The 40655-nt window shown below is 58.6% G+C and carries 34 protein-coding genes and 1 rRNA gene; 17 read left to right on the forward strand and 18 right to left on the reverse strand.

Annotation, left to right across the window (positions count from 1 at the left end):
• Window positions 1-167: 167 nt before the first annotated feature.
• Window positions 168-1700, forward strand: coding sequence for a glutamate--cysteine ligase (locus tag ACUY2T_RS09500; protein WP_448308412.1), 1533 nt, complete (start codon window positions 168-170; stop codon window positions 1698-1700).
• A gap of 67 nt (window positions 1701-1767) precedes the next feature.
• On the opposite strand, the gene ACUY2T_RS09505 is transcribed toward ACUY2T_RS09500, so the two are convergent.
• Window positions 1768-2526: an enoyl-CoA hydratase gene (locus ACUY2T_RS09505; protein WP_448308394.1), complete on the reverse strand. Its 759-nt coding sequence runs from the start codon at window positions 2524-2526 to the stop codon at window positions 1768-1770.
• A gap of 55 nt (window positions 2527-2581) precedes the next feature.
• Window positions 2582-3439, reverse strand: a complete 858-nt coding sequence (locus ACUY2T_RS09510) for an aldo/keto reductase (RefSeq protein ID WP_448308395.1) — start codon at window positions 3437-3439, stop codon at window positions 2582-2584.
• A 196-nt stretch (window positions 3440-3635) separates the two neighbouring features.
• Here ACUY2T_RS09510 and ACUY2T_RS09515 point away from each other — a divergent pair, with 196 nt between their 5' ends.
• Both ACUY2T_RS09515 and ACUY2T_RS09520 read left to right on the forward strand, forming a co-directional pair.
• On the forward strand, window positions 3636-4517 hold the full coding sequence (locus ACUY2T_RS09515; protein WP_448308396.1) for an ABC transporter ATP-binding protein: 882 nt from the start codon (window positions 3636-3638) through the stop codon (window positions 4515-4517).
• Window positions 4514-5734, forward strand: a complete 1221-nt coding sequence (locus tag ACUY2T_RS09520) for an ABC transporter permease (RefSeq protein WP_448308397.1) — start codon at window positions 4514-4516, stop codon at window positions 5732-5734. The genes ACUY2T_RS09515 and ACUY2T_RS09520 overlap by 4 nt, the downstream gene beginning before the upstream one ends.
• A gap of 91 nt (window positions 5735-5825) precedes the next feature.
• On the opposite strand, the gene ACUY2T_RS09525 is transcribed toward ACUY2T_RS09520, so the two are convergent.
• Both ACUY2T_RS09525 and ACUY2T_RS09530 read right to left on the reverse strand, forming a co-directional pair.
• Window positions 5826-6185, reverse strand: a complete 360-nt coding sequence (locus ACUY2T_RS09525) for an FKBP-type peptidyl-prolyl cis-trans isomerase (RefSeq protein ID WP_448308398.1) — start codon at window positions 6183-6185, stop codon at window positions 5826-5828.
• Between the two features lie 130 nt (window positions 6186-6315).
• Entirely contained in the window at window positions 6316-7593 is a 1278-nt protein-coding gene (locus tag ACUY2T_RS09530; protein WP_293792127.1) for a citrate synthase, read from the reverse strand.
• 427 nt (window positions 7594-8020) lie between these two features.
• Here ACUY2T_RS09530 and serC point away from each other — a divergent pair, with 427 nt between their 5' ends.
• Genes serC through ACUY2T_RS09545 form a run of 3 tightly spaced genes read left to right on the forward strand, consistent with a single transcriptional unit; the run spans window position 8021 to window position 11471 of the window.
• A complete protein-coding gene (serC, locus tag ACUY2T_RS09535; RefSeq protein WP_448308399.1) occupies window positions 8021-9178 on the forward strand; it encodes a phosphoserine transaminase in 1158 nt (385 codons plus the stop codon).
• A 51-nt stretch (window positions 9179-9229) separates the two neighbouring features.
• Window positions 9230-10522, forward strand: a complete 1293-nt coding sequence (gene sepH / locus ACUY2T_RS09540; RefSeq protein WP_448308400.1) for a septation protein SepH — start codon at window positions 9230-9232, stop codon at window positions 10520-10522.
• Between the two features lie 34 nt (window positions 10523-10556).
• Complete coding sequence (locus ACUY2T_RS09545; RefSeq protein WP_293792134.1) at window positions 10557-11471, forward strand: DUF6928 family protein; 915 nt, start codon at window positions 10557-10559, stop codon at window positions 11469-11471.
• Here the strand turns inward: ACUY2T_RS09545 and ACUY2T_RS09550 are convergent.
• The 3 genes from ACUY2T_RS09550 to ACUY2T_RS09560 all read right to left on the reverse strand — a co-directional run bounded on the left by ACUY2T_RS09550 (window position 11468) and on the right by ACUY2T_RS09560 (window position 14810).
• The gene (locus ACUY2T_RS09550) at window positions 11468-12367 is read right to left on the reverse strand and encodes a TrmH family RNA methyltransferase (protein WP_293792136.1); all 900 of its coding nucleotides are present in this window, start codon (window positions 12365-12367) and stop codon (window positions 11468-11470) included. The two genes, ACUY2T_RS09545 and ACUY2T_RS09550, sit on opposite strands and share 4 nt — an antisense overlap.
• 4 nt (window positions 12368-12371) lie before the next feature.
• On the reverse strand, window positions 12372-13880 hold the full coding sequence (locus tag ACUY2T_RS09555; protein ID WP_448308401.1) for an NCS2 family permease: 1509 nt from the start codon (window positions 13878-13880) through the stop codon (window positions 12372-12374).
• Between the two features lie 186 nt (window positions 13881-14066).
• Window positions 14067-14810, reverse strand: coding sequence for a DUF3027 domain-containing protein (locus ACUY2T_RS09560; RefSeq protein WP_293792166.1), 744 nt, complete (start codon window positions 14808-14810; stop codon window positions 14067-14069).
• Between the two features lie 39 nt (window positions 14811-14849).
• Here ACUY2T_RS09560 and ACUY2T_RS09565 point away from each other — a divergent pair, with 39 nt between their 5' ends.
• Together ACUY2T_RS09565 and ACUY2T_RS09570 are read left to right on the forward strand one after the other, a co-directional pair.
• Complete coding sequence (locus tag ACUY2T_RS09565; protein WP_448308402.1) at window positions 14850-15731, forward strand: glutaminyl-peptide cyclotransferase; 882 nt, start codon at window positions 14850-14852, stop codon at window positions 15729-15731.
• A 65-nt stretch (window positions 15732-15796) separates the two neighbouring features.
• Window positions 15797-16390, forward strand: coding sequence for a DUF2771 domain-containing protein (locus ACUY2T_RS09570; RefSeq protein WP_448308403.1), 594 nt, complete (start codon window positions 15797-15799; stop codon window positions 16388-16390).
• 69 nt (window positions 16391-16459) lie between these two features.
• Here the strand turns inward: ACUY2T_RS09570 and ACUY2T_RS09575 are convergent, their stop codons facing one another.
• Entirely contained in the window at window positions 16460-16843 is a 384-nt protein-coding gene (locus ACUY2T_RS09575) for a cold-shock protein (protein ID WP_293792142.1), read from the reverse strand.
• Between the two features lie 378 nt (window positions 16844-17221).
• Here ACUY2T_RS09575 and ACUY2T_RS09580 point away from each other — a divergent pair, with 378 nt between their 5' ends.
• Window positions 17222-17848, forward strand: coding sequence for a resuscitation-promoting factor Rpf1 domain-containing protein (locus ACUY2T_RS09580; protein WP_293792144.1), 627 nt, complete (start codon window positions 17222-17224; stop codon window positions 17846-17848).
• 171 nt (window positions 17849-18019) lie between these two features.
• Here the strand turns inward: ACUY2T_RS09580 and ACUY2T_RS09585 are convergent, their stop codons facing one another.
• Window positions 18020-18208: a hypothetical protein gene (locus ACUY2T_RS09585; protein ID WP_293792145.1), complete on the reverse strand. Its 189-nt coding sequence runs from the start codon at window positions 18206-18208 to the stop codon at window positions 18020-18022.
• Between the two features lie 127 nt (window positions 18209-18335).
• Between ACUY2T_RS09585 and ACUY2T_RS09590 the strand changes: the two genes are divergently transcribed.
• Window positions 18336-20855 carry a helicase-associated domain-containing protein gene (locus ACUY2T_RS09590; protein ID WP_448308404.1) on the forward strand — a complete coding sequence of 840 codons (2520 nt, stop codon included), beginning with the start codon at window positions 18336-18338 and terminating at the stop codon, window positions 20853-20855.
• Window positions 20856-20966: 111 nt separating this feature from the next.
• Window positions 20967-22547 carry a helicase-associated domain-containing protein gene (locus ACUY2T_RS09595; protein ID WP_448308405.1) on the forward strand — a complete coding sequence of 527 codons (1581 nt, stop codon included), beginning with the start codon at window positions 20967-20969 and terminating at the stop codon, window positions 22545-22547.
• A 16-nt stretch (window positions 22548-22563) separates the two neighbouring features.
• Here the strand turns inward: ACUY2T_RS09595 and pbp2m are convergent, their stop codons facing one another.
• The 3 genes from pbp2m to ACUY2T_RS09610 form a co-directional block, all read right to left on the reverse strand.
• Entirely contained in the window at window positions 22564-24345 is a 1782-nt protein-coding gene (gene pbp2m / locus ACUY2T_RS09600; protein WP_016421369.1) for a penicillin-binding protein PBP2M, read from the reverse strand.
• A gap of 113 nt (window positions 24346-24458) precedes the next feature.
• On the reverse strand, window positions 24459-25289 hold the full coding sequence (locus ACUY2T_RS09605; protein WP_011273098.1) for a serine hydrolase: 831 nt from the start codon (window positions 25287-25289) through the stop codon (window positions 24459-24461).
• On the reverse strand, window positions 25286-26146 hold the full coding sequence (locus tag ACUY2T_RS09610; protein ID WP_434820004.1) for a LysR family transcriptional regulator: 861 nt from the start codon (window positions 26144-26146) through the stop codon (window positions 25286-25288). The genes ACUY2T_RS09605 and ACUY2T_RS09610 overlap by 4 nt, the downstream gene beginning before the upstream one ends.
• A gap of 114 nt (window positions 26147-26260) precedes the next feature.
• Here ACUY2T_RS09610 and ACUY2T_RS09615 point away from each other — a divergent pair, with 114 nt between their 5' ends.
• The 6 genes from ACUY2T_RS09615 to ACUY2T_RS09640 all read left to right on the forward strand — a co-directional run bounded on the left by ACUY2T_RS09615 (window position 26261) and on the right by ACUY2T_RS09640 (window position 33784).
• Window positions 26261-27907 carry a DNA repair helicase XPB gene (locus tag ACUY2T_RS09615; RefSeq protein ID WP_448308413.1) on the forward strand — a complete coding sequence of 549 codons (1647 nt, stop codon included), beginning with the start codon at window positions 26261-26263 and terminating at the stop codon, window positions 27905-27907.
• 39 nt (window positions 27908-27946) lie between these two features.
• Complete coding sequence (locus tag ACUY2T_RS09620; protein ID WP_035002612.1) at window positions 27947-28639, forward strand: DUF3239 domain-containing protein; 693 nt, start codon at window positions 27947-27949, stop codon at window positions 28637-28639.
• Between the two features lie 137 nt (window positions 28640-28776).
• Window positions 28777-29553: a 5-oxoprolinase subunit PxpA gene (locus ACUY2T_RS09625; RefSeq protein ID WP_035002609.1), complete on the forward strand. Its 777-nt coding sequence runs from the start codon at window positions 28777-28779 to the stop codon at window positions 29551-29553.
• Window positions 29550-31253 (forward strand): 5-oxoprolinase/urea amidolyase family protein, encoded by a 1704-nt coding sequence (locus tag ACUY2T_RS09630; RefSeq protein ID WP_035002607.1) that lies wholly within the window; start codon window positions 29550-29552, stop codon window positions 31251-31253. Before ACUY2T_RS09625 ends, ACUY2T_RS09630 begins: the two co-directional genes overlap by 4 nt.
• Window positions 31254-31302: 49 nt before the next feature.
• Window positions 31303-33105, forward strand: a complete 1803-nt coding sequence (locus tag ACUY2T_RS09635) for an acetyl/propionyl/methylcrotonyl-CoA carboxylase subunit alpha (protein ID WP_448308406.1) — start codon at window positions 31303-31305, stop codon at window positions 33103-33105.
• A gap of 34 nt (window positions 33106-33139) precedes the next feature.
• On the forward strand, window positions 33140-33784 hold the full coding sequence (locus ACUY2T_RS09640) for a GntR family transcriptional regulator (protein ID WP_434820489.1): 645 nt from the start codon (window positions 33140-33142) through the stop codon (window positions 33782-33784).
• A 64-nt stretch (window positions 33785-33848) separates the two neighbouring features.
• Here the strand turns inward: ACUY2T_RS09640 and ACUY2T_RS09645 are convergent, their stop codons facing one another.
• The 6 genes from ACUY2T_RS09645 to rrf all read right to left on the reverse strand — a co-directional run bounded on the left by ACUY2T_RS09645 (window position 33849) and on the right by rrf (window position 40647).
• Complete coding sequence (locus ACUY2T_RS09645; protein WP_448308407.1) at window positions 33849-34649, reverse strand: putative hydro-lyase; 801 nt, start codon at window positions 34647-34649, stop codon at window positions 33849-33851.
• A gap of 23 nt (window positions 34650-34672) precedes the next feature.
• Window positions 34673-35902 carry an NRAMP family divalent metal transporter gene (locus ACUY2T_RS09650; RefSeq protein WP_448308408.1) on the reverse strand — a complete coding sequence of 410 codons (1230 nt, stop codon included), beginning with the start codon at window positions 35900-35902 and terminating at the stop codon, window positions 34673-34675.
• 45 nt (window positions 35903-35947) lie between these two features.
• Window positions 35948-36910, reverse strand: coding sequence for a hypothetical protein (locus ACUY2T_RS09655; RefSeq protein ID WP_448308409.1), 963 nt, complete (start codon window positions 36908-36910; stop codon window positions 35948-35950).
• Between the two features lie 56 nt (window positions 36911-36966).
• A complete protein-coding gene (locus ACUY2T_RS09660) occupies window positions 36967-39549 on the reverse strand; it encodes an ABC transporter permease (protein WP_448308410.1) in 2583 nt (860 codons plus the stop codon).
• Window positions 39550-39551: 2 nt separating this feature from the next.
• Complete coding sequence (locus tag ACUY2T_RS09665; RefSeq protein WP_448308411.1) at window positions 39552-40307, reverse strand: ABC transporter ATP-binding protein; 756 nt, start codon at window positions 40305-40307, stop codon at window positions 39552-39554.
• 222 nt (window positions 40308-40529) lie between these two features.
• Window positions 40530-40647, reverse strand: a 5S ribosomal RNA gene (rrf, locus tag ACUY2T_RS09670).
• Window positions 40648-40655 lie beyond the last annotated feature (8 nt).

The raw sequence follows: 40655 nt of genomic DNA on the forward strand, positions 1-40655 counted from the left end.
GCCACGAGACGCCCAGCTTTGGGGCTACTGCCTGGCACGCGGCTTGCATCGACATATTTTCCGCCAAGATGCGGTCTTCCACGAGACGGACCACACGGTCCTTGGCATCCTGGTCAAATTTTCTTGGTATATTCCAGATTTTCCCATCTACTCAAACGGAACAAAACCTGGGACACTTCACAGTATCTAAAGATACCTATACACCGAAACAACGCACCCGCTTCCGCGAGCGGCTCAACGCCGAGCTGGAGGTCTTCGATAAGCACCTTCAAGACTCTGAGTTCATCAACCAGGGCACCATCGGCCTGGAACTAGAGATGAACCTCGTGGACACAAGCATGCAGCCCAACCGCTGCAACGACAAAGTTCTGGCAAAGCTGGAAGAAGCTTATCCGGGCGAATACCAGTCTGAAATCGGCTCCTACAACGTGGAGATGAACCATCCACCACTATCCATCACCGGTCGCGGGTTGGAGCAACTCCAAGAAGGTCTCGACGAACGCCTGCACGCCGTGCAAAAGGCTGCTGAGCAGTTGGATTCCCGCGCAGTGATGATCGGCACCCTGCCAACGCTGACCACTGACTTCCTCAGCGATCCCGCCTGGATGACGGACGAAAACCGCTACAAGGCACTCAACAATGCAGTCCTGGAATCCCGCGGCGAACTCGTGCGCATCCAGCTCGAAGGTGCACTGCCTGGCCGTGTACTCGGCACCGTGGATACCTACCGCCATGACTTCGAGGACATCGCCCCGGAGTCCGCCTGCACCTCCATGCAGCTGCACCTGCAGGTGGCGCCGAACCTTTTTGCCAACGCCTGGAATGCCTCCCAGGCAATCGCTGGCGTGCAAGTAGCGCTCAGCGCAAACTCGCCTCTTTTCGTCGGCCATAAGCTCTGGCACGAATCACGCATTCCCGTCTTCCAACAGGCCATCGATACCCGCACCGCAGAACTCGTCAACCAAGGAGTACGTCCCCGCGTATGGTTCGGCGAACGGTGGATCACCAGCGTATTCGACCTCTTCGAGGAAAACGGACGCTACTTCTCTCCCCTCCTCCCCGAGGACCGCATGGAAGCCGGCACACCAATCATGTCCGGCGACAGTCCCGGCCTGCACTACATGAACCTGCACAACGGTACGGTCTGGCGTTGGAATCGCCCGATCTACGACCCGAACCTGGAACGCTCGCACATCCGCGTAGAAAACCGTCTGCTCCCCGCCGGCCCCACTACCGCCGATATCGTCGCAGACGCTGCCTTCTACTACGGCCTCGTCAAGTTCTTGGGAACGCAGAATCGCCCCGTGTGGTCACGGCTTTCTTTTAACGACGCCCACAAGAACTTCATCACCGGCGCCCGCGAGGGGCTGCGCGCCAGCATGCGCTGGCCACGTCTGGGCAATGTTCCGGTGCGCACGCTCATTACCGAACACCTACTTGACCAGGCAAAGGAAGGACTTGAGCTACTCGACGTAGATCCCGAACTGATTGACACCTACCTGGGGATCATCGAGGGTCGCGCACGGAGCGGCCAAAACGGTGCCACCTGGCAACTGGATACCATCAACCGACTCGCCCCGAAAAGCGAACCGGATTCTGAGGAACGCGCCGAGGCGCTGTCCACAATGCTGCAGCGCTACGTGGCTCACCAGACCTCCGGCCAGCCAGTACACACCTGGTCCGTCGAGGGACGCGCCTAGCGCCCCCTTACTGTGTGCCTCTTTTCCGGGGACTAGCGCCCCTTACTGTGCTCGGCTGTTCCCGGGATTAGCGCCCGGTGAAGTGCGGAGTGCGCCCCTCAGCTCGCGCCTGGCGCGCCTCCTGCACATCCTCACTGTCCCAGATGGCGGGGATCATCTGCTCCAACTCCGCATCGGCGTACATGTCGGAGCTGTTCAGCACTCGTTTTGAATGCTTCATAGACAGCGGAGCCTGCTGCGCTACCCGATATGCGAAGGCTGTGGCATCCGGGGTGGCGTCATCAAGCAGTGCAGAAAACCCCGTGGCTCTTGCCTGTTCGGCACTTACCCGAGCACCTGCCAAGAACACGTTCCGCGCCAGTGCCCCGCCCATCAGTTCGCGAGCACGGTCGTGGGTCCACAGATCCAGGGCGAAGCCATGGGCGGCCACGGGCACCCAGCAGGACCCCTCGTCAGAGAAAACACGCAGATCGCACGCCAAGGCGATCTGGCAACCAGCGCCGACAGCAGGGCCGTCTATATCAGCAATAACTGGCACCGGGGCGGTTTGGATGGCCGACAGCATGTTCTCCATGGCTACCCAAAAATCATCGGCATATACGCCACCGGAGAGATCCGCACCGGCACAGAACGCAGGACCCTCGCCACGAATAAGAATGGCGCGCACCCCGGCTGTGGTGTGGGCGCGGACGGCCTCCGCTACCGCATTTGCGATGGTCGCGTTGAGGGCGTTGCGCTTCTCCGGACGATTAAGGGTGATCACACCGACCTGTGGGGCGGTGGGGTCAGCGGATTCGGTGTGGGTGAGGACATGCCCTGCGCTCATGGGTAGGAATGTACCGCAGACAAGCTACCGTGCGCTGGGCTTTCGCTAGAAGGATCTACCCCTCTAGCCCCGCATGGAAGGTAAAGGGGTCACCGCCAATGCGGCCGTCTTCTACGTCCAGAGCCTCGATGGCGGCAACCTCGTCGGCGGAAAGCTCGAAGCCGAAAACGTCGAAGTTCTCGCGCACGCGCTCCACCTTGGAGGAACGCGGAATCACCACATCGCCGCGCTGAATGTGCCAGCGGATGATGGCCTGTGCCACGCTCACACCGTTCTCGGCAGCGATCTTTGCAATGGTCGGGTCGGTCAGGTTCTGCCCCTGCCCCAGTGGCGACCATGCCTCCGTCACAATGCCACGGTCGTGGTTATCCGCGCGCTGCTCAGCCTGGCTGAAGCCCGGATGAATCTCGATCTGGTTCACCGCTGGGGTGTGCCCGGCCTGCTTCAATGCATCCAGGGCCGCAGGGAAGAAGTTACACACGCCGATGCTAATCGCACCGCCGGACTGCTGGATCTCCGCCATCGAATCGTAGGCCTGCACAAATTTATCTGCCTTCGGGCACGGCCAGTGCAGTAGATAAAGATCCACATAATCCAGCCCCAGCTTGCGTTGGGACTCCGCGAAGGCCTCCGTGCCCCGCGCCTGGTCGGCGTTCCACAGCTTAGTGGTGATAAATAGCTCTTCGCGCTGTACGTCGCCCGCATTGACAGCATCGGCCACGGCACGGCCAACGGCTTCTTCATTTCCGTAGATAGCTGCCGTATCGATGTGGCGGTAGCCGGTTTCAATTGCGGCACGCACCGAGCTATACGTGTCCTCGTCACTCAGCTGCCAAACCCCTAGGCCCAATTGAGGAATGGTCTTTCCATCGTTTAGCTCTAGGGCTGGTACGACATTCTTAACTTCACTCATACCCCCATTTTTACGCCACTTAAATTGAACTTGCGATTGCGCTGCTAGAAGCTATTTTAGAAACTTTTGCCTGCATAAGGCAGAAAACTATTGGAGGCAAAACCCTTTGCTTTATGATACAGTCCGCTGGAACTACCCACGCAGTTAACGTCAAAAACGTCACTTAGGAAGACTTTCAAGGAAAACCAAAAACAATATGGAAACCCTTTATATCGACAATCTCAATAAGAGTTACGGGGATCACCAAGTCCTCCACGACATGACTCTGCAGGTCGCACCTGGCGAGATGTACGGCTTCGTCGGCTCCAACGGTGCCGGCAAGTCCACTACGATGCGCATCGCGCTCGGTGTGCTCGCAGCGGATAGTGGCGAGGTACGTATCGGCGATACCCCAATGAACGACGATCTACGCCGTCTCATCGGCTACATGCCAGAAGAGCGTGGCCTTTACGCCAAGGAGAAGATCGGTGACCAGCTGCAGTTCTTCGCCCGTCTACACGGCCTGAACGACGCTACGGCAAAGCGGAATGCAGAAGGTTTGCTGGAGCAGCTCGGCCTAGCCGAGCGCGCCAACGACAAGCTAGAAGAGCTTTCTCTGGGTAACCAGCAACGCGTCCAGCTAGCGGCCTCCCTGATCCATGACCCGGAGCTGTTGATTCTCGACGAGCCATTTTCCGGCCTGGATCCCGTTGCCGTGAACGTCATGAGTGACCTGTTGATCGAGCGCTGCAAGGCTGGTGTGCCGGTACTCTTTAGCTCCCACCAACTGGATCTGGTGCAGCGTCTATGCGACCGTGTCGGCATCATCTCTAAGGGACGCATGAAAGCCGAGGGCACCGTCGAGGAACTGCGCACTCGTGGCCCTCTTGTCTATGAAGTACACACCCCAGCGCGCGACTGGTACCCCCAGGGCACCCGCCTGGTTGAAGATTTCGGCGAGGGTGTGTTGCTCGAGGCTGAGTCCACTGATTTGGATCAGCAGATCTTGCAGTCCGCATTAGCTGTCGGCCCCGTCCATTCCTTCTCCCGCCGCATACCCCACCTTGCAGAGCTCTTCCAGGAGGTCGTCGAATCATGAGTTACTCTTCCCCCAAGACCATTGCCATCGTCGCCAAGCGCGAGGTTCAGGTGGCATCCCGCAGCAAGGCCATCATGCTTTCTTTGGGCATCGTCGCGGTCATCATGGTCGTCGGTGTTGTCGCCGCCGCCTGGTTCACGGGTAAGGACGACGATAACGGCAAGCCCCAGCTCGGCCTTGTAGGAGTTGAGAAGGAATTTATTGACGCCCCCTCGTCGTCTAATGCCGAGGATTCAAAGGGGACGGACAGCCCCAGTGGCGTTGATGCTCGCACAATCGACTCCCGCGAGGACGCATCTGCACTGGTCAAGGACGAGGAACTGGATGCAGCTTTGGTAAAGACGGACTCGGGTTACGAGCTACTTAGCAATGGCGATCCAAACCCAGCGATCCTCAACGTAGCCACCACCGCGATCAATGCCAATGCACAAGCTGAGGCACTAAAGAAGGTCGGGGTTTCCCCTGAGGAGTTCGCCAAGGCCACACCGTCAGTACAGCTGGATACGGTGAACGTAAAGGAAGACGACGCAATGGAGGCAAACGGCCCGCAGATTCTCACCACCATGGTGGGCGTAATGCTGATGGCCTACTTCATCATCCTTTTCTCCGCGAATGTCGGCGGGCGCATCACCGAGGAGAAATCCTCGCGCGTGGTGGAGATTATTCTGGCTTCTGCTCGCCCGATGGATTTCCTGGCTGGAAAGATTATCGGTAGCACCCTTTTCGGCTTCATCGGCACAGCAGTCCTTCTGGGCATCGGAACCGTCGCCCTGACAGTTTCCGGCCTACTGGGGGATGTTGATTTCGACTACTCCGTCGTCGCCCTCATGTTGGTGGCTTTCTTCATCGGTATGTTGTTCTTCGGCAGCCTCTACGCAGGCGCGGGATCCCTGGTCTCCCGCACGGAGGACCTGCAGTCCACTCAGGGACCGATTCTGCTATTCATCATGGGCATGACCTACGCCCCACTCTTTGGCATCAGCAATATCGAGTCCAACTTTATGCAGGTACTGGGCTGGATTCCGCCGTTCAGCCTGACGGTAGCTCCGATGAACCTCGCAGCGGGCACGATGAGCCTGCCGGAGGTACTACTGAGCTTCCTGATCGCCGCCGTCGTCACGGTGCTGGTGATCGCGCTGGTAGCGCGCGTTTACCGCAACTCCATCCTCCATAATGGCAAGAAGATGACCTGGGCTAAGGCTCTTAAGGGAGCCTAGTGCGCGGCCTTCCCCCGCTCTAAATGCGCAACGCAAAGGCGCCTGCCAGAAGCAGGCGCCTTTGCTTGCACTCTCGTCCTCTACTGCACTGCTAGTTCACTGCAATCAAGTCGATGATGTAAACCAGTGTGCGGCCAGATAGTTCCTGCCCCAGCTCGGCCGGACCATAAGCCTTCTCCGGGGGGATGGTCAGCTTACGGCGACCGCCAGCGCGCATGCCAGGGATTCCTTCCTGCCAACCGACAATCAGGCCAGATAACGGGAACTCTAAAGATCCACCACGATCCCAGGAAGAGTCGAACTCCTCGCCAGTATCAAAGTCGACACCCACGTAGTGAACCTCCACCATGCCACCCGCTACGGCCTCAGCACCATCGCCGATCATCAGATCTTCCACCACCAGATCTTGCGGGGCGGGACCAGCTGGGAGGTCGATGTGCGGTTTACTCATGGGAAGTCTCCTTAGATAATGATCGCTTCTCGAACCTTCACCCTAGCAAAACGCGAAACACCCCCTCGGGGGATACGCTTTGCGTAACCAGCCCGAGGGGGCGGCGTCACTAAGAAAAGAACAGAAGTTCTTAGAGCTTGCGCTCGCCTTCGCCGGTGTAGATCTGGCGCGGGCGGTTGATCTTCGCGGTCGGATCGTTGACCTGCTCCAGGTAGTGAGCGATCCAGCCCGGCAGGCGACCCATGGCGAACAGGACGGTGAAGAAGTCCGTCGGGAAGCCCATTGCACGGTAGATCAGGCCGGTGTAGAAGTCCACGTTCGGGTAGAGCTTGCGGTCGATGAAGTAATCGTCGGCCAGGGCGATCTCTTCCAGCTTCATAGCCAGATCCAGCAGGTGATCGCCACCCAGGTGCTCCAGGATCTCGTGTGCGGACTCCTTGACGATGGCCGCACGCGGATCGTAGTTCTTGTACACGCGGTGGCCGAAGCCCATCAGCTTCACGCCCGGCTCCTTGTTCTTCACGCGGTTCATGAACTCAGTAGCGTCGCCGCCGTTAGCGTGGATCTCCTCCAGCATCTCCAGAACAGCCTGGTTAGCGCCGCCATGCAGCGGGCCGGACAGGGCGTTGATACCCGCGGCGATGGAGACGAACATGTTGGCCTGGGAGGAACCAACCATGCGGACGGTGGAGGTGGAGCAGTTCTGCTCGTGGTCAGCGTGCAGGATCAGCAGCTTGTCCAGCGCGCGGGTAACTACTGGGTCATCCTCGAACGGCTCGGTCGGGTAACCGAACATCTGGCGCAGGAAGTTCTGGCGCGCGTTCATGGAGTTGTCCGGGTACATGTACGGCTTACCCTTGGACGCGCGGTAAGCGTACGCAGCCAGCATCGGCACCTTCGCCATCAGGCGGTAGGTGTTCAGCTTCTGGTGCTCCGGGTCCAGCGGGTTCAGGGAATCCTGGTAGTAGGTGGACAGGATGTTCAGGGAGGAAGCCAGGACGCTCATCGGGTGTGCGTCACGCGGGAAGACGCGGAACTGAGCCTTGAAGTCCTCATCCAGCAGGGTGTGGTTGCGGATGTTGGTGTTGAATTCCTCAGCCTGCTCCTTGTTCGGCAGCTCGCCGTTAATCAGCAGGTAGGAAACCTCGTTGAAGGTGGCGTTGTTGGCCAGATCAGCGATGTCGTAACCGCGGTAACGCAGGATGCCGTTTGCACCATCAATGTAGGTGATGGCGGACTTGGTGGAACCGGTGTTGACGTAACCGGGGTCCAGGGTGGTCAAGCCGGTCTCTGCCAGCATCTTGCCCAGTGCCACACCGTCGTTGCCTTCGGTGGCGTGGACAATGTCCATTTCGTACTCTCCACCCGGGTAGTGGAGAACGGCCTTGTCCTGATTATCAGTAGCCATTGACATCCCTTTCTGAAATGTTCACGTGCCTGCCCGCAGCGATAGTTAAGCGATTGCTTCGATAAAAGCTTGCGCCGGAACCGTTGGAGCGGAACACAGATTCACGGTTTCACTTAAAAATTGTAGCCGCTTTAGGGCTTCCCCGTATGGCATTGCTTGCATGGCTTAGCCCTAGGGGGGATACGGCACACTGTAATGCTTATGTGACCCACATGACAGTTTGACAGTCGTGAGCGGGGGTAATCCCGCCGCCAAACTCCGCAATTCTTATATTTTTGGCACCTTTTGGCCAAGTAGAGCTCGCGACGGTCTACCCTGTTAAGGCAAGCACACCTACTAGGTAAAACCCGTACTAGGTAAAACACCTTCTAGGTAAAACGCTGCCCCGCATTAATCAAGCGAATCACCTGAGCGATCTGAGGGAGTCATGAACGCATCTGCCAACGACCAGAACACCTTGCCCACCATTCCCGCGGAGTTCATCCCCGCTGACGGCCGCTTCGGCTGTGGCCCGTCGAAGGTTCGCCCTGCCCAGCTGCAAGCGATCCAGGACAACGCCGTGATCTTGGGCACCTCCCACCGCCAGGCTGGCGTCAAGGACGTCGTTGGGTCCGTACGCGAGGGACTTTCGCAGCTATTTAACCTGCCTGAAGGCTACGAGATTGTCCTATCCCTCGGTGGCGCCACTGCTTTCTGGGACGCAGCCTCGTTCGGCCTGATCCGCAATAAGTCCGCTCACCTGACCTATGGCGAGTTCTCCTCGAAGTTCGCCAGCGTCTCCAAGAAGGCTCCGTGGCTTGACGAGCCGCAGATCGTTGCCGGCGATCCGGGTACCGCCCCTGCACCGAGCCAGCTGGACGGCACCGATGCAGACCTGATTGGTTGGGCTCACAACGAGACCTCCACTGGCGCCATGGTGCCGGTAACCCGCCCGCAGGCTGCGTCCAACGACACCCTGGTTGCCATCGATGCCACCTCTGGCGCTGGCGGCCTGCCTGTCGACATGAATGAGGCTGATGTCTACTACTTCAGCCCGCAGAAGTGCTTTGCTTCCGACGGAGGCCTGTGGCTGGCGGCTTTCTCCCCTGCTGCCCTGGAGCGTGTCGAAGAGATCGCTGCTTCCGATCGCTACATCCCGGCCTTCCTGGATCTGAAGACCGCCGTGGATAACTCCCGCAAGAACCAGACCTATAACACCCCGGCAGTCGCTACCCTGCTAATGCTGGATGACCAGGTGAAGTGGATGAACGCCAATGGTGGTCTAGACGGCATGGTTGCCCGCACCACCGAGTCCTCCCAGACCCTGTACAGCTGGGCAGAGTCCCGTGCAGAGGCTACCCCGTTTGTCCAGGATGCGGATTCCCGTTCCCTCGTCGTCGGCACCATCGACTTCGACGAGAACATCGATGCGGCAAGGATCGCAAAGATCCTGCGTTCCAACGGAATCCTCGATACCGAGCCTTACCGCAAGCTGGGGCGTAACCAGCTGCGCATCGGCATGTTCCCGGCAATCGACCCGGAGGACATCAAGAAGCTCACCGGTGCCATCGACTTCATCCTCGATGGCGGCCACGCCGCCAAGTAACTCTCTGTAGCTCCTTGTCCCCTCCACCCTCCAACTGTGCTTTAAGTATGGTTGGAGGGTGATGTTAATAACACAGCCGTCATTTGCTGCATCACCCGTCAGGAGGCCACGTTGCAAGAGCTGAAATTTGTCGTCGCCGATAGCGATGCCTCGTCACTCGTGCTACGCGCCGTTGACCCCGCCGTCGGCGGCCCAATCGCCGAGTACTTTTTGCCTGTCACCGATGAGCTACGCGCTTTTCTTAGTGACGCCCCCACGTCCAGCGCTAATAGCTTGAACCAGGCTACGCTTTCCGACACTGCGGATGGAGAGGAAGTACCCACGCGCGAAGCGGCCTCAACCGATGCAGATGACGTTCCTGCCTCGACTGCTGCAGCTGAGTCTTCCACGGACACTTCTGCCAACTCTCCCGTTGACGCGGCGGACGCAACAGATACAGCTTCCACCGGTACTGCACCCGCTGCGACGGGCGCTGATAAGGGAGATGAGGAAGCGGAGGAGACCGAGGTGGCGTCGCTGTTCCAGGGGCGCTCTCGAGAACGCACGCAGGAACGCGGCAAGCACCGCTCTAACGCACGACCACATCGCACGAAGATTGGGATGTCTCCACGTGTGATCCAAGATCGCATCCGCCGTGGCGCGACCGTCGCCGAGTTGGCAGACGAGGCCGATACGGATGAATCGCGCATCGAGCCCTATGCATGGCCGATCCTGCAAGAGCGCTCGCGCATCGCCGAGCTTGCGCATGCTGCACTCCCGGTCAACGGCGATGGCGTGTCGAACCAGCCGTTGTGGGAGGTTCTGGCTACCGCGCTCGCAGCCCATGGCGAGGCTCTTTCCGACGCCGAGTGGGACGCATTCCAGAACGATTCAAAGCAGTGGATCGTCACCGTGAGCTGGGAAAAGGATTCCGCCGGACGCACCGCAGCGCACACCGCAGAATTCATGATGGAGCTTCGTGGGTCGGAGAAGGCTCTGGCTCACCCGCACAACAGCATCGCGGGAGATCTGGTGAACCCGCGCTACGGACAGCCTGTACGCAGCGTCTCCCCAGTGACTCCCCTCCTGCACCCCACCCAAGGTCAGGGCGCAAACAATTGGCAGGACGAGGCAGCACGGCGGGAGGAATTCACCCACTCCGCTAATGATGGTGCCACCGGAGCGGAAACCACTCCCCCCGCTGTACACGGTTCCCCTGCAGACCTAGACGACCGGGGAGATAATGAATTCTTAATACACCCTGACGCAAAGTCTGCGAAGCCTAAGCGGAAGCGCAAGGCCGTCACTCCTCACTGGGAGGACGTCCTGCTGGGTGTGCGTACCAACCCCAAGAAGAAGAACTAGACAGAAGAACTAGGCGATAGAAGGAGCCACAGCTGTGACCCTGGTGACCTTATGGTTTGTTAATGAGGCCAACCCCAGCACCGTAATGCACCAGGAGCATAAGGTCGATCGCGGTTTTGCCCGCAAGTACCTGGCACAGCTGAACCCCGCCTGGCCGTTGACGCACATCGGCGACTTTGACATGACGCGCAGTGCCACTCCTGGCCCTGACGAGTTCTATATCGGTGGCTACCCGGGACTCTCCGTGGTACAGACGGTGATCCCCGATCTACGGAAACTCTCTGAGCTGCCGGAGCGCTATCGCACACTTGTGAGCGCAGCCGACGTGTACGCCTCGTGCGTAGTTGCAGACCCGGAGACCGCCGCCTCGACAAAACCAGGTGACGGAGGGGATCCGGCTTCTAAGGAGGTCAACGAAACCTTCGGCGGCTTCGCACACTGGGCCGGAGGCACGCTCAAGCGCTCTTTCTGCGCGACCCGCGAGACGGTGTTTGAGGATATTGGCCTGCCGGGTGAGTTTGAGTCCGAGTTCTGGGCTGGCACTACTGAAGCACACGGTATCCAACTTCCGTTTATCCCGGCTGAGCTGGCCACCGCCGCCATCGAATCCTGGCTTGGCTTTTCCATTTCTGGTGCCGGTCCGGCGCTGCCGGTTGCAGCTTTCGCGGTAGACGGACGACCGGAGGCTAAGTCCTCCGAATACGATGGTCTCACCCACGGTCGCTCCACTCCCGAGGACAAGGTTTCCGTGTACGACGATGAGCAGGGCTACGACGATTATGCTGCCCCGTCGCGCGAGTCTGAGCCGAGCAGTGCAGAGGTAGCCAAGAACGTACTGAATTCCCTTAGCCGTGGCGCTCGCAAGGGTATTAGCGCTGGCGTGCAGGGGCTTCGCGGGATGTCGAAAAAGCTGGGTGAAGAAGTGCGCCGCCGCAGCCGCGGAAACTAGCGCACAGCCTCGTAGAACGCGATGGCCGCGGCCGTCGCCACATTGAGCGAATCGGTTCCCCTCGCCATTGGAATGCTCGCGCGCACATCCGCCGCACGCATGGCGTGCTCGGTCAGGCCGGGGCCTTCTGCGCCGACCATCACCGCCACCTTCTTTCCCTTCTCACGGGCAGATTCGGTGGCCTCCCGCAAAGTAGTATTCCCCGCTGGGGTCAGAGCCACGACCTCGTAGTCGCGCTTTCGCAACATCTCCAGGTCTCGCTGCCAAGTAGTGGTAGTACCAGGGAATTTCGCCCATGGCAGTCGCAGCACGTGCCCCATCGAAACGCGCACACTGCGGCGGTACAGGGGATCGGCGGTAGCAGCGCCGAACAGCACGGCATCCACCCCCAGCCCCGCGGCGTTGCGGAAGATCGACCCGATATTCTCGTGATCCCCCACACCTTCCAGCACCGCAATCACACCGCTGGATTCTGGAGCATTCTCCACCTGCTCCAGTACCGCTTCCACAGCGCTCACGCCATCGGCGGCGTAATCTCCCCCGTCTGTTCTCGATTCCGTGGAGGGAAGCCGATCTGCCGAGGCAACCAGGCCTCGGTGCATATCGAAGCCCGCAACCTCTTTGAGCACTTCGCGGGACACCTCATAGACGGAGAATTTGGCGTCAACACTAGAAAGAGCGCAAGAAAGCTCGGCCTCGATCGCCCGAAGCTTCCCCGGGAACCCCACAACCGCGCGAGTCGGGTACGGGCTGGCGAGCAGTCGGGGAACGACGAGGGTACCCTCGGCAATGATTAGCTGCTCACCAGACTTTTTATCGGAAGCATTGAGGTTCCGAAAATCGTCCAAGCGCGGATCGGCGGGATCAACAATTCGGATGGGCTCAAGCTCAGGCATTGTTTTAGCCTCGCAGCATGTCCATTACGGGGTCTGCGGCAAAGTACACCACGAACATGATGGCCACGAGGTACAGCAGCGGGTGCACCTTCTTCGCACGACCCCCAACCACGGCCATCAAAACGTAGGTAATGAAGCCCACGCCGATGCCGTTGGCGATGGAGTAGGTAAATGGCATAACGATAATCGTCAAGAAAGCCGGCAGAGCGACATCGAAACGGGCGAAGTCGATGTCCTTAATCTGTGCCATCATCATCGCACCGACGATCACCAGAACCGGAGCAGCAGCCTCAATCGGCACGATCTCGTACAGCGGGGTAAGGAACATCGCCAGGATGAACAGCAGGCCGGTCACCACATTGGCTAGGCCGGTGCGTGCACCGTCACCGATACCAGCAGCCGAGTCCACGTACACGGTGTTCGAGGAGCCGGACACCGCACCACCGACAACCGCACCGGCGCCCTCGACGATCAGAGCAGTGCGCAGGTTAGGCAGGCGCCCCTCTTCGTCCGCAAGCTTGGCCTGCTTGCCCAGGGCAGTCATTGTGCCCATTGCATCGAAGAAGTTGGCTAGCACCAGGGTGAAGATCAGCATGCAGGCGGCCAGAACACCTACGCGGGAAAAAGCTCCAAACAAGTCCACAGCACCGACCAGTGAAAGATCCGGCACGCCACCCAAAGAATCTGGCCCCTGCGGAACTGCTAAGTTCCACCCCTTCGGGTTAGGCTCGCCATCGACGAAGGACGGGCCGGTGTGGGTCACAGCCTCCACGATCATCGCGATAATAGTGTTGGCGACGATACCGATAAACAGGCCACCGCGAACCTGGCGAACTACCAGAGTGCCGCAGATAAACAGCCCCAGAATGAATACGAGCGTCGGCCAGGAAGCAATGGAACCATTAATACCCAACCCGACGGGGACCGTGGTACCCGCAGCATCTGGAACACGGCGAACAAAGCCAGAGTCGACCAGGCCGATCAAAGCAATAAACAGACCGATACCCACACCGATCGCGGACTTCAACGAGGCGGGAATGGAGTTAAACACCGCTTCACGGAAGCCCGAGACAGCCAGCAGCACAATGACGATACCGTCGATGACAACCAAGCCCATGGCCTCTGGCCAGGTCAGCCCCTCCGTACCGACGAAGGTCACCGCCACTAGGGTATTGATACCCAGTCCTGCAGCAATGCCGAAGGGGTATCGAGCAATAATGCCAAAAGCGATGGTCATCACGCCTGCTGCCAAGGCGGTCACGGCGGCCACACGAGCGGTACCGAGCTCGTCACCATTGATGTCTGCGCTGGTTCCCAGGATCAGCGGGTTCAAAATGATGATGTAGGCCATCGCGAAGAACGTGACCACGCCACCACGGATCTCAGTGCCTACCGTCGACTGGCGTTCCGAGACGTGGAAGTAACGGTCTAGAAAGCCACGAGTTTGGGTTTCGCGGGCCGCTGATTCCTCTGTTTTGTCTTTGCCGGCCTTTGCGGCCCGTGCATCTGCCATGTGGGATTCTCCCCTACCTGTACGAACTGTTCGTGGCTGCTACCCCTTCATCAGAAACGTAGGCAGACACCACAATATGAAACGACAAGTAATAAGTAACCACCCCGCAGGGCATTTATGCAACTATTAGGCGCCCCTGGGCGGCTCTGCGCCGTCGGCGCCTTTGGGCGGCTCTGCGCCACCCCGCTACTCAAAGCGGGAAAGTCCCTCATCGACATATACGCCGTAGCTATTGGTGCCCTCTCCAAGTTCCTCACCAATGGATTCCTCCACCGTGGCCGAGTGCGCGCCGCAGCCGTAATCTTCCTGCACCACCCGCCCGTCGGCGGAAAACTCGTTGGTACATACCCCAATGCCGTTTTCTACGTCATCGAAAGGAAGGTAAAACGCGCAGGTTTCACACTGCAATTCCGCCTGCTTCGCAAACTCAGAGCGCGGCCCATACTCGCCCTCGCGCCATCTCTTGCGAGCTTGTCGGAGTCCGAGGTGCGACAAAGTGTTACCGGCTCGCGGGTTGCGCAAGAAACCATCGCCATCCTGCAGCTTCGCCCATGGCGTGAGCCGTTCGTCGTCGCGGCGCGGCGGCAGTGTATCGCCCGGCCCTAAGTCACCTGGCTGCACGCGATCCTCGTATGGCACCCATTCAGGCGCTAGTGCAGCGTGCTCGCCTGCTTGCAGGCTGACCTCATTGATCGTCAAGACCCCACTGCCCGGCACCGTCACCAGCACCACAACCCATTCCCAACCTCGGTAACCAGGCACCTGGCTAGCAAAGCGGTAAATCCCCAACCCTTCGCCGTCCGTCGCGATGCCGAGTGCCTTCCCCACCTCGTCGCCGCCAACTTCTTCCACTGCGGCGCGGGCTAGCTCCCTCGCTTCTGCAGAAAAAAGTATCGGATCTGCCTTAGTCTTCTTACTCACCTGAACCATTATGCCTGCCAGCTTCTCGCCGTGATGCATGATGGTTGCATGTTCTCTTATCGACGCCACCCTCACGCATCTATCCGCCAGCACTATAAGGGGCGCACAGCAGCCCACCTCGCCGCAGCTGTTAGCGCAATGGCCCTGGCGTGTGCGCTGACCGCGTGCGCGGAGGACGATGGGGCGTCACCAGTAAAGAAGGGTGCGACGGCGGAGGAATATAACGATGCGCCGATGCTCGAGGCAAAGGTAGATGAAGTACATCCCTGGGATAAAGCGGCATTTACCCAGGGGCTGGAAGCTAGCGACGATGGGCGATTGCTGGTTGGCACCGGGCTCCACGGGGAGTCGCAGATCTACTACACGAGCCTCGCCGGAGATAAGTCTGACGAACAAAAGCTGGATAAGGAATTGTTCGGCGAAGGGGTGACTATCCATGGCGATACGGTGTGGCAGTTGACATGGAAGGAACACACGGCGATTAAGCGCGATGCACGCACGCTCGAAGAGATCAGCCGCGCCGATTACGAGACCGAGGGGTGGGGGCTGTGCTCGCAGCAGGACCGGCTGGTCATGAGTGATGGGTCGGGAACGTTAACGTTCCGCGATCCAGAGTCTTTCGAAAAGACTGGCTCCGTTGATGTAACAGGCACCGATCAACTCAATGAGCTCGAATGCACTGCGGATGGCATGGTGTGGGCGAATGTGTGGCAAACCGACAAGATTTTGGAGATAGACCCGGAGAGCGGGAAGGTTACGCATGTCGTGGACACAGCTGGGCTATTCCCAGCAGCGCAGCAGGACGGAGCGGATGTTTTGAACGGTATCGCGACTGTCCCAGGAAGTTCCCCCGAGGATCGTCGCTTTTATCTCACGGGCAAGCTGTGGGATGAAATGTACGAGGTGAGTTTTGCAGAGCCGCAGGGCTAATAGTGCTGGTATCTAGCACGGGCTAGTAAGAAGAAGTTAACGACGGTGAATTAGGATCGAGAAGCGTGAGCGAGCAAGAGAAAAACGACCCGAAGACCTCCGCTAAGCCTGCGCCGAAGCTATCAAAGAAGCAGCAGCGCAAGCGTGCACAACGCAAGCAGCTGCTGACAATGGGCGCCATCGTGGTATTAGTGGTGGTGGTTATCGGCGGTGTGCTGCTCTATAACCGCTGGCAGGACGGAAAGGTTGAAACCTTGCCGCAGGAACAGCGCATCACCGCCGTCGTCGACGGCAAGGAGCTGGAGATCGCGCCTTATTCGGTTTGTGAACTAGACGATCGTGACTGCAAGCCCTCAGAGCCCCACAAGCTGGAGGTTGGCGATGCCAAGGAAGTCACTCTCAAGTTGCCGGAGGATGTATACAACCACGATTGGTCGCTACTGCAGATTTTCGATGACCCGGGGGCAAATCAGGACAACTACTACAAGGGGGACGAACGTCAGGAAGTTACGCTGAAGACCGAAGCGGATGTGAAGTCTAAGGACGGCAGCACTCCGAAGTTGAAGGTTCTGGAGCTCCACTCCATGCTGATCGGGCTGGACGACAACGACGAACAAACCCCCTACGCAACTATCTGGTCGATCGAGATCGCCCAGTAGCTTCCCTAAAAAAGGGACGCGCAGGGGGTTTAAAAAACTAAGGGCTGGGAGGGGCTATAGCCCGGCTCTCTAGCTATCGAGCTCCCGAGCAATGGTGCGCAGGATTTCCGCCACCTGGCGAGCTTCCTTACGCTCCGGACGGCGGCCGGACTGCAACACTGGCAGCACACTGTTATCTAGCAGTGTGATCGTATCCTGCACCATCTGCTGAAGCTGTTCTGCATCGTACTTGTGCTGTGCACGGCGAGGACCATTGTCCAACACCGTCATAGTGTGAACCTGAGGTCCACGACGACCGGCGATGAACTCGTACTCAATGCGCTGGCCCTTGACTAGTTCGGTGACGCCGTCGGGCAACACCTGGGAACCGACGTACACGTCCTCGTCCCCAGGGTTGCTCACGAAGCCGTAGCCGCGGTCTGCGTCGTACCACTTCACTTTTCCGGTTGGCATGGGATCACCCTATTTCCTTTGAATCATTAACAGAATGACCTAGATTAGCCACATTGACGGGGCAGAGCAAATCTCAACAGTCACATCCGTTACATCACTAGTGTGAAATGCGTCACATTACGAAAGTGTAACGATTTAATCTAGATCCGGTAACTTCCAGGTCAGATCGGGTTTCAATTAACAACCTTAACGTTACATAAAATTTCAATCTTGTCGAAAACGTGACACAAACGTGACAAACCAGTACCGTAGCCCATGACCTTAAGGCGAACGGGCACAATGCTCGACGTCAGAACACTAGAAAGTTCTCGACTTTCAAGAGACAACGAAACAAAAGGTGCCACACAAGGAAGGCACCCGAAGGGAAACTCAGCGAAAATGGCACGTCACGCAAAGACCAGCTCTTTCTCCACCGCAGCACGCCTGTCCGTCGCAGGCGTTGCAGTTGCAGCATCCTCCGCTCTGCTGGCACCGACCGCTTCCGCAGCTCCGGATTCCGACTGGGATCGCCTGGCTCAGTGTGAGGCTGGCGGCAACTGGTCCATCAACACCGGCAACGGTTTCCACGGTGGCCTGCAGTTCAGCCCGTCCACCTGGGCTGCTTACGGCGGCAAGCAGTACGCACCGTACGCATACCAGGCAACCCGTGAGCAGCAGATCGCCGTTGCAGAGCGCGTTCTGGCTGGCCAGGGTTGGGGCGCATGGCCGGCTTGCTCCGCCAAGCTGGGTCTGAACTCCAAGCCGACCCCGCGCAACGCCGCCGCTAAGCCAAAGGCAAAGCCTGCTGCACCGGCTCCGGTTGTACAGAAGGCCATCAAGGACCTGTCCCGCGATTCCAACGCTCTGGCTGTTGACAAGTTCTACGATGCACTGGTGAAGCGCATCGAGAGCATGGGCTTCTCCGTACCGAAGGAAGTCTCTGACTACTACAACGCCAACAAGAAGTCCCTGAACCACACCTACAAGAAGTACTCCGCTCAGCTGCAGGTCGTTCTGCCTCACTAAGAGCACATAGCTTCACCGGGTCGGCGCACCTTCGCGCCGACCCGTTTTTTCATGCGCACTGTAATGGTGCGCAACATTCACCCCCGCCCCACTCACCTCCCTCATTACCAGCACAAAGCAAAAGGTGGCACGCCTCCCCGACTAGGGAGGCGCGCCACCTTTTAGATTCAGTTACTTGTTAATAACCGTGAACGAGTGCACGTACGGAAGCTCGGAAGCATCGACGGGAAACTCGATGTCACCGTAGGGGCTCAAAGCGCCCGCGGATTCAGCCACCAGCTCGGTAACAGCGTGGTGACCCTCTGGAATATCGGTCGGCCAGCCTGCGTCGACATAGCCTTTCTTCTCAACGTTAGCCATAGTTGTATCTTTGCACATCATGGCGCAAAAGGACACACGAAGTGGCAATTTCTACCCCACGGCACCCACCCTCCGCGACTACCGTTCAACGCAAGTCATTCCTCATTCGCGCTAAAATTGAGCGATTATGCACCCCAACTCCGCGAACTCCACCACCGAAGGTGCCTCCACCGTCCCCGCCCCAAACGGGTTCCCGTCATACGGAGACTGGCTATTTGCCCAGACGGATGAGTCTCTCGCGGATCTGCTCACCCGATTGCTCACCTCCAACCCCACTACCTTCGTGGAGAACCTCACAGGGAACAGCGCTGCTCTTGATAGCCTTTCCGAAGCCGTCACCTCGAAGACCAAGCATCATGCGGATGCATACGGCGATGCCCCTGACCCTGCGCTAATCCACCTGACGGCTCTTGAGCTGGCCGTCTGCCACGCGGCCTGTGAACTGGACGCTGTCCATCACCCTTGCACCGTTGCCGAGATCAAAGAAACACTCACCGAACTCTTCGATATAGCCAACACTCCTACTCCAAACCGCCCAACGGATCACGACGTTCGCGCAGCGATACAGTCTTTGTGCACCTGGGGATTAGTTTTTGGCCCAGACTTGGCTCTGCCGGCTCCTGCTGTGCCCGGCGCGGATACAAAGCTCAAGGTTCCACCCCACCTGCCCCAAATGTTTGAGCCTTCTACGGAGCAGCTCTGGCGCTTAGTCGATTCCACCCGCTGCCCCATTCCAACTGCGAAGCTACCCGCGGTTATCGATGAGCTGCCGCCCCGCCAACGCCGCCTGCTATCTACTTTGGCTGCAGGAGGAGGTGTGGGCCATTCAACTTCCCTACACGAGGGTGCAGACCCCTCCAAGCCACTCCCCACCTTGGTTCGCCACGGCATCCTAGACCAGTTAGACGATACAACCGCACGGCTGACCGGCCGCGTCCAGCAACTTCTCCACGGCACCATCATCACCGACCCAGGTGGGCATTTCACTCCGATAGCTAACGAAGGCGAAGCTATCGCCAGTTCGCGAGCTGACGACGCCGGCACTGCCCAGGCCATTCAACTGATTCAGGATCTCAGCCACCTCATTGAGGATCTCGGCACCAATCCAATCATCCCGCTATCTTCCGGTGGCATCGGCACCCGCGAAATCAATAAGGTCGCTCGCAGGCGCGACGAGTCTGCCGAGAGAACCCTTCATCTGCTTACCTGGCTTATCCACGCAAATCTCCTGGGCCATGGCCGCGCCACTCCAACCCCAGCGGGTCAGCCCGCACGTGACTATTGGGCTCCCACCGAGCTCGCCCTCGATTTCCTCGAGGCCTCCCCCGCCACTGCCTGGGCAATCCTGCTAGTCGGCTGGGCCAATAGCGCCTATGCCCCCTGGTTCGTCGACGATCCTGCCGTTCGCCCCTTTGAATCCGGCACTGCTTCGCACGCCGCTCGCGGCCTGCGCCGAATCTTTCCTAGTCTCTTTACTCACTCTGCTATTGATGACGCCCCTACGCCTGAACCATCAGAACTGCACCGAGAGCTTTGGCGCGTGCGACCCGGCGAGGCCTGGCGAACGACCCCCACCGCTTGGGATGCGGTGTGGGAGGAAGCCAAAGAGGTGGGGGTGTTGGCGTCATTAAGGAGGGACACAGTACCGACTCGGGCGATGAGCGCGCTCCGCGACGTTCTAAACAACAACATGGATCCTGTTGCGAACCTTGCCGAAGCACTTTCGGAAATCCTGCCGGCTCCCGTGGAAGAACTCATTGTCCAGGCCGATCACACGATCATGGCTCCGGGCTTGTTACGCCCCGCGGATCAGACGATGCTGGCGAGGTTCTGCGAGCAGGAATCCGGCGGCATGGCCAGCGTCTGGAGAATGTCTAAGGAATCCGTAGAGCGAGCTCTTCGAGCCGGGCTCAGCGCCGAGGATATCGAGCAATTCCTCGACGACCGCGCCCTGGGCGGAGCGGATAATGTTCCTCAAGCGTTGCGATACATGCTGCATGACGCGGAGCGGAGCCTGTCGCAGGCCACCGCTGGTGTGGCTCAGATGTACCTGAGCGTGACGGATCCCGCGGCACTGGATCGGATTCTGGCGCTGCCGGATATTGACGGGCTCCGGCTGCGCAGGATCGCACCGACAGTAGCCGTTTCCGCTGCTCAGCTTTCGTTTGTGACTGATCGTCTGGAGGCCATGGGCGTGCAATTGCGTTTGGAAGGTGGTCGGGCGCATGCCGATGCTCCTGTGCTCTCCCGGGTGGCTACGCCAACGCGGGAAGGGCTGCAGTGCGCCGACGCCGACGAGAGCGTCATCGCTGGCGCTATCGAAGGATTCCGACGCAGTCACGAGCACGCCGTTGACCTGATGAGCGGATCTATGAAAGACGTCGCGAGTGTGTCCGCAGACCCGGCGGAGAGTCAACGCGACAGAGCCCGCGTCGTCCACTCAGCCGAGGAAATGATGGCGGCTATCTCGCGGGCGTATTCCTCCGGAACGATTGTGCGAATCAGTTACGTCAATCACGAGGGCAAACAGACGAGCGACCAGGTGTCGATCGTGATGATCCGTCCCTCGACTATTGCGGTGGTTTCGGAAATCAGTGGTGAGAGCTTCACTGTGCAACCCCACCGGCTTAGCAGCGTCGAATACTAACCTCTAGGGCGGTTGCAAGAACGGGCTAACATAGTAGGTTGTCCCAAAAATGTAGCTGTGGCCTTGATCTTCGTGCCGCAGCCCGAACCCGCTGTGAGGAGCATCCAGCTAGTGAGCATCGGCACCGGCCCCTTGATCGTCCAATCCGACAAAACTGTGCTGCTGGAGATCGACCACGAGCAAGCTCAAGAGGCGCGTACTGCGCTGGCACCATTCGCAGAGCTCGAGCGTGCACCCGAACACGTGCACACCTACCGCATCACCCCGCTGGCGCTGTGGAACGCCCGCGCCGCAGGGCACGACGCGGAGCAGGTCATGGACGTGCTGGAAACCTACTCGCGGTTCCCCGTCCCGCAACCGCTGCTGATCGACATTGCAGACACAATGGATCGCTACGGGCGACTGAAGCTCATCAAGCACCCGGCGCACGGGCTCGTGCTAGAGACGACGGACAGGGCTGTGTTGACGGAGATCCGGCGTCACAAAAAGATCAAGCCCATGTTGGGCGCAGACATCGACGAGGACTCGATCGTTGTGCACCCTTCCGAACGTGGCAGGCTCAAGCAGGAACTGCTGAAGGTCGGCTGGCCCGCAGAGGATCTGGCGGGCTATGTCGACGGCGAAGCACATCCCATCGAGCTGTCGCAGGAACACGAAGAATGGCAGCTGCGCGACTACCAGGAGATGGCGGCCGATAGCTTCTGGGAAGGCGGCTCGGGCGTGGTAGTGCTGCCGTGTGGTGCGGGCAAGACCATGGTCGGCGCAGCCTCCATGGCCAAGGCGAAAGCCACCACCTTGATCCTGGTGACGAACACCGTCGCGGGGCGGCAGTGGAAGGATGAGCTCGTGCGTCGTACCTCCCTCACCGAGGAGGAGATCGGCGAGTACTCCGGCGAAAAGAAAGAGATCCGTCCCGTTACCATTGCCACCTACCAAGTGGTCACGCGCAAGTCGAAGGGCGAATACCGGGCGCTGGAGCTTTTCGACTCCCGCGACTGGGGGCTCATTATCTACGACGAGGTACACCTGCTGCCCGCACCGGTGTTCCGAATGACTTCCGATCTGCAGTCTCGCCGCCGACTGGGACTGACCGCCACTCTGGTGCGTGAGGATGGGCGCGAGGGCGATGTATTTAGTCTGATTGGACCGAAGCGCTACGACGCGCCGTGGAAGGACATCGAGGCCTTCCTGGATCGCATGTCCCCCGGCGGTCTCTCGTCCGTTCCCCAGTCCCTGCGGTATTTGATTGACGACGCCACCAGGGCATTCCAGCAGGGCTCCGCCACCGAACCCCACTCGGCTCGTGTCCCGTCTCGCGTGGATACTCCCCAGCGCAACATCATGGACATCACTGGGGACTCCACCGAGATCGCCTCGGAGATCGACGGCGCCGTGGAGGGTTTTCGCCGCGCCCACGACCAGGCCATCGCCGTGGACCCGGCGGACGGCACGAAGGCCTCGGACACCCGGACCTTCCGCTCGCCGCGGGAGATCATGTCCGAGCTGCGCCGCGCCTATACCGCGGGCACACAGGTGCGCCTGCACTACGTGGACTATGCGGGTGCCACCAGCCATGACTGGATCTCCATCGTGATGATGACCCCCTCCACCATCTCCGCGGTGCTCGAATCCACCGGGGAGAGCCTCACGATCCAACCCCACCGCATCGCTGCGGTGGACGTGCCGTGCTAGAGGTTATGACGCAAGTTTATTGAATTCCAGAGAATTTCTGAACATCCGGCGAGCGAAGGAAACGCCCGGCCATTTCCACAGCTGGCTGAGAAGAATCTCCTTCGATTACAAGGGACGCAATCGCCAATTCCCCTGTCGTTCCAGCGAACCAGCCATTGGAAAGCTTGCCATCAATTTCTGCTGTACCAGTCTTTCCGCCAAGTGCACTAAGATCACTCAACGACCTAGCTGAACCGTGGTCAATTGTTGATTTCATCATCGTCCGGAGGCTTTGAATAGTTGTATCGCTGACATGCTGGTCTGCCTGTTTATTCACTACTGTCTGTTCGCCTTGAATGAGCTGTGGAGGAACAAGCAAGCCGCCGTTAGCGACAGTCGATTGCATGAGCGCAATCCCAAATGGACTAGCTAGAACCTCGCCCTGTCCAATAGAAGCCTCCACACGAGGAGGTCCAGCCGGTGTCCGCGGCACCGAACCAGTAAGTGTGGTCATCCCTGGTACGTCGAAGTCGGAGCCAATTCCGAGTTCTAAAGCAGTCCGTTGCAGATCATCTTCTCCCAAACGATCCGAAATGACCGCTTGGGTTGTGTTACATGATTGGGCGAAAGCTTCTTCCAGTCGAACGCTACCTAGATCGAAGTCATGATCGTTGGGAATCTTGCGTCCAGCGACGGTGATATTGCTAGGACAAGGTAGTTCCTCATCCATGCTGACTGCCCCTGCCTCTAGTGCCGCCGCTGTGGTCACAGTTTTGAACGTCGATCCCGGTGGGAATAGCCCGGTGAGTGCGATTGGCCCTTGGTTATTTGCCTTGTCATTTTGTGCAACGGCAAGGACACCTCCTGTTCTAGGATTGAGCACGACTAGAACTGCGGCACGTTGCTCACTGTCCACTGCTTGTTTTGCTGCGCTTTGCAGTGTGTTATCCAGAGTGGTTGCGATTGGCTGAACTCGGCGAGGCGGCTCAGAGGCTACCGTCGTCATACCTTGTGAACTCTCAGCGCGTATCGACCATCCTGAATTAGCATCGAGCACTGACTCCCAATATTTGTTCAATTCAGCATCCAGCGGAGAGTTAAGAGTTTTGGACACGCTTAAGAGACGCCCCTGCTCCACAGTGGAAATTCCCTCAAAGGTCCTAAGTTGCTCTTGTATCTTCCGGAATTCTTCCTGCCTCAAAGTGAGGAGCACGGTGTCTTCATCCTGAGACTCTCCCAAGGTCTGCTCGATCCACTCCTTAGTCGTTGTGGGAGACACTGGTGCAAAAATCTGGGCCAATTCCTGCGCTCTAGAGGCTATGTCTTTGCGACCTCGTACCTGAATAACTTTCGTCCAGGTCATATATTCATTGCCCAAGCGATCTTTAATTGGAAGATCGTACTGTTTATCTTCAGCAAAAAAGAGTGCGGAATCATCGCTCAACTGAGCTTCGAAGATCGAAGGCAACCATTGAGGCTTACCATCCTGTCCACTAAGGACGAGCCGACCATTGCTCTCCAACTCCACACCATCTTTGGACCAAGTCACATGAGTATTCTGCTTTCCATTGGAAATATCAGATTTTTCGATGTTGACCTTCACACCATGAAGTGACTGCCGAAATTCATGAAGGGCGCGCTCCGGGTCTGGATGATCCAGATACCGTGCAGCCTTGCTGTCATCTCCCGCGTTGAAAGCTTTGAGAAATACGTCTGAGTCTGATTCCCACGGTAGAGCTGAACAGCTGCTCAACATCACTGCGGAGAGCGAACAGAGTGCAATCACCGACTGACGGAAACGATTGTGCTTAGTCATCATGGGAGTGACGTTAAGTGAGACGCATTGGATGCCACCAATATCACATAATGCAATTGTCTCATTTCATTCACATATAGGCGATGGTAGAAGTGTGTATTCAAGTGGCAGAAATTCTAACGAAGAGCGTCCACGAGCAGTCTAGCCACTTCGCCAATAGCACCATCGTGAGTACTCATTGCTTGTTCTGGCACCACCTGTTTCAGCATGATGGACACCACAATGGGCTCCTCGCCCTCAACCTGGATAATCGAAGCTTCACCATGGAGAAGTCCTACAGTGCCCGTTTTTCCATAGATATCAACGCCGCTTGGAGGAAAGCCTGAAGGAACACGGTGACGCCACACCTGCAACCCCAAGAGTTCACACATAGATCGACGTACCGCTGCACTATCGTCTTTCCAAACCTGTTCCAAGTCATTAGTTATTTCCGCCAACGAAGAGACTGCAGAAAACGCTATATCTGTACTTCTCCCCCCTTGGGATTGAACATATTGACGCAATTGTTTCTCCGCCGTCACTAAGCTATTCCGATCTTGCAAGTCATAATGAGGTGGAAACCGTTTAAGAAATGCTTCTCGAGCCCACGCAGGCAGTAGACGCAAAATCTCGTGGGCGGCCACGTTATCTGACACCGATGCGACTTGTTTCATTAAGTCTCGGAGACTCACGTTCACTGCGTCATCAAAGGCAGCGAACCCATACCCTTCGTAAGTTCCTTTGGACGGTGCAACGTCAACACGAAGACGAGGATCCAGATCACCTCGTTGAATCGCTTCCAAAGTGAGGTGGAGGAGCCGGATTTTATATAAGGATGCCACCGTAATTTTCTCGTCTTGTTTGCGTCCGATAGTCACCCCATCGTGCAGTCGCGATGCACACCACCATCCCTCACACCCCGACCGCGTCAACACGTTTTCCAGGGCCATCTCCATCCGTGCAGTCATTGGTTAATCCTTCGACAAATTCTTTCGGCGACCACCATGGCCTCGGCGCCATTGTCCATCCCACCTCGGCGAACCACTACATCCACGGAAAAATCGAAACGGGAAGGAAGCTCAATAGCATTGTCAAACTGGTGAAAACCGCGAAATACCAAAGACATCCCCTCCCCTCTTCCAATCAATAAGCCCCTACCTAGAGCATCCTCTGAATCATTAATTTCGCAAGACACACCCGACCGAAATAGCTCTCTCGCCAAACCACTGGCTGCACTTGAATTGTCATTCAGGTTCTCCACCAGCAGATTCAATTGAGACAAGGTCTTATCCAACCTTGAATACCCCGGCGGCACCACTAGATCACGTGACAGAGAAAACTGCCTCGCACTGCGGTGAGTACCCAAGGGAACCGGAGCTTGAACAAGCCCCGCATGAATAGCGCCTTCTTCAACACGGGCAAGAATCTCAACAGAAGGCAGTGACGACAAAACTACTCCATCATGCTGCTGTGCCTTTGCTGCAATACGCGATCCTATCTCGCTTGGAAGCGCACTACTGATGGCCAAACGAAACCCGCTTTGCGCACCACTTCGGATACCGTCAATCATCGAATGCATAGTCTGAAGATCGCGATTAATCACCCGGGCATATGGAAGCAAGGTCAACCCTGCCTCGGTTAGTTTCACTTCCCCCGCCCCTCGGATAAATAGCGGTGTACCTACACCAGCTTCTAAGCGCTTAATGGCATTGGAGACAGGCGGCTGACTCACTCCCAGTCGCGCTGCCGCCGCTGTAAAACTACCGGTCTCCGCTAAAGCCACGAAATACTGCCATTGGCGCAGATTTCCCGTCTGAGCAATCATGGGTCTCAGCATAGTGGAGCACGAGTTCGCACCACTGCAGCGTAAAATGATGTCTTTGGCTTGAGCAACACCGTCGCGGTGGCGTCGATAAACAAAAAGGAAGTGACACACAGCGTGGGCATTGGAAACGGACCGCTCATTGTGCAGTCGGATAAGACCGTGCTGCTGGAAATCGACCACGAACAGGCGCAGGAGGCGCGCACCGCGCTGGCACCGTTCGCGGAGCTGGAGCGCGCGCCCGAACACGTGCACACCTACCGCATCACCCCGCTGGCGCTGTGGAACGCCCGCGCCGCAGGGCACGACGCGGAGCAGGTCATGGACGTGCTGGAAACCTACTCGCGGTTCCCCGTCCCGCAACCGCTGCTGATCGACATTGCAGACACAATGGATCGCTACGGGCGACTGAAGCTCATCAAGCACCCGGCGCACGGGCTCGTGCTAGAGACGACGGACAGGGCTGTGTTGACGGAGATCCGGCGTCACAAAAAGATCAAGCCCATGTTGGGCGCAGACATCGACGAGGACTCGATCGTTGTGCACCCTTCCGAACGTGGCAGGCTCAAGCAGGAACTGCTGAAGGTCGGCTGGCCCGCAGAGGACCTGGCGGGATACGTCGACGGCGAGGCGCACCCCATCGAGCTGTCGCAGGAACACGAAGAATGGCAGCTGCGCGACTACCAGGAGATGGCGGCCGATAGCTTCTGGGAAGGCGGCTCGGGCGTGGTAGTGCTGCCGTGTGGTGCGGGAAAGACGATGGTCGGCGCGGCCTCGATGGCCAAGGCAAAGGCCACCACCCTGATCCTGGTGACGAACACCGTCGCGGGCAGGCAGTGGAAGGACGAGCTAGTGCGCCGCACCTCCCTGACGGAGGATGAAATCGGCGAATACTCCGGAGAGAAGAAGGAGATCCGCCCCGTGACCATCGCCACCTACCAAGTGGTCACGCGCAAGTCGAAGGGCGAATACCGGGCGCTGGAGCTGTTCGACTCCCGCGACTGGGGCTTAATCATTTACGACGAGGTTCACCTGCTGCCTGCCCCGGTGTTCCGCATGACCTCCGACCTGCAGTCTCGCCGCCGTCTGGGGCTCACCGCCACCCTGGTGCGCGAGGACGGCCGCGAAGGCGACGTATTCAGCCTGATCGGGCCGAAGCGCTATGACGCCCCATGGAAGGACATCGAATCGCAGGGCTGGATCGCCCCGGCGGACTGCACCGAGGTGCGCGTGCAGCTAACCGAGGCCGAGCGGATGGTTTACGCCACCGCCGAGCAATCCGACAAATACCGACTGGCCGCCACCACACCAACGAAAACCAAGGTGGTACGCAAGATCATGGAAATGCATCCGGACGAGCCCACCCTGATTATCGGCGCGTATATCGACCAGCTGGAGGAGATCGCTGGCGAGCTGGATGTACCTGTTATCGACGGCAAGACCGGCAACGCCAAACGCGAAAAGCTCTACCAGCAGTTCCGCGACGGTGAGCTACAAACTCTTGTGGTGTCCAAGGTGGCGAACTTCAGCATCGATCTGCCCGGTGCTTCGGTAGCCATTCAGATCTCCGGCACTTTCGGTTCTCGCCAGGAGGAGGCCCAGCGGCTGGGCCGTATTCTGCGTCCAAAGCCGGACGGTGGCGGGGCGTTTTTCTACTCCATCGTCGCCCGTGACACACTGGATGCGGACTACGCCGCGCACCGCCAGCGCTTCTTGGCTGAGCAGGGCTACGGCTACCGCATCGTCGATTCTTTCGACCTTTAGAATTATCCCTGCCTTTAGACCGCCACGTTAAGGAGCCCCATGTCCGCCGCCCAGCAACCGATGCAGGTTGACTTCCATTTTGATGTCGACGACGAATACGCCCGTAAGCACAATGAGTTTCTGCGCGATGCCAAGCGCATGCAGGTCTCGGCGGGCATTTTGGCGCTTGTGTTGGCCGTGATCGTGGTTGTTCTGCTGGTGACCGCTGGCACGCACTGGTGGGCAATCGCCATTAGCTTCGCTCTCGGTGTATTCGCACTGTTGTGCCTGGCGCTGATCCCGATCCTGCCGCGGAAGATGGGGACGCCGCAGCAGTACTTCGACATGTATGACCTGGCTCCGGCGATGATTGCAGAGGTCAATGCACGGGATATGGTGCTGTTGATGCTGGTCGACGCCTCCGCAGATCCAGCGCGGACCGTCCCCGCTCTGGCCTATCGCACCGTCACCTCCATTCCGGGAGTTCCTCGGGAGGTCGGCGCCAAAGTGCCGTCTATGGCGGTGACTGGCTACCGTCCTACGCGTGGCCCCAAGGTGTATGAGGAGATTTCCCCAATGCCGGTGGCATGGGGAACCGGGGATGCCAAGGTGTGGAAGCGTGCGGAGCGTGCCATCAGCACGAACCTGTGGAAGCGCCTGGAGGGACTGCTGGATCAGGTGGATAAGGCCAAGGCGGCTCCCCGCAGTGTCTATCTGCTCGACAATCCCGGCGATAAAAAGGCTAAAAACTAACGTAGATCACGATTGCGAAAACCGGGTGATTGATTTCACAATGGTTGCGTAGGTCACTACACTGGCACGCACATTGTTGAACAATCCAGCCGGCGGTGCGGAAACCCGCGCTACTGGCCATACAAGGAGTCGATCACATGTCCACCTCCCGCAACCCGATTTCCATCGACCTCAACGCTGACCTCGGCGAAACGACCGGCGGCAACCCGGTCAGCGACGATGCAGCAATGGTGGCCATCGTCTCTAGCGCCAACGTCGCCTGTGGATTCCACGCTGGCGACCCCCATGCCATTTCCTCCACCCTCGCCGCCGCTGCCGAAAACAACGTGACCGTCGGCGCCCATGTGGGCTACAACGATGTAGCTGGCTTCGGCCGCCGCTTCGTCGACTACTCCCCCGCGGAGTTGGCCGACGAGGTGCTCTACCAAATCGGTGCTCTCGACGCGCTCGCCAAGGCTCGGGGCACGCAGGTGCGCTACGTAAAGCCCCACGGCGCGATGTACAACACAATCGTCCACCACGAGGCACAGGCAAAAGCCGTCATCGAGGGAATCAAGGCTTTTGGAGCAGATCTTCCCGTGATGTTGCTGCCAGGAGCCGTAGCCGCCACATACGCAGAACGGGCCGGCCTCCGCGTAATCAACGAGGTCTTCGCCGACCGCGCCTACAACCCAGACGGCACATTGGTATCCCGTCGCGAAGCCGGCGCAGTACTACACGACCCGGATACCGTCGCCGACCGCGTTGTCCGCATGGCGCAGGAAGGCACCATCGAGGCCATCGACGGCACCACCATCCACACGTCAGCGGATTCAGTGTGCGTCCACGGTGATTCACCCGGCGCGGTCGCCATGGCAGAGCGCATCGCCGCAGAACTGAAGGCCAACGACATCACTATCGGGAGCTTCCTGTGAGCCACACCGTTTCCCCCGTCGGCACCCGTGCCGTCATCGTAGATCTACCCGACCTCGCCACAGTCATGGCTTGGCACGCATCACTTGTCGCCAGCCCCTTGCCCGGGCAGGTCGAAGCCATCGCCGCGGCGCGCACTGTACTGGTTTGTTTCGACGCCCATTCCTCCGCCATCGCAGGCCTGAAAGCACTGCGCGACTTCCGTCCGCAGAGCTCCGCCGAGACCACCCCGCGAGAAGTTACCATCGACGTCATCTACGACGGCGAGGACTTGGCGGATGTCGCAGAACTGATGGGCATTTCCACCGAAGAATTGATCGACCGCCACACGCAGCAAAAGTGGCTGGCAGCTTTCGGCGGTTTTGCTCCCGGTTTCACCTATTGTGTGCCTGCAGAAGACGATCATTCCTACACCTGGGATATTGCCCGTCGCAGTTCCCCGCGCACAGCGGTTCCCGCCGGCGCCGTCGGTCTGGCGGGACAGTTCTCCGCCGTATATCCCCGCACCTCCCCTGGCGGGTGGCAATTGCTGGGGCACACGACCCAGCCAATGTGGGATACGCACGCCGAGCAGCCCGCCCTGCTGCAGCCTGGCGATACTGTCCGCTACCGCCAAGTGCGCGAATCCATCAATGTGGAAGCAGGTGTTGATACCACGTCCAGCGATGCACACGCTGGCACCCTAAAGGACACGTCCACGAGCGCGGGCGTAGGGGCGTCACAAAGCAACAAACCTCACGTGCCCGTCCGGCCGAGCCTTAAGGTTCTCGACGCTGGATTGCAGACACTCTTCCAGGACACCGGTCGTGCGGGCTACGGCGACATCGGCGTAAACAGCTCCGGTGCGATCGACCGGGCAAGCGCCTGGGCCGCGAACGATGTGGTCGGCAATTCATCGACGGCAACGGTGCTTGAAAATATCGGCGGCTTGGAGCTAGAGGCTCTGGTGGATACCGCGGTCTGCGTCACGGGTGCACGGGCACAGGTATCAATCGACCGTAAGACTTTCGAACTCGGTGCCCCTGTACAGGTCAAAGCAGGCCAAACGCTGAAGATCGAACCCGTTGGCGGCAAGGGCAATGGTCTGCGCAACTACGTTGCAATACGCGGCGGACTAATCACAGACCAGGTGCTGGGTTCCAGCGCAACCGACATTCTCTCGGGCTTGGGGCCACAACCCGTAGCTACTGGTGATGTGCTGAAGGCAGGACGTCGAACCGCACAGGCTTCCGTCGGTACGACCACAACCAACCCCTTCGACGGCAGCAATGTTTTGCGCTGTGTGGCCGGTCCGCGCGCCAACTGGTTCAGTGACGAGGAGCTGCAGCGATTCACCGAGATCGAGTGGATCGTTACGGGACAGTCGAACCGCGTCGGGCTCCGTCTGGCACTGCCGGAGGGCAGCGAGGACAGTCACGGTAGCGAGGGCAGCCCCACCCCTACGCCGCTGCAGCGCAGCCGCGACGGAGAACTCGCCAGTGAGGGCATGGTCACGGGCAGCATCCAGGTACCTCCGAACGGTCTGCCCGTAGTGTTTATGGCGGACCACCCGGTAACTGGCGGCTACCCTGTCATCGCAACCGTCGTCGACAAGGATCTTGACAAGGCTGGTCAGCTTGCGCCAGGCGACACAGTGCGTTTCGAGCTTATGGAGTTCGATCAGCAGGCACAGCAGTCACAGCAGGCGCCGCAACCACAATAAGACACCCGACACAACACCTAAGAACGCTAAAGGAAACAAGGAACAACCAATGAGCCAAGATACCTTCCCACTGCAGACAGTCCTCATCGCCAACCGCGGTGAAATCGCGATTCGCATCGCACGTGCCGCTCGCGATCTGGGCATCCGTTCCATCGCTGTCGTTTCCGAGGCAGACGTGGACAACCTGCACGCAAAGATCGCCGACGAGGCCTACACCCTGCCTGGCAATACCGCCGCTGAAACCTACATGAATATCCCGGCTCTACTGGACATCGCTCTGCGCGCCGGCGCGGACTGCGTGCATCCCGGCTATGGTTTCCTCTCCGAGAATGCAGACTTCGCTCGTGCCGTCACTGAAGCTGGCCTGACCTGGGTTGGCCCGGCGCCGGAGGCCATCGAGACCTTGGGCAACAAGGTCGCCGCGCGCGCCTTGGCCACCGAGGCTGGAGCCCCGCTGGCTCCCGGCACTCCGGACCCGATCCCGAACTGGGAGCAGGCCCGCGACTTCGCAGACCAGCACGGCATGCCTATCGCGATTAAGGCTGCCTTCGGCGGCGGTGGCCGTGGCCTGAAGGTCGTCCACGACTACAACGACATCGAAGCTGCGTTTGAGTCCGCAGGCCGCGAGGCCAAGGCGGCATTTGGTCGTGGTGAGTGCTACGTGGAGAAGTTCTTGACCAAGCCCCGCCACGTCGAGGCGCAGGTACTGGCCGATACGCACGGCAACGTGCGTGTCATCGGCACGCGTGACTGCTCGGTGCAGCGTCGCTTCCAGAAGCTGGTCGAAGAGGCTCCGGCTCCGTTCCTCACCGACAAGCAGCGCAATGACATCATCGAGGGCTCCCGCGACATTTGCCAGGCCGCGAACTACACGGGCGCAGGCACGGTGGAATTCATTGTCGCCGAGGATGGCACCGTTAGCTTCTTGGAGGTCAATACTCGCGTGCAGGTCGAGCACCCAGTCACCGAAGCCGTGACCGGTGTGGACATTGTCGGCGAGCAGTTCCGCATTGCCGCAGGCCTGCCGCTGAGCTTCGATGAAGATCCAGCTAGCGATGGCCATGCCTTCGAGTTCCGTATCAATGCAGAGGATGCGGCCAACGGCTTCGTCCCCTCCCCTGGCGCCGTGACCCAGTTCGAGATCCCAACTGGTCCCGGCATTCGTGTGGATGCTGGTGTGCGCGCTGGCTCCACGATTCCGGGTTTCTACGATTCGCTGATGGCCAAACTCATCGTCAAGGGGCCGAACCGTGAGGTCGCGCTGCGCCGCGCCCAGGCCGCACTGGCTGAGATGCGTATCCAGGGTGTACGCACGGTATTGCCGTTCCACAAGGACATCGTGACCCACCCTGCGTTTTGCGGCGATGATCTGCACGTATACACCGACTGGGTGGACAAGGAGTACGAGCCGGGCATCGGCGCTGGCTACGCCGGCTCTTCCCCCGAGGACGTCGAGGATGCGTACACGGAGCGCACCACCCTTACCGTAGAAATCGATGGTCGCCTACACCGCGTGAGCGTTCCTTCCTCCTTCGGCGTTGCTGCTACCCCTTCGGCTGGTGCTGACGCCACCTCAACCTCGTCTGCCGCTGGTTCCAACGCTGGCGCTGACAAGTCCGGAGCAGGCGCTTCTACCGCCGGCAACGCGGTGGAGTGCCCCTACACTGGTGTGCTGGTGAAGTGGCAGGTTTCCGATGGCGATTCGGTGGAGGTCGGTCAGCCGATCGCGACGATCGAGGCGATGAAGATGGAATCCACGGTGGAGGCTAAAACATCTGGCACCATCACTCTGGCGAGCCTCAACCCGGGCGACAATGTGTCCAAGGGCGACCCGCTGGGCCACATCGCTTAATCTTGAGCACCGTTGCGTAATAGGCTGTAGTGCTATGCACTCCCAGTCAGCTATTGCGCACTCTCGCCTCCTCGACGGCATCGCCTCCGGGACTTATGCTCCCGGCGAAAAGCTGAACGAGGTGAATGTGGCTCAAACACTGGGAATCTCCCGTAATACCTTGCGGGAGGTTTTCGCCACCCTGGTTTCGGAGGGGCTGCTGGAGCGGATCCCCAACCGGGGTGTTTTTATTGTGGAACCCACCCGCGAAGATCTGCGTGACATGTACGCCAGTCGCCTGGTGTTGGAACCGGGTGCCCTCTTGTGGGGAGCACGACAAGGGCTACAGAAGCTGGAGGGCATCGTATCCACGGCGGAAAAGCTACGAGATTCCACTGGCCGGGATGCCTCTGATGACGATATCCGCGCGATTGCGGATGCAAACCAGGCGTTTCACCGTGCGATCGTGGTCAGCGCGGGGTCGGAAGGGCTCAATCAGACGATGGATCGTATTTTGGCTCAGATGCGCTTGGGTTTTGTGCGCGCTAACCGACTGAATCACCAGTTCCATGTGGAGTTCATCGCCCAGAACCGAGCCGTAACGGATCTGATTGCGGAGAAGCGCTGGGAACTTGCAGCTAACCAGTTAGCTGGTTCCCTGCAGCACACGCATGACAATATCGATCGCTACTTCGGCTAGTTTGCTGTGCCGGAGTTATAAGGCTTGAGGGTGATAAGGCTGGAGGGTCGAGTCCCCATAACGATCAGGGCACCTGATACTGCACGTCGCGTGCATCGGTAATCAGCATGTGGCCCGGTGCATGGCAGATAGCGAACTCCGGCTGGGACTCCATCACCACCGATTGCGGGGTCACTCCACATGCCCAAAACACCGGAATTGTGCCCGCAGGAATATCCACGGATTCGCCAAAGTCGGGTTGATCCAGGTTCTCGATGCCGATTGCGGTCGGGTCGCCCACATGTACCGGAGCGCCGTGCACTGCCGGGTAACGCGAGGTGATCCGCACCGCATCGGCCACCTGGGAGGCGGGAATTGGTCGCATAGATACAACCATCGGCCCGGAAAACACTCCCGCAGGGGTGGTCTCAATATTCGTCCGATACATGGGCACGTTCCGCCCTTGGGCGATGTGTTCTACTGGCACATTGTTATCCAGCAGTGCTGCTTCGAAGGTAAAGGAGCAGCCGATAATGAAGCTCACCAGGTCATCGCGCCACACGTCACGCACGTCCGGAACCTCCGCTTCCAGCTGCCCATCGCGGTATACGCGGTACAACGGAATATCGCTGCGGATATCGCCATCCACCAGCAGTTCGGAGGAGACCTGTCCAGCCTCTAGCACTCCGAGCAGCGGGCAAGGCTTGGGATTGCGCTGAGCAAAGAGGAGGAAGTCGAATGCCTGTTGCTGCGGCAATGTGATCAGATTTGCCTGCGCGTAGCCCCGTGAGTAGCCGGAGGTGTGTGTCACAGTGCCCCCGCGGAAGATCTCACGCGCCTGTCGTGGTGAGAGCACTCCAGGATTCTGGAATGTCTGCACTTCCACTCCCCTTTCCTTCGATAAACGTCTTAGGCCCAGATTTCTGGCAACTTGCTCATCGAGCTCCAACCCAGGTAAAGCGTCAACAACCAGGTGACAACGCCTAGAATCAGCAGCCATGCCGGGTACTTGTAGTTCTGCATCAGATCACGGCGGCGCCAGGCTACCCACAGCACAACAGCGAAGCCGATCGGCAGAATCAGACCATTAAACGCACCAGCAAAGATCAGTAGCTTCTGCGGTGCCTTGTTGAGGACCAGGTAAATCACTGCGCACACAGCGATGAACGCAACAACAAGCCAGTTGAAGGTGGACTTCTTCATGGACTGTGGCGTCACAAAGGTCAACGAGGTGTAGGAGGCGCCCACCACAGACGTCAAGCCTGCAGCCCACAGCACCACGCCGAAGAAGCGCACGCCGATGTCACCGGCTGCGTGGCGGAATGCATCAGCGGCCATGTTGTCGCCAGCCAGGGTCACACCCGAGGCGACCACTCCGAGGATTGCCAGGAACAGCAGCATACGCATCACGCCTGTGACCACGATGCCGGAGACCGAGACCTTGGTAATCGTGCCTACGTTATGCACGCCAGTCTGTCCGGAATCGATCATGCGGTGCGCACCTGCAAAGGTGATGTAACCGCCGACGGTGCCACCGATCAGCGTGGTGATCACCAGGAAGTCCACCTCGTCCGGCATCACGGTATTCTGCAGCGCTTCGCCCAGTGGCGGCGAAGAGACAATCGCGACGTAGATCATCAGCAGGATCATGATCGCGCCCAAGCCGACCACGATACGGTCCAGAGCCATGCCCGCACGCTTGGACAGGAAGACGAAAATGGCGATGGCCGCTGACAGACCACCACCGATAAGCGGATTCAGACCAAGCATCGCATTGAGGCCCAGACCCGTGCCACCGATGTTGCCGATGTTGAAGATCAGGCCACCAACGAAGACGAAAGCAGCCATGACCCAGCCGAGCCCCGGCAGAATCTCATTGCCTAGCTCGTTGGCACGCTTACCGGATACGCCCAGCACACGCCAAACATTGAGCTGAATGGCGATGTCCACGAGAATCGATACCAAGATTGCGAACGCAAAAGCTGCGCCCATCTTCACTGTAAAGACGGTGGTCTGGGTGATAAAGCCCGGGCCGATGGCGCTCGTGGCCATGAGGAACATTGCGCCCAGCGATGCGGTGAATGTGGCAGCGCGGGCGGTTTCGGGCTGGTTACCCGTGTGCTCGTCTGTGTTGGACATTAAAGCACCTTTCTATTAGTGATCCGTATCACCTTAGAATGTTGTTCAACAATCTGCAACTGCCTGTCGCAGCCACCCAGCCAGATCATCAATGCGCTGCCGCCACACAGCAGGTGCGGCAATGATGTGCTCACTGTCGTACTCGTAAAACTGCACCTCGGCGCCACTTTCTTCGAAGTACTTCTTAATGACGCCACCCGCGGTTCCCCTGCTATCGAAACGTGCAATGGAAATAGCCGTCGGCACCCCTGCAATATCCACCGCGAACCCCTCCGGGATTCGCGGGCTTAGGGCCGCCAGGAAATTCAAATCCGGCGCCGTGCTCACCACCTGGCCGGCAGCAACGAGCCCACTACCAAAGACGACCAGGCCGAATGCCTTCGGCGCCAGCTCCGACTTGATCTGAAAGATAGCCTCCGCAACATCCTGCTGACTGAGCTCCCAGGATCCATAGCCAGGTAGTGGATATGTCAGATCCACAATCGTCACCCCGGAGCGCTCCGCTAGTGCCGCGAACAGCGGCAGCCAGAACTGGTCGTGGCTCGCACCATCCCCAAACCAACCCGGCCCTCCATGCAGACTGACAGCTACTGCCCCACTGGGGTTAGGGGGCGTCAGAACCGTTCCAACAACCCCATCCGGCAGCGCACCATGCTGTGCTGTCCAGGGCTCTGCTCGCACTTGTGCGGTATAAGCAACGTGGGGCATGCGGTGATCCAAACCAGCCCCCAGCACCAATAAGCTGCTGTGCGCTAGCAGGTCAGGTACCCGCGCCCACATACGCTCAGTATCATCCACGAGGTCCGCAGGGACGGGGCAGGATTGCTCCTTGTAGGTAACCCCCTCATCGGTGACCAGGGAGTTGAAGATCTCCGGGTAATTATCCTCGAAGAAGTTATTCAGCTGCTCCAACTGCTGTTGCGCGGTCAGCGGCTCCACGCCCAGCTGCACGTCACGACTGCTGCCGGGCAGGCTCACGATATCGGAGTTCGGGGTCTGCTCACTCATAGTTTTTCATTGTAAGACTTTCGCAAGACTTTCCGAACCCCATATACGTAGCTCCCCTAGTCGGCGATCGCCTCGAGCGGGGATGTCTTTGCCGCCTTATGCGCCGGCCATAGCGCGGCAAGCACGCCAACGATACCGGAGCCAACCACCATTGTAAGTAGCAACTGCCAAGGTAGAACGGCCTTGTCCAGACCTTCGGCGGCCAGCACCTTCACAAATACCCAGCCCAGCCCCACGCCGATCAGCACACCGAGTAGTGCACCGTAGATGGCAATTTGTACAGCCTCTAGGGTGATCATCCGCCTTACCTGTCGGCGGAACATACCCACCGCACGCAACATGCCGATCTCTTGTTTACGCTCGATCACATTCAATGCCAGGGTGTTGATAATGCCCAGGATGGCCACCAGGATGGACAGCGCCAGCATTGCGTTGAGGATCATCAGCAGCTGGTCAATGGATTTCGACACCGTACCTGCGTACTCGGTAGTGGTGAGGACATCAGCCACGATGAAGGGCTCCACCGACTTGCGCACCTTCTCCTGTAGTTCGTGTTCCCGAACGCCGTCCTTAGCGTGAACGAAGATCTGCATAACTCGTAGATCATCGACCTCGGAGATCGGTTTCCCCTGACCGAGGTAGGGCTTGAGCGCAGCTTCATTGAGTAATGTCTGCGGTTGAATCGGCTCCGTATAGATTCCCAGAAGTTTTACTTCGCCTAGCTTTCCTTGGCCTACGCGGTAGATCGGCACGGAATCGCCGACCTTCCACTTCATTTGGCTGGCCTTACTCTCAGAGGCATAGAAGCCGGGCTTTTCAGTCTCCAGGTTTCCGCCCAAGGACTTCAGCCCCATGGACTTCCCCAGATCCCCCTTGTAGAAGAAGGAGAAACTGCCGGAGTAGTTCACGCTGCTTTCACCCTTGGCTTTGCCGACGCTGATGGGTGTCGTGCCGACGGTGGAAAGGGACTCCACACCATCCGTATCTGCCACTGCCTTTTCTACTCCCTTAGGCAATGGGAACCCCTGGTTCGCAGGACCGCTCACCACCAGATCGGACTTGACGGTATCTCCAATCATGTCCTCCATGGCGCTTTTCATCGTCGCACCGACCATGCCAAATGCGGCAACGAGTGCCACGCCGAGGGTTAGCGCGAATGCAGTTGTTGCGGTGCGTCGCGGATTCCTGCGCGAGTTTGTGGACGCCAACTTTCCAACCGCGCCAAAGGGAGCCCCAAGTACGCGTCCCAGTGCTGGGACAACTGGAATCGATAGTGCCGGAGAGACCAGGAAAGTGCCGACAATCACCAGTAGAGCGCCGAGTCCGAGGATCGATGCCCGGTTGCTCGTTTCGGCGTCACTAAGCAACAGCGCGGTAACTGCAGCGGCGACACCCGCAAGAACTACGACCAGCCCCGAAATGGTACGCAACTTCAACGGCGACGAACTGGAGACATCGCCGGAACGCATCGCCTCGACTGGATGCACGCGACCGGCACGACGGGCAGGTGCCCATGCCGAGAGAATCGTGATCAGGACACCAACGATCAAAGGCAGAATGATTGCCTGTGGGGTCAAGGTAAGCCCTGAGTTCGGGAGGCCGAAGCCGAACTGATCCATGAGAGCGAAGATCCCCTTCGCCAACCCCATGCCCGCGATAATGCCCAGGACGGATCCGACGATGCCAACGAGGATGGCCTCGAACACCACGGAGGTTGTGAGTTGCCCACGTGAAGCTCCCAGGGAGCGGAGCAGCGCAAACTCACGGATACGCTGCGCCACCACCATAGAGAAGGTGTTGGCAATAATGAAAGCGCCGACGAGAAGGCTGACCAGGCCAAAGGCAAGGAGGAAGTAAGTGACGAAGCTGAGGCCTTCTTTCACCTCCTTGGAGGACTTCTCCACGATCGAGTCGCCGGTAACAACCTTGAAGTCGGGGTACTTCTGCTCAATTGAACTCTTGAGTTGCTCCGGAGATACTCCGTCGCGAGCAGACAGCCAGAAGCCGTCCGGGAAAGTACCGTCCGTGTATCGCTTGATATAAGTCTCAGGATCTACGCCCAAGCCTAGGTAGCCGCCTACGGCAAAATCCGTGTCATAGATACCCACGATCTCGTACTCATGGCTATCCCGAATGTCGATAGCTTTGAGCGTATCGCCGATGTGCACGCCATGCTTCTCTGCGGCATCGCCGTTGATCATCGCCTCCTTCTCCCCCTTGGGTTCGCTACCGTCAGTCACGTTAACCGAGGGGCCGGGAGCGCCTTCAGTGAAGTCATTGGGGAAAAGTACGGAAGGAGCTCCGCCAGTGCTAAGTTGCTTTCCGTCCTTAGCAACTACTGCAGTGGTTTCGGACGCCATGGAGATACCCTTGACATCCTGGTTTTCTTGCAGCTGCTTCTTTGTCTCGACAGTGATTGGCTTGGTTGGTTTCTTCTGGGAGACTTCTACGTCTACAGCGGAGTAAACGTTTTCGAAGATTCCGGTGAAGGACTTCTGCATCATGTCAGTGAACATGAAGGAACCGGAAATAAACGCAGTTCCAAGCACTACGGCGATGATCGTGAGAAGGAAGCGAATCTTGTTGGCAAGGACGCTTCGATAGGAGACCTTTGCTACAGCGCGGGTGTGTCTACGCATGACTAGTGATCCTCCAGCTTGCCCATGACTCCGAGGATGGACTCTACATCGGGCTTGGCTAATTCATCGGCGATGCGACCATCGGCAAGGAACACCACGCGATCTGCGTAGGAGGCTGCCTTTGGATCGTGGGTCACAATAACAACTGTTTGCCCATCCTTGTCCACGGCGCTGCGAAGAATGCTTAGCACTTCAGCGGAGCTGTTCGAGTCCAGGTTGCCGGTGGGCTCGTCACCGAAAATGATGTCGGGTCGGGAAACGAGAGCGCGTGCACATGCTACGCGCTGCTGCTGACCACCTGAAAGCTCAGAGGGGCGGTGTTGCAAGCGTCCTTTGAGTCCAAGACGCTGCACTACTTCATCGAACCATTCCTGATTAGCCTTCTCCCCTGCAATGTCCAGTGGGAGCGTGATGTTCTCCTTTGCCGTGAGCGTGGGAACCAGGTTAAAGGACTGAAAAATAAAGCCCAGCCGATCGCGGCGAAGAGCAGTAATCTCCTTGTCGCGGAGGGTTGAAATATCGGTATCACCGATATATGCCTTGCCGCTGGAAATGGAGTCAAGTCCGGCCATGCAGTGCATCAGCGTTGATTTGCCGGAGCCGCTTGGTCCCATAATTGCGGTGAATTGGCCGTCGAGGAAGTCGATAGAAATACCGTCAACAGCGCGAACCTCTGTTTCACCGTGTCCATAGATGCGCTGCAGGTTTACAGCGCGAGCAGCGCTATTGGAATGGGTGGTCTCTTTTTGCTGTTGCATTAGCCTAGCTCCCTTAACTCCTCTGTATTCCCCAATATGTATGGGGTAGTGCCTGCTCTGCGGGTAGCACCGCAGGAAAACTATTCGATAAACCTAATTATAAGCTGTGCTTCACGAATTTTCGGAGCCAAGACCGAGATCACAATTGAACATACAAAAAGACCCAGAGCGCTTTCCCCTATTCGGAGAAAGGCTCTGGGCCAGATTCTTTTCAAGTTTTAATGCCGGCGGTGACTTACTCTCCCACACCCTCCCAGGTGCAGTACCATCAGCGCAGGTAGGCTTAGCTTCCGGGTTCGGAAAGGGACCGGGCGTGACCCCACCGCTAACAACCACCGACAAACCACA

Source organism: Corynebacterium sp. 22-2729, from assembly GCF_053479475.1.

Excerpts from the sequence above, each read along its gene's own strand:
- ACUY2T_RS09525 (WP_448308398.1), bottom strand. The coding sequence starts at position 6,185 with ATGAGTAAACCGCACATCGACCTCCCAGCTGGTCCCGCCCCGCAAGAT.
- pbp2m (WP_016421369.1), bottom strand. The coding sequence starts at position 24,345 with ATGATGACTAAGCACAATCGTTTCCGTCAGTCGGTGATTGCACTCTGT.
- ACUY2T_RS09530 (WP_293792127.1), bottom strand. The coding sequence starts at position 7,593 with ATGGCTACTGATAATCAGGACAAGGCCGTTCTCCACTACCCGGGTGGA.
- ACUY2T_RS09640 (WP_434820489.1), top strand. The coding sequence starts at position 33,140 with ATGCACTCCCAGTCAGCTATTGCGCACTCTCGCCTCCTCGACGGCATC.
- ACUY2T_RS09580 (WP_293792144.1), top strand. The coding sequence starts at position 17,222 with ATGGCACGTCACGCAAAGACCAGCTCTTTCTCCACCGCAGCACGCCTG.
- ACUY2T_RS09610 (WP_434820004.1), bottom strand. The coding sequence starts at position 26,146 with ATGATTGCTCAGACGGGAAATCTGCGCCAATGGCAGTATTTCGTGGCT.
- serC (WP_448308399.1), top strand. The coding sequence starts at position 8,021 with ATGAACGCATCTGCCAACGACCAGAACACCTTGCCCACCATTCCCGCG.
- ACUY2T_RS09510 (WP_448308395.1), bottom strand. The coding sequence starts at position 3,439 with ATGAGTGAAGTTAAGAATGTCGTACCAGCCCTAGAGCTAAACGATGGA.
- ACUY2T_RS09660 (WP_448308410.1), bottom strand. The coding sequence starts at position 39,549 with ATGCGTAGACACACCCGCGCTGTAGCAAAGGTCTCCTATCGAAGCGTC.
- ACUY2T_RS09565 (WP_448308402.1), top strand. The coding sequence starts at position 14,850 with ATGTTCTCTTATCGACGCCACCCTCACGCATCTATCCGCCAGCACTAT.
- ACUY2T_RS09515 (WP_448308396.1), top strand. The coding sequence starts at position 3,636 with ATGGAAACCCTTTATATCGACAATCTCAATAAGAGTTACGGGGATCAC.
- ACUY2T_RS09605 (WP_011273098.1), bottom strand. The coding sequence starts at position 25,289 with ATGACTGCACGGATGGAGATGGCCCTGGAAAACGTGTTGACGCGGTCG.
- ACUY2T_RS09585 (WP_293792145.1), bottom strand. The coding sequence starts at position 18,208 with ATGGCTAACGTTGAGAAGAAAGGCTATGTCGACGCAGGCTGGCCGACC.
- ACUY2T_RS09505 (WP_448308394.1), bottom strand. The coding sequence starts at position 2,526 with ATGAGCGCAGGGCATGTCCTCACCCACACCGAATCCGCTGACCCCACC.
- ACUY2T_RS09590 (WP_448308404.1), top strand. The coding sequence starts at position 18,336 with ATGCACCCCAACTCCGCGAACTCCACCACCGAAGGTGCCTCCACCGTC.
- ACUY2T_RS09635 (WP_448308406.1), top strand. The coding sequence starts at position 31,303 with ATGAGCCAAGATACCTTCCCACTGCAGACAGTCCTCATCGCCAACCGC.
- ACUY2T_RS09575 (WP_293792142.1), bottom strand. The coding sequence starts at position 16,843 with ATGCCAACCGGAAAAGTGAAGTGGTACGACGCAGACCGCGGCTACGGC.
- ACUY2T_RS09650 (WP_448308408.1), bottom strand. The coding sequence starts at position 35,902 with ATGTCCAACACAGACGAGCACACGGGTAACCAGCCCGAAACCGCCCGC.
- ACUY2T_RS09665 (WP_448308411.1), bottom strand. The coding sequence starts at position 40,307 with ATGCAACAGCAAAAAGAGACCACCCATTCCAATAGCGCTGCTCGCGCT.
- ACUY2T_RS09520 (WP_448308397.1), top strand. The coding sequence starts at position 4,514 with ATGAGTTACTCTTCCCCCAAGACCATTGCCATCGTCGCCAAGCGCGAG.
- ACUY2T_RS09655 (WP_448308409.1), bottom strand. The coding sequence starts at position 36,910 with ATGAGTGAGCAGACCCCGAACTCCGATATCGTGAGCCTGCCCGGCAGC.
- ACUY2T_RS09625 (WP_035002609.1), top strand. The coding sequence starts at position 28,777 with ATGTCCACCTCCCGCAACCCGATTTCCATCGACCTCAACGCTGACCTC.
- ACUY2T_RS09550 (WP_293792136.1), bottom strand. The coding sequence starts at position 12,367 with ATGCCTGAGCTTGAGCCCATCCGAATTGTTGATCCCGCCGATCCGCGC.
- ACUY2T_RS09560 (WP_293792166.1), bottom strand. The coding sequence starts at position 14,810 with ATGGTTCAGGTGAGTAAGAAGACTAAGGCAGATCCGATACTTTTTTCT.
- ACUY2T_RS09555 (WP_448308401.1), bottom strand. The coding sequence starts at position 13,880 with ATGGCAGATGCACGGGCCGCAAAGGCCGGCAAAGACAAAACAGAGGAA.
- ACUY2T_RS09620 (WP_035002612.1), top strand. The coding sequence starts at position 27,947 with ATGTCCGCCGCCCAGCAACCGATGCAGGTTGACTTCCATTTTGATGTC.